Source organism: Streptomyces sp. NPDC091371 (assembly GCF_040684275.1).
Taxonomy (GTDB): domain Bacteria; phylum Actinomycetota; class Actinomycetes; order Streptomycetales; family Streptomycetaceae; genus Streptomyces.
The window spans coordinates 55,524-112,062 of the sequence record NZ_JBFBFP010000025.1; the positions used below are offsets into that span (position 1 = coordinate 55,524).

A 56,539-nucleotide genomic window follows, 5' to 3' on the forward strand; every position below is an offset into this window, starting at 1 on the left:
TCGCGGCGGTCAGGACCCAGGAGGCGTCGACGAGGGAGCCGGTGCATCCGCGGAGGTTCGCCTCGTCGCCGATGTTCAGCTTGACGACAGAGGTGTGCTGGCCGGCCGCCGCCTCCGGGCCGGAGACGGCTTGGGCGGAGCCGGCGGGAACGAGGCCCGCGGCGACCGCGGTCGTGGTGACGAGCAGGCCCGATATCCGCGCGGTGCGGGGACGGTGTGCAGACATGTGCGATTTCCTTCAGGAACAGGATTCGGTGGGCGTATACGCCAGAGTTCGGTCGTGCTGTGCGCGGCCCGGTGCCGTCTGGCGATGGTGGCCCTTGAGGGGAAAGCCATCGGTCGAGACGCCGGTGCGGAGTGTCGAGCGTCTCCACATCAAGCGGCGACCGGGCCGCGATTCTCTATTGCAAGGCGGCGTGGGCTACTTGGTGACTCGGATCTCGACCAGCACGTGCTCGCGACCGTCCACGGACTCGCCGACCCCTTCCCAGGTCTTTGCGGGGATGTCGTATTCGACGCGGTCGTCGCCCTCGGCGGTCATCGCCAGGTGCGTGTTGCCGGAATCGGCGGTCCGCACCCCGTGCACCGACTTGATCTCCAAAGTCAGGAAGCCCTCGTCGCCGGTGACCTTGAAGCACACGTCCGCCCGATCGCGGGCCAGGAACTTGAGGAGGTTCTCCTCGCTTCCGCAGTTGGCGAGCACGATGTGGCCGTCACCTCGCTTGAGGACGATGCCCTGTTCGGCCAGGATCTTGTCGGCGTTCGGGTAGTTGTAGTCCTCGATGGCAAATCCGGGTCCCGCGTCGGCGACGGGCCCGATGGCGGTGGCTTCGGAGGGCTGGCCTCCGGCCGTCACGGCCCATGCCAGAACACCGGCTGCGGCCGCGGTCCCCAGAATGCGCGTCCATGCGTTGCGTGACTTCATCACAGTCCTAACCGTCCTAGAAATAGAGATCAATCAAAAAAGGCTGGTGGGAGGGGTTCTCCGCTCCGGTGATCCGAAGGGCATCCGCCGATCGCGGATTCGCTCGGCGGATGCCGGCGGTCGTGCCGAGCCCGCCGTTCTCGACCGACAGGTAGATGAAGTCGCTGGACGCTTGCTCATCGAGCCACTCCCATCGGCCACTGAAGTCGGCGGGGGCGGAGAACCCGTCCGTCACCACGTCGGTGGCCGAGAACCTTCCGTCGGAATCGAGCCGCAGCTCGGCAGCCGCCAGGCAGGCGGCAAGCCGCCCGGCTCTCGCCCTCCCGCGCATCACGGTCCCAGCGTGACGTCGAACTCGATGACCTGGGTCTTGGGCGACATCGGACCGGAGTCGCCGATGATCTTGTCGATCACGGAACCGACGTTGTCGCTCCACCAGTCCGTGTATCCGATGACCGGGGGGTGGGTCGCGGACTCGATGTCCGACTCGTTGTACGCGGTGTACCGCCACACGACGGAGCCGTCGGCGTTCTTGCGGATGGGCGTCATCCGGACCTGGTGGGAGCCCAGGAACGTGTACGCGAGGTTGCCCGTGAGACCGGCCGTGGTGAGCGTCCCGTAGTCCTGAAGGTACTTCCACGCCCCGTCGTAGCCGCCGAGCGAGTAGTCGAACCTGAGTGTGCGGCCGAGTTCGTAGTTCCCCGTACGCGTACGGTCTGCGAAGAAGGCCATCGCCTCCTGTGTGCGCTTGTGCTCACGGTAGATGCGGGTGAAGTCGTCGTTCGGGCCGAAGCACTGCGACCGGGGGCCCTTTCCGGTCAGCCAGCTCCAGCCCAACTCCCACGGGCTGGTGCTGTTGCCCGACTCGATGGGGCTGCCGAACGGCGTCAGGCAGCTCTCGGCACCTGCCGGAAGGCCGCCCTCGGCCGGGTTGATGGGAACCTTCGCGTTGTCCAGCGCCTTCTGGATCGCCTCGCGCCTCGCGGCCTCGATGACGAGCTGCTTGGCCTGCAACGCCGCCTGCGCGGCCGCGCCGGCGCTCTCTCCGGCGGCGAGCGATGCCTGGCGGGCCGCCGAGGCCGAGGCCGCGGCAGCCGCGGCGTAGGAAGCGGCCTCAGTGGCGGACCGTACGGCGCGGGTCGCCGCGCTCCGCGCCACGCTGCTCGCCTTGCGTGCCGCGGCAGCCGCCTGACGTGCGGTCTCGGCGGAGCGCGCGGCAGCGGCTGCGGACCCTTCGGCGGCCTCGGCGTTCTTGCGCGCTTCCTCCGCGGACAGCTTGGCGGCCGCGGCATAGCCCTTGGCGCGCTCGGCCCACTCGCCCGCCTTCTGGGCGGCGTCGCGTGCGAGGGCCGCCGCCTCGGACGCCCGTGAAGCGTTCTCCTGCGCTTCCTGGGCCACCTTGGCCGCGCCCGCGATCATCGCCCGGATCGCGCTGATGTGCGTGGCGTGGTCGTGGTCGATCCGTGCGAACTCGTACTGCGTGGTGGCGATGAACTGGCGCAGCATGTGCGCGTCACCTTCGAGCGCGATCTTGGCGGCCGCCTTGACGTAGGGGCCCCCGTTCGCCAGGAGGGTCGTGGCCTTCACCCGGTCGTCCTCGCGGACGGCCGCGGCACGCTCGACGTGCAGGAAGACGTGCAGAGCCTGGGCGGTGTCCTTCTCCAGCGCGGCCACGGCCGCACGTCGCTCCGCGGAGCCGATGGTGTTGTCGGCCAGGACCGTTGTCACCTCGACCCGGTTGTCCTCCTTGGCCGCCTCGATCGACCCGCTCTCCAGGAACGTCCTGACTTTCGCGGCGTCCTCGGTCTTGAGCACCTCGGCGGCGGCCAGCGTCACCTTCTTCGTCGAGATCGCCGCCATGGCCGCGACGTTCTCGACGTTGTCCTGCTGCAGAGCGATGAGACGGTCGGCGTCGATCCAGTGGACGACGTCCTCGTCCGAGCCGGCCAGCGCGAACTCCGCGGCCTCCCGGGTCCATGTGCCGGACCGGTCGATGAGCTGGATCGCCGCCTTGCGCCCGGCCGCCACGGCCTCCGCGGTCCTGCCGCCCTTCAGCGCCGACTCCGAGGACGCGATGAGCGCGAGCAGTTCCTGGGACAGACGCGCTTCCTGCGTCCGCTCCCGGTTGTACCGTTCGAGCTGGTCCGTCTCCGCTTTCGCCGCGAGCCGCGCCTGCTCGATCGCCTCGGCGGTCTCCTCGGCCAGCCTGTCGGTCTCGGCCGCACGAGCCGTCTGCTCGACCGCGCGTGCCTTGTCGACCGCCTCGGCAGCCTTGTTCGCCGCCTCGACGGCCGCGTCGGCGGCTGCCGTCGACCGGTTGGCGTAGTCGACCGCCTGGCCGGCGTGGTTGGCCGCCTCCAGAGCCGCCGCGGCCGCCTTCGCGGCGTGATCGGCGGCGCTGTTGGCCGCGTCGCGCGCCAGGCGGGCGGCAGCGGCCGCCTCTCCGGCCAAGGTCCGCGACTTGCCCGCGGCATACGTCGCCCTGGCCGCGGCGGCCTCCGCCACGGCGGCCTCCCGCTGCGCGGCGGCGGCCTCGGACTGCGCGGCGCCGGACGCCGCGGCCGCGTCGGCCGATGCCCGAGCGGCGGCGGCGGCCTCGACCGCCGAACCGGCGGCAGCGGCGCCCGCTGCGTCGGCCGCGTCGGCAGCCTGGGCCGCGAGGTCGGCCTTCTGCGCCACGGTGCGGACGAAGTTGACCATCGCCGTCGCGGCCTGCGCCGCCGCTCGGGCCGCGTCCGCCATCGACGCGTCCTTGGAGGCACCGATCGCGGCCTGGTACGCCCGAGCCGCGGCGCGTCCCGCCGCAGCGGCCGCGGCCGCTGCGGCCTGCGCGGCCGCCACCGAACGCTGGGCTGCGGCCTGCGCCGTACGCGAGGCCGAGACCGCAGTCGCCGCGGCTGCTGCCGCGCCCCTGGCTGCCTGTGCCGCCTTGTTCGCGGCCCTGGCAGAGCGCTGGACGTCGTGCTCGGCGGCCTCGGCCTCGGCCTTGGCCTCCAGCGCCGCCTTCTTCGCGCTCTCGGCAGCCTTGACCGCCTGCTGGGACAGCTCGATGGCCTCGTCGGTCTTCCGGCCGGCGCGTTGCCCCTCGGCCTCCACGACCTTGACCAGCTGCTGAATGGTCGCGGTCTCCTCGTCACGGGCCCGGGCGATGTACTGGCCCGTCTCCAGGAACCACCGGATCGCCCTCGGCGTCCCGTCGTCCAGTGCCCGCTTGGCGTACTCCCGCACCTGCGGCGACGCCGTCACGAGGATGGACGTCACCTGCACACGCTCGTCCTCTTCCTTGGCGGTGAACTGTCCGCCGCTCAGGAAGGCACGCAACGCGAAGTCCGACCCGGCCTCCAGGGCAGCGGATCCCTCACGCTTCACGGCACGGGCACCGTGCGCCATGACCGTGGTCACGGCCACCCTGAGGTCCTCGCGCACCGTGGTCTGGAATCCGCCCTGGAGGTAGGCCTCGACCGCCGCCGTTCCGCCGGACAGGGCCGTGCCGATGCTTTCGCGAGTCGCCCTGCCCGCCATCACCAGAGACTGCGTGAGCGTGAACCTGTTGTCCTCGGCCCTGGCCGCGGGCAGCCTCTCGTCGAGGAACGCCCGGATGTCCGCCGCACTTCCCACCAGAGCCGCGGCGGCAGCGGTGCGAACGGCGCGGCCGCCCGTTCTGTACGCCCAGACGACCCTGCCGCGTTCGGTATCAGGCAGACCGGATCCCTTGGGCAGAGGGGCGGCTCCGGTCCCCTCCGCCGCGTATGCGGGCCGGCTGAGCACCGTGCAGTTCGGCAACGCGCAACCGGCTGCCACGCCGGCGAAAGCGGCGAGTATCTGACGTCTGCTGAATTGTCGTGAACGCTGTGCCATCACGACTCCCTTCTAGTGCGCTGATCCCGACCAGGACGTTCTCCCGGCCTGACGGACTGTCGTGGTCGGTGGTCCGCACCCGGTATGCCGCGTCGGACTCTGGGATCACGTCCTGTGGCGACGTGTTCTCCGGTGGCGCCGGCCGGGTTCACGTTTCGCTCCCTGGCGGCGATCACCACTTTCGGCGCACCGCGAAGGTGAAGGGAAGGGGATTCGGATGGACGGAAGCGTCCCTGACCCGATCCGGCCCGGGTGCGCTTCCAGCGGCACCTTGCGGGCAGCACGTGCTGTGGCTGCACCTCGGCCCGCATCACGAAGTCGTCAGCCGGCCGGGAAGTCGTCAGCGGGTACGGACCACCGCAGACGTGCTCCATCCCGCAGAAGGGGCAGACCGAATCGAACAAGGGTCGGGAGGCGTCGACGGCCGGCAGAAGAGCGGCACACGCCGGGACGCTCCTCACCCTCGCAAGGGCATGGGGGCATTGGGGGCGAGACCAGAGGACAGCCGATGCACTGGACGCTTGCGGCCCAGGCCCCTTCATGCCAGCACCCTCAACTTCCGCAGGCGTCGGGAAGCGGAAACACTCGGCTCTGTGACGACAACGCGCATACGGCGGCGCCCGCCGGACCCCCTTCGCCGGCCGGCCAGGGCGATCGCTCCGGCCGGCCACGTGGACGGCAGCGCCCCACCCGGGCTCGGAACCACACCACCGCCATGGCAAGGGCGCCGCGTCATCCGAGGAGCCCTCGCACAGGCCGGTCGCGAGGGTCCCCGGCGAGGCGGACTCAGCCCGGTTGCGCGGGCAGCCATCCGTGCTGGACCGCCCGGACACCCGCCTCGAACCTGCTGCGCGCGCCCAGCCGTTCCATGAGATCGTTCGCGATCCGCCGGGCCGTACGCGTGGACACCCCCAGCCGCTTGGCGATCGTCTCGTCCGTGTGCCCCTCGGAGAGCAAGGAGATGACGGTGGCCTCCTGCGCACTCAAGCCGTGACCGTCCCGGACAGGGGCCTCACCGAGCGGCTGCGCCACAGCCCACACACTCTCGTACAGCGCGCACAGCGCGGTCAGCGTTCCCTGCCCGGTCAGTACCACAGCGCCGCCCGCGCTGTCCTCACTGCTCACGGGTATCACCGCGGTCGACCGGTCCACGATGATCAGCCGAGTGGGCAGGGAGGCCACGGTGCGGACCTGGCCGCCCAACGAGGCGGTCCAGCGCGCGTACTCCACGGTCGGCCTGTGGTGGCGGACACTGTCCAGGTACACCACCCTGGTGCGCACCCCGCGCCCCAGGAGCTCGGCGTCCAGTGGTCGCGACGCGGCGATGTTCCCCTCCGTCTGGGGCCCTCCGGGTGCGAACGTCATGACTTCGTGGCGGACTTCACGGGTCAGACGTGTGAGGCGGTCCCGGATCTGGTCCAGGCCGATCAACTGCTCGACTCCCGGGCTGACGGTGGCCGGCCGCAGGTCGGCGTACTCGGCGATCAACTGGGCGGCGACCGCCCGCGAGGCCTCCAGCCGCTGCTGTTGGGCGGCGATCTCGGCCTGCTGGCGGGCCATCAGGACTTCCATCCCGAGGTCCGGCGAGACCGCGCGCAGCCCTCCGGTCTCGGCCGAGGGCCGGACCAGCGCGAGCTCGCTGAGGGCGTCGAGTCCGTCGCGTACCTGTTGTTCCGTCGTGCCGACGCGGGCGGCCAGGGCCGCGACCCCGCCCCCCGGATCAGCCAGCATGGCTCGATAGACGGCCTCCGCCGTTGCGTCAAGCCCCAGTGCAGACAGCACTAAGTTCCCCCAAAACATGCTCATCTTCAGCATAAAAAAGATCATCATATGCCCGCGGCGGGATGCAGAAGGAGGACCCATGTACCTCGTACACGCGCGCTTGGAACCGTCGGCCCAGGGCGGCGAACTACCGTCCGACCTGCGTGCCCTTGTCTACGAGTCCACCCGTCCCGAGGACGGCGTCGAGCACGTCAGCGTGCACGGTGACGTGCCCTCGGCGCCGGTGCTGGGCCTCTTCCTTATGGCCGGCTCGCTGGCCCAGGCAGAGGCGAACGCGGCGGCCGTTTGCGCCCGGCTGCTGGAGATCCACCCCGAGCTGGCGGGCTGGACTCTCGTGCGCGCCGAGGTCCCGCTCCTCGTCATCGACTGACCCCAACGGCACGTGGACACAAACGGCCGCTGCCGTTTCCGTCCACTCGCCAGCCCTTCCACCCGCTCTGACCTGCGTCGATAGTGGTTCTTGCCCGAACGGACACCGATCCCGAAGGCACTGGGACCGGAAAGCGCCACCGCGGGGCGCGACCGGTTCAGGACACCCGTCCGCCTTGCCGTCAACGCTCAGGAACGGAAGAACCCCATGATTCGCAAGCGTATCGCCCAGGTTGCCGCGGTCCTCACGCTCGCCGCCCTCGCCCCCCTGTTCGGCGCCGCAACGGCAACCGCCGCGCCTGCCCAGTCCGCCCCCACCGTCACGGCGCAGGCCAACATGGGCTGGCAGTAGGCAGCCTGCCGGCTGGGCCTCCGCGTCCTCATGCGCAGGTCGAGGGTCGCGGGCCCCGGGCGGCCGCGGGCTTCCGACACGTGAAACGGCTGCGGCGAAGGCGAGTCCGACGCCTCGACTGTCAGGGCCCGGCCAGGTCGACGACGCCGCCCACGGCCGGCCCCGAGGTCACCCCGCCCCTCGCTGACGCCGACCCGGTGCGGGGCATGAAGGAACATCACTGCCACAACCCCTCGGACCCACACCTATGATCATCGCGCTGGAGAACCGCGTGACGCCCGTCTGCCGACCGGCGGCGTCACGCCAAGGGGGGTAGCGAGCATGACCACACGAACGACGCGATCGAACGACGACGAGCCGAACGACGATTCGCCCGCGCGCAGAGAACGGACCAGGCGCACCCTGATACGGGGTGGTGCGCTCGTGGCCCTGGTCTGCACCGTCACCGTCGCTTCCGTCGTCATCGCGGGCCGGTTCCCCGGCGACTCGATGGCCACGGTTTGGGAGGCCCCCGCGGACGACAAGGCCACCGAGCGGGCCAAGTGGGACAGTCCGTACGAGGGCGACGGGGCCTGGCTGGCCGGCGACACGTTGGTGCGGAGCGGGTACAGCGCGGCAACCGGCCACGACGCCGGGACCGGCAAACAGGTCTGGGAGTACCGGCCGCCGGGTAGCACCAAGATCTGTGCGGCCGGGGCCGACGTAGACCGATCCGTCATGGTCGTCACGCGCGACGACGAGAACCGGCCCGCCTCGGACAAGCGGCAGTTGTGCACCACCCTCGCAGCGGTCGACATGAAGAACGGCCGCGAGATCTGGCGCACCTCGGTCCCGGCCGCGTCCCGCGAGAGGAAGTTGAGCGACCACGAGCGCGCCCTGGTGACCGCGGGCGGCGGTCTCGCCGTGCTCATCCACCAGGGACTGCGCGCCGTCGACGTACGCACCGGCACGCCCCGCTGGACCGCGGCCGTTCCCCCCGACTGCGTCCCCGCCCATGCCCTGCCGGCCGTGCGGCACGTCGGCGCCCTCCTCGCCTGCGGTGGCTCGAAGAAGGAACCGAACGCGATCCCCAAGGATGCCGAACTGCGGGCGGCCGCCTTCGACCCGACCACCGGCGCTCTCCTGTGGTCCACCCCGACGGGCGACCGTGAGCCGGCCACGTGGGGCGAAAGCGGAGCGCTCCTCGTCTCCGCCGACCCGCTGATCGTGAACGGCGTCCGCCTCCTGCACTCCTTCAGCAGGGACGGCAGGCCCAACCCGCCCATCGCGTCCACAGGCTCCAGCAGCTGGATGGCAGTGGACGACACCAGGCTCTACACCTTCGACAGCAGCTACGTGGGGAAGGTCGGCTACCGGGGGGACGTCGTCGCGTACGACCTGGCCACCGGCCGGCAGGCGTGGAAGAGCGACCTCGACACCGATGGCGAGGCCTTCCACCTCCAGGACGGGAGGCTGACCGTGGTCGGCGGAGGCAATGGCATAGGGCTGGAAACGCACCTCTACCTCCTCGACGCCGCCACCGGCAAGGAACGCGACGTCCGCCGCTTCCACTACGGCGAGACCCCATCGGGCAGGGCCTTCGAGTACAAGGGTCTGCTCATCGTCGATGGCACGGCGTACAAACGCTCGTAACTCGATGGCAATGCGGCAAACTGCTCGTTTGAGAATGAGTTGAGCTTCGGGCTTTCCGTTCAGTGATCACCACAGGCAAGGTGCCGGAGTGCCTGCCGATCTTGTTCCTGACGACCTGTGGGATCGGGTGGCTCCGCTGCTGCCGTTGCGGAGCGGGACTGGACCGGGGCCGGCGCGCGTGGCCGCGTCTGCACGCGGCCCTGCTGACCGAGCGGCGCCGTGCAGACCTGGTGGATCTGGACGACCACGCCGTGGACGGGTCGCACGCCCGGGCATTCAAAGGGGGGAACACGTCGGCCCCTCACCCGTCGACCGGGCCCGTCCCGGCTCCAAGCACCCTCTGATCGTCGACCGGTACGGAGCCCCGCTGTTATGGCCGGTCACCCTCAGTCACGGCCCCACAGGACTTGAGCCCGAACCTGGGTTCGTGCGTCACTTGCAGCCCAGCGGCCGTTGTCCGTGCCGGCGCTCAGCTGCCTGGTATGAGCCTGGTGGGGTCAGCGGGCGAGGGAGACTGCGAAGGGCTTGAAGCCCTGTCGGCGCAGGATGTGGGGCACGACCAGGATCATGGCTTCGGTGGCGCGCGCTGTGGTGATGTCGCCAAGGTCCTCGATCCGTTCGGGCCGCCAGCCCAGGTCGCCGAGCAGGCCGGTGACCGTCCTCTTCGCGTGTTCGTCGTCGCCCGAGACATAGACGGTCGGTGGGGTGGCCAGTGTTTCGGGAGCGGTCATGACCATGAACAGCATGGTGTTGAGGGTCTTGACCACGTGGGTGTCGGGGAGGGCGGCCTGGAGCTTCTCGGCGAGGCTGCTGCCGGGATAGCACAGGTCTCCGGGCAGGCCGTCACCGGCGTCGCGGGTGGCGTTGGAGACGTCGACGAGGATCTTGCCGGCGAGTTCGGTTCGCAGGCCGGACAGGCGGTCCAGGGAGCTGTCGCCGGGCGTTGCGTTGATCACGATGTCCGCCGTGCGGGCGGTGGTGCGCTGGTCGGCGAAGGAGACGCGGGGGCCTGTGCCTTCGGCGGCCGCTGTGGTCCCTTGCGTCGGGCTCCGGCGGCCGAGGATGACGTGGTGTCCGGCCGAGGAGAGCTTGCCGGCGAGGTTGGCGCCGACGCGGCCGGCGCCCAGGATGCCGATGCTTGCCATGAGGTGGTGCTCCTTGCGGTTTGGGGTGGGAAGGGAGGAGGTGCCCGGTCAGGCGATCGGTGAGAGGACCTTGAGGGCTGTGGCGTGGATGCCGGGCGCGGCGGCCAGGAAGTCGCGGCTCCCGGTGTTCCAGGGTTCGCCGGCCAGGTCGGTGACGGTGCCTCCGGCCTCGGAGACCAGCAGGGCGCCGGCGACCAGGCCGGAGCGGACGTCGGAGAACTGCCAGAACGCGTCCATGCGTCCGGCGGCGACATGGATGAGCTGCATCGTGGCGGGAACGGACACGCGCACGACGAGGCCGTTGATGAGCATGGCGGTGACGGAGTCACCGATCCGCCGGAAGGTGCGCTCGTCCTCGCCTGGTTTGGCCTGACCGGTGCCGATGAGCGCGGCGCCCAGATCGGTCTTGGCGGACACCTTCAGCGGTCGGTCGTTGAGGCGGGCACCTCCGCCGGCGACGGCGGTGTAGGTGTCGCCGGTCAGCGGCAGGTGGACGACGGTGAGTACCGGCTGGTTGTCGCGGACCAGGGTGGCGGTGACGGCCCAGTCCTCCATGCCGTGAACGTGGTTGATGTTGCCCTCGGCGGGGTCGACGACCCACCACTCCCCGGGCGGCAGCGCGCCGCCGGCCAGCTCGTCCTCGGCCCACTGCGACCCCTGCCGGGCCCGCAGGAGCGGTTCGCGCAGTACGTCCAGCACCGCGTCGTCGTTGGCGTGGATCTCCTCGACGACCTCGTCGAGGCTCACGCCCCGGGCGTGCGAGGTGTAGCGGTCGCGCAGCGTGAGGCCGGCGGCCTTCACCGCTGCGGTCACGTCGGACATGAGTGTCGTGTCGGCGTCGAAAGGCATGGCTGTGCTCATGGCGGGCTTCCTTGGGTTCGGTCGATGCGGGCGGCTTGTGCCGCACCCGCACTTCGAAGTTAGGCCCCCTGTTTGTTAACAACAAGTGCATGCTTTTCACTCGTAGAGTTACTCTCATGCAACTGGATCTGAACCTGCTCACCGCCCTGGACGCCCTGCTGGAAGAGGGCAGCGTCGCCGGCGCCGCAACCCGCCTCCACGTCACCCCGCCGGCGATGAGCCGCTCACTGGGCCGCATCCGCAAGGCGACCGGCGATCAGATCCTGGTCCGCACCGGCCGCAGCATGGTCCCCACCACCCGCGCGCTGGCCATACGCGACCAGGTCCACGCCCTCGTGCAGCAGGCCCACCAACTTCTGTCCACGCAGCAGGAACTCGACCTGGCGACCCTGGAGCGCGTGTTCACCGTGCGCTGGCACGACGCCCTGACCGCCGCTTGCGGAACCGCCCTGATCACCGCCGTCCGCCGCCAGGCCCCTGGTGTCCAGCTGCGCCTGCCCGCCGAACCTGGGACGGACGACGCAGAGCTGCGCCGGGGTGAGGTCGACCTCGAATCCAGCTCCAGCCGGCCGACGCTCCCCGACATCCGCCACCGCCTCGTCGGCAGGGACCGGCTCGTCGTCGCCGTCCGCCCGGGCCACCCGCTCACCGAAGGCCCGCTGAGCGTCGAGCGCTACGCGGCCGCCGAACACCTCACCGTCTCGCGGCGCGGACGCCTGCGCGACCATATCGACGACGCCCTGACCACACGCGGCCTCGAACGGCGCGTCGTCGCCGCCGGCCCCACCGCCGCCTTCGCTCTGCAACTCGCGCTCGGCACCGACCTGGTCGTCACCCTTCCCGACGCGGTGACCCTCACGGCACGGGACCAACTCGGCCTGGTCACACTGCCGCTGCCACTCCAGTTGCCCGACGTCCCCCTGTACCTGCTGTGGCACCAGCGCTATGACGACGACCGTGCCCACACCTGGCTGCGCGAAACGGCCGCCGAAACAGTCCAGGCACTATTCGCACCACCGACCGCCTCTCAACAGTCCCTCGCCAACCGGTCCGGGCAGTGACAGAAGCGCCCGGGGGAAGGCGCGCGCCAGCTCCCTCCCGTTCTCGTGGGAATCACCTGTTCGCACGAACGCGCGACTCCCAATCTCGCATCGAACGGCGCCGGCGACCTCGCTGCCAAGGGCCGTCTGCGCCACCGCAGTCGAAGTCTCTCCGGTTGCGGGGTGCGTCGCTTTCCGCAGGTGGCGACCGCGAGGAGGCCGCCCGCAGATACCTGTGGGAAGTGCTCGGAGGGCCGGTGATACGTTTCCACGAGAGATCAACTTCCGGGAGTCCGGACTCCTCTGGTGTGGTGGCCGCCACCGAATGCCTGCATGCCGGTCAGTCCCTCTATACATACGTGACCGCCCAGTCGAGACCTATCAGGAGCACCAGCATGGCCTCGTCCGCGCCCGGCCCCAGCGGCTTTCCCCCCGAGGACGACACCAAGCGGGCCGCCTATCTGCCGGCCGCCCTGGAACAAGTCCGCGACGTACACCGTCCCGCATCCCCGCCTTCCCGCCCTTCACCCGATCCTCACCCTGCTGGAGTTCTCTGATGTCTCACCGCACCGGCCTCGTCCTCGATTTCGGCGGGGTGCTCACCACTCCGCTGCTGCCAGCCGTGCTGGCCTTCGAGCAGCGCGAGGGGCTGGCGCAGGGGGCGTGTATCAAGGCGCTGTACATGGACGCGGAAGGTGTTCGGCTCACCCGCGCGCTGGAGCGCGGTGCGATCACCCAGACCGAATGGAACGAGGCAGCCGCCCCCAAACTCGGCGTCTCGCCGGACAATCTGATGGGCCGGATCTTCGCCGACCTGCGGCCTGAGCAGACCTTGATCGACGCGGCCGCCGCGGCAAAGCGGGCCGGGATCAGGGTCGGCATCCTGTCCAACTCGGTGGGGCTTACCCCCTGGAACCTCTATGACGGCTATGAGCTCGAAGCCCTCTATCACGGTGTGGTCATCTCCGAATGCCACGGGATGCGCAAGCCCGATCCGGAGCTTTTCGAGGTCATGCTGAAGCTCCTGGGCCTGTCGGCCGACGAGTGCGTATTCGTCGACGACACCGAGGAGTACGTGCGGGCAGCTGAGGAGCTGGGCTTCGCGGGAGTGCAGGCGCTGCAGCCCGAGCAGACGGTCTCCCGACTCGAGGACCTGCTGGGTCTGACGCTGACCGACCCGCGCTGATCTGACCTGCTCCAGATTGAGGAGAGGCCGGCGACGACAGCGTCCTCGTCATGGAGGAGTCCGCGGGCTGACTGCTGCGCGACGGCAAGTCGCTGTTGTGGACCTGCTCGATCCAGTCGAGGAGGTCGTTCGCGGGAGTAGCGGGGGTTTCTGGACGGAGGCGTCCAGGATCGAGTGCCTGAGCCGGCCCGGGAGCGGCGCGCCCGAACCTCGTCGGGCCATCGGGAGGCCGTCGCCGGGGTGTCCGCTGGCGTCGGCCCGCAGCAGCGGCCGGATTCGGCCGGTGCCGTCCGAGGGGCGGCGTGTCGTCGCGGGGCGCGCTACGCTCCCGGGCATGGTTGACATGGACACGACTTACACGGGTGTGGCCCAGAGGCGTTCCGGCACCTCACCGGCGCGAAGAACCGGCCTCCGTCTCCTGGTGTGCCTCTTCCTGCTGGCCCTCCTCGGCGCACCGGGCACCGCCGCGGCCAAACCCCCTCACCCCTCCCCCGCCGCCCCACGGGCGGCCGAGGCCAACGCCCGGTGGGGCGACCGCCGGCTCGACGAGGTCTCCTTCCTGACCACCCACAACGCCTTCACCAACTACGAGGACTCGCGCTGGAGTTCGGTGAACCAGTCCGAGTCGGTGCGCGCCCAGCTCGACAACGGGGTCCGCGGCCTGAGCCTGGACACCCACTGGTACGAGCACAGCACCTGGCTGTGCGTCATCAGCTTCGGCAGCGACTGCTACCCGAGCGACGTGTACCTGTGCCACGGCGACTGCAAGACCTTCGCCGGAGCCACGTACGCGCTGCCGAGGCAGTCCTTCCACGGCACCGTGCAGACCGTGGTGGACTTCCTGGCCTCCCATCCGCAGGAGGTGGTGACCCTCTTCCTCGAGGACTACGTCAGCGCCGAGCAGCTCCGGCAGTCCCTCGGCAGGGTACGCGGGATCGACGAGCTGCTGTTCCGGCCGGACGAGTGGGGCGTCCGGCAGAATGGCTGGCCGAAGGTGGCCGACCTCGTCACCGCGGGCAAGCGCCTGCTGGTCTTCTCGGACAGGTCCGACCGCGAGCACCTGGGCGTCATGTACGACAGGTCCTGGACGGTGAGCAACTACTGGAGCCTCGGCGACCTGGGCAACGACCTCGCATGCGTCACCCGCTGGCCCGATGTGCCCCTCGACCGGCAGGAGCCCGGATTTCGCAGGCTGTTCACGATGAGCCACCACCGCAACGTACCCACGGTCCTCACGGCAGCCCTGGACAATGGCGCCAAGCTCCGGAACCGCATCGCGGAGCAGTGCCGGACCGCGACCGGGGGCCGCAGTCCCAACTTCGTCTCCGTCGACTTCCACCGCCTGTCCGACGGCAGCGGCCACACCCCCGCATCGATCGTCGCGGAGCTCAACGCGGGCCCGTGAGACGACGGGCGCTGCCGTGGCGGGCGGCGCCCCGGGCGGGCCCTGGCCGGGGATGCGGTCAGGCGGAGGTGAAGAGCAGGGCGGTGTTGTGGCCGCCGAAGCCGAAGGCGTTCGCCAAGGCGGCGGGCACCGGCATCCGGCGGGGGCCGCCCGCGACCAGGTCCAGGCCGATCCCCGGGTCCGGGGACTCCAGGTTGCGGGTCGGCGGGACCACCCCCTCGTACACCGCCCGCACCGCCGCGATGGCCCCCACCGCGCCCGCCGCCCCGAACAGGTGCCCCGTCATGGACTTGGTCGCCGTCACTGCGGCGTGCGTGCCCAGCGCCTCGGCGATCGACCGCGCCTCCACCAGGTCGCCCGCCTGCGTCGACGTCGCATGCGCGTGCACGAGTGCGACGTCGGCGGGGGCGAGCCCGGCCGAGGCCAGCGCCGTCCGGATCGCGCGTACCTGTCCCGGCGCGTGGGCGGCGGTGATGTGGTGTGCGTCGGAGGTCACCCCTGCCCCCGCCAGCCGCGCGTACACCCGTGCCCCGCGCGCGGCCGCGAACTCCGCCCGCTCCAGGACCACCAGCCCCGCCCCCTCGCCGATGACGAAACCGTCGCGGCCGGTGTCGAAGGGGCGGGAGGCCGCCGCCGGGTCGTCGTTGCGCGTCGAGTGGGCCTTGGCCTGGGCGAACCCGGCCAGCGGCAGCGGGTGCACGCAGGCCTCGGTACCGCCGGCCACCACCACGTCGGCCCGTCCGAGCCGGATCAGGTCCAGGGCGAGCGAGAGGGCTTCCCCGCCGGAGGCGCAGGCACTGACCGGGGTGTGCGCGCCGCCGCGCGCGCCCAGCTCGATGGACACCCAGGCCGCCGGGCCGTTGGCCATCAGCATCGGAACCGTGTGCGGGGAGACCTTGCGCACGCCGGACGCCTCCAGGACGTCGTCCTGCCCGAGCAGGGTCAGCGCCCCGCCGGTCCCGGTGCCGACGACGACGGCGAGCCGCTCCGGATCCACCTGCGGCCGCCCCGCGTCCGCCCACGCCTCGCGGGCGGCCACCAGCGCGAGCTGCTCGCAGCGGTCCAGGCGCCTCGCCTGCACCCGGTCAAGCACCTCGGCCGGCTCCTGACGCACCCGCCCGGCGATGCGCACGGGGAGGGACTCCGCCCACTCCTCCTCGATGGCGCGGATGCCGTTCTCGCCGCGCAGCATCGCCTGCCAGGTGGCCTCCGCGTCACCGCCGAGCGGTGTGGTGGCCCCCAGCCCAGTGACGGCAACTCCGGTGATACCCGTATCCATGACGTCTCCCCCTTGTGGTGATCTCACAGTCGGTCGGACTGGCTGTGAGACCACTGTGTCAAGCGGGGGCCTGACTCATGAGCAGGATGATCAATCGATTCATGATCACGAATTTGTAGGGTTCGGCCATGGCGATCAGCCCAACAGGACTACGATCACCCAGGCCCGGCCCAGTGTCGCGGCCGGCTGTTCGATGTCGAGTGCCACGGCCTGGAGTTCGCGCGCCGGGCCGCCGCTCATCCGGGCCGTCCACGAGCCCGCGCGGTTCAGCCGAGGACCGCGGTCACCTCTCGGCGGGTCGCCTCCGACAGGAGCGGACTCCAGCGCGTGAAGAGCTCCAGCAGGTCCGCCCCGTTGCGCTCGCGGAAGGACGCGTTCACCTTGGCCAGGTCCAGCTCGTTGGCCACCGTGAGCTCGGCGAAGTCGCGGCGCTGCTGCAGGGACGGGGTGAACTCCTCGCCGGTGAAGCGGTCCCGGAAGGTCACCGACGCCTCGTCCGGGGCGGCGAGGCTGGGGTAGGAGGCCTTGCGGTCGCAGCTGGAGTAGAAGTAGACGAGTTCTTCCGCCTCCTCACCGATCGCCTCGGCGAGGCGGCCGCGCTCGGAGAGTTCCAGGAGGCTCAGGGGCAGCCCGTCCGTGCCGTAGAAGGCGTGGCACAGGGCCGCGGTCTGCAGGACGGGCCGTGCGCCCCACTCGGCGAGCAGCGCCTCGACGCGCAGCAGGTGGGTCAGAAGGGTTCCGCCAGAGTGCTTGGTCGTCTCGGCTCCCAACTCCTTGAGCAGGGCGATCGCCGGTGAGTCGGTGTGCTTGTCGTTGCTGTCCGTCATGCGCACATCATGGCTGGGCGCCCGCCCTGGCGTCCGCCGGGACCGACATACGGACACCGGGACCATGCCGTACCACACCGACCCGGGAGCGAAGCCGATCCTGTGGCCGTCGAGTCAGGTCCGCTGCACCCCGGGTGGCCCGCCGCAGGTGCCTCCCATGACTGCCGTCAGCCTGTCGGATACCCCGGCTTCGATCTCGTCCAGCGTGTAGCGGGCCGGGGTCGTCTGCCGCCCGCCCACGCCGCGCGGACGTCGCTCCCGGTGCCCCATTTCTGCCGCCGCCGCTGCCGGGCGTCGGCGGCGGACCGCGCCCCGCGCGTCGGTCGAGGCCCGATGTTCGATCCGGGTGTTCCTTATTTCCGCCATGGCGTTCCTCGGCGGGCACGTCTTCGATCCCGCGTTCCGGGAGTCGGGGAAGGCCGTGAAGGAGGAGGTCTCACCAACTCCCGCGAAATGATGGGAACTTGAGGCACTCATCAGTAACATCCGACCGGCCAGTGGCACGCCGTCCGAGAATCCACCCTCGAAAGGGTCTCCTGCATGCGCCGGACCTCCCGTTTCGCTCCCGTCGCCCTCGCCGTGGCAGCCCTCCTGCTCGGCGCACTGCCCACGCAGGCCCAGGCCCACCCCGACCCCGCCCCCGACCGTGTCACGGTCGGCGACCGCACCTACATCGCCGATGCCCAAGGCCGCGCCCTGCAGTGGCGCGGCTTCAACCTCGCCGACAAGCGCAGCCGAGGAGGCGACGCGTTCGCCGACATCCACGAGAGCGACCTCAAGGACATGGCCGCCCGGGGCTTCAACCTTGCGCGCCTGGCGTTCTTCTGGGACGACCTCGAGCCCACCCCCGGGCACTACGACCGCGGTTACCTCGCCAAGATGCGCCGCATCCTCGACTGGGCCGACCGCTACCACGTCGAGGTCATCCTCGACGCCCACCAGGACGTGTACGGCCCGCACTTCGGCTCCCGCGGCGTCCCCGACTGGGCGACCCGCGACGACGGACTGCCGTTCACGCCGATACCCGACGACTGGTTCTCCCAGTACTTCGAGCCATCCGTGCAGGCCGCCTTCGACCACCTGTACAAGGACTCCGACCTCCGCACCGCGCACGCCCGCATGTGGATGACGGTCGCCTCCGCCCTGGGCCGGCACCCGGCGCTGCTCGGCTACGACCTGATGAACGAGCCGTTCGCGAAGTTCCTCGAAGGCGAAGACCTCCCCGCCGCCGCGGCCCGCTTCGAGGCCGGCGAGCTCACCGAAATGTGGAACCGCCTTGCGCGGGCGATCCGCCTGGTCGACCAGAAGTCGTGGGTGTTCGTCGAACCCACCGTCATCGTCGGTCTCGGCGTCCCCACTCAGCTGGGCCACATCGACGACCCGCACGCCGGGTACGCGCCGCACTTCTACGAGACCGCGATGGAAACCGGCGCCGACTACGACCCCGACGGCACCTTCATCCCCGCCTACGAGGCCGCGATCAGCGACTACCCGACCCGTAACCGCATGCCGGTGATCGTCGGGGAGTGGGGCGGCAACCCTTACGTGGCGCACGCGAGCCAGTTCGCCACCCACATGACGGCCGCCCTGGACCGCTTCTCCAGTGGCTGGACCTGGTGGCAGTGGTGCCGGGGCGGCGGCTACTGCTTCCTCGACCAGGCGGGCGCAGTGAAGCCCAACGCCAGGCTGCTCATCCAGCCGTACGCGCGGGCCGTCGCGGGAGACCCGCTCGGCTTCGCGTACGACCCCGCCGCACGCACCTACTCCCTCACCTTCCGCACCCGCGACGGCGCCGAGGGACCCACCCAGATCACCGTGCCCAAGGACACCTACCCGAACGGCTACCGCGTCACAGTGCGAGGCGGCAACGCCAGGTGGGACGGCCACGGCCAGACCGTCACCGTGAACACCCGCGGAAGAACCGGAACCACATACAAGGTCACGATCAGCCCGAGGTAGCCCGACTCGATCGCCTGGGGCTCGGGTGGGTGGTGGGTCGGAGAGCCAGTCGCAGATCTCGGCTTTTCGTCCTCTTGACGATATCAACACCGATCGTTATCGTCATGGTGACGAAATGAAGGGGGTTTGCCATGGCCGACATCACCCGGCGCTTCGGATGGCGTCATCTGCGATCCGCACCCACCACCCACATCCGCCACCACAAGCGCGGCCGGCTCGTCCATGACGGCCGGGGGCTCAGCTTCTGGTACCGGTCGCTGTCCGCGGCGCTGTCCGAAGTACCCGTCGACGACCGCGAGCTGGCCATGGCGTTCCACGCCCGTACGGCCGACTTCCAGGACGTCACCGTGCAGGCCACCGTCACGTACCGGATCAGCGACCCGGCCGAGGCGGCGGAGCGGCTCGACTTCTCCGTGGATCCGGATACCGGCAGCTGGCGCGGCGCGCCGTTGGAGCAGATCTCCACCCTCCTCACCGAGACCGCGCAGCAGCACACGCTGGACGTGCTGGCCCGGACCCCGCTGGCCGCCGCCTTGGTGGACGGCGTCGCCTCCGTACGCCAGAGCGTCGCCGCCGGTCTCGCCGCCGAGCCCAGACTTCCGGCCACCGGCATCGATGTCGTGGCCGTGCGCGTCGTGGCGATCCGGCCGGAAGCCGAGGTGGAGCGCGCCCTGCGCACGCCGGCCCGCGAGCAGATCCAGCAGGAGGCGGACCGGGCCACTTACGAACGGCGGGCCGTCGCCGTCGAGCGCGAGCGTGCGATCGCCGAGAACGAGCTGGCCAGTCAGATCGAACTGGCCCGGCGCGAGGAGGAGTTGGTCGCGCAGCGGGGCATCAACTCCCGTCGCGAGGCCGAGGAGAAGGCGGCGGCCGACAGCGTACGGACCGAGGCGGAGGCGGCCCGCACGGTCCGTCTGGCCCGGGCGGACGCTGCGGCAGCCCGCGAGACCGGCTCGGCACGAGCCGAGGCCCAGGCTGCCTGGCTCCAGGTGCACGGCGAGACCGGCCCGGGCACGCTGTACGCCCTGGCGGCGACCCGGCTGGCGGAGAACCTGCCCCGGGTCGAAAGCATCACGCTCACCCCGGACGTCCTCACCGGCCTCCTCAGCAGGCTCGGGCGTCCGGACCCCGGGGCGGACGCGTGAGCCTGGCCCCCCGGGCGGTGCTCGTGCACCGCAGGACCGAGTACGAGGAACTGATCGGCCGGCACGGGACGCACGGGCAGGCCGCGTTCTTCCTCTCCAGCCGGGGCCGCTCGATCGACGAGGTGGTCAGCCGCCACAACCGGACCCGGGACGCGCTGCGCGAGGTGGCGGCGGCCGTGCCGCTCACCTGGCGCAGCTCGCAGGTGGAACGGGCGGACCTGGACCGCTTCCTGTTCGCGCCGGAGGACGTGGTGGTCGTGGTCGGGCAGGACGGCCTGGTCGCCAACACCGCGAAGTACCTCTCCGGGCAGCCGGTGGTCGGCATCGACACCGACCCGGGACGCAACCCCGGAGTCCTGGTCCGTCACCGCTCCACGGACACGGCCGCCCTGCTGCGCGCCGCGACCGCCGGGGGACGGACGGAAGACCTGACCATGGTCGAGGCCGTCGCCGACGACACCCAGCGCCTTCTCGCGCTGAACGAGATCTACCTGGGCCCGCCCGGACACCAGACGGCCCGCTACCGCCTGGGCCCCGACAGCGAGAAGGGCCCGGGCGAGGCGCAGGCGTCCTCCGGCGTACTCGTCGGCACCGGCACCGGCGCCACCGGCTGGCTGCGCTCCCTGTGGCTGGAACGCGGCAGCACCGCACAGTTGCCGGCTCCTTGCGACCGCCGGCTCCTCTGGTTCGTCCGAGAGGCGTGGCCGTCGCCCGCGACCGGAACCTCACGGGTCTGCGGCCAGCTGGAACAGCAGCAGGGACTACGACTGACCGTGGAGTCGGACCGGATCGTGGTCTTCGGCGACGGCATGGAGGCCGATGCGCTACAGCTGACCTGGGGCCAGAGCGTACGACTGGGCATCGCGGCGACTTCACTGCGCCTGCTGACCTGACCACCCGCCCGGCCGACCGTGGTCCGTCCTCCCTCTCTACCCCCTCGAGACCGGCCGACTGCCGCCCCCGTACCTTTTCGCGGCTCGGCAATGGGGCCTCCGGCCCTCGGGTCCGGCATGACTTCCCCCTGTCTTCACCGCCCGTGAGCTCCAGGCAGCTCGGACAGCACCCAGTTCTCAGGGGTTTGAGCCAAGGAGCAGGGCGGACAGGCGGGGAAGCCGACGGCGGGGCCGGGCGTGGGTTCGGGAGGGCGTTCGCGTTGCACGCGGGCCGGATGGGTGCACGCCTGTTCGTATCTGCCCGCACTCTGGCGGCCGCTCAGAAGGTGGCCGACGAGGTGGCGGCCGACAGCCGTGCGCACGTGGATGCGTTCGCCTGTGATCTGGCTGACCCAGCCACCGTACGGGGCTTCGCGGACGGGGTTGCCACTCACACCGGCCGGATTGATGTGCTGATCAACAATGGCGCCAGGTACCTGGAAGGCCCTGACCTGTGGGACGCCGACGACGAAGCGATCATCGACACCGTCGCTTCCGGAGCCACCGGCACCCTGCTGACGGTCAAGCACTTCCTGCCCTTGCTGCGCGCCTCCGAGGCTGCGGATGTGGTCAACATGGTCTCCTCAGCAGCGGAAACCCGGAACCACCGGTCTCAGGCGCATCCTGCGTTCTACGCAGCCAAGGCCGCCCAGGCCGGTTTCGCTGACGTCCTCTCTCATCGGCTCCGCCCCGAGGGCATCCGAGTCATATCGCTCTACCCGCCGGATTTCACGGACGGCGACCCGCTCCACCCCGCCTGGGACCATGCCTCCCGGACCTCAGATGACCCGCTGACCGCCCAATCCGTCCTCGACTGCGTCCTTTTCGCGATCGGCCAACCACGAGACTGCTTCATCCGCTCGTTTCACTTCGAGCAGCTGTAGACCCCGGAACGGGCTCAGGACACCATGGCGGACCCCCCACCCCTTGTTTGCATGGCTGGCGCCTGAGGAGCACGAGCAACCCTGGCCGTTTTCCAGGTTCTGGCCGGAGTTCCGTGAAGTCGCAGGTCAGCAGCCGTGTGAGGGAACGTTCCGGCAGGGCATGTCTCCGTGGTGGGGGTCTGCTCGCTGGATGATGTGCTGTTTCCGGACGTCGATGTGCGGTTGGAGGCAGTGGAGTTCACTGCTGAGGTGTTGGTGGTGGTAGCGGCCGCGTGCGGTCCGCCGCCCAGATGTCCCGGCTGCCGCGTCCGGGCTCGGCGGGTGCACTCCTGCTATGAGCGATCTCTTGCCGAGCGGCCATTGTCGGGAAAGAAGCTGCTGGTCAGGCTGCGGGTCCGGCGGTTCTTCTGTGACCGGGCCGCGTGCCGACGCCGGACGTTCGTCGAGCAGGTCAGCGGGCTGAGTGAGCGGTATCGCCGCTCCAGTCTCGGGCTGAAGGCCTGGCTCCGCCAGGTTGCGGTCGAGCTCGGTGGGCGGCCCGGTGAACGGCTGTGCCGCCGCATGCACCTTGCCGCCGGACGAACGCGACTGCTGGAGCTGCTGGTTCCTCCGCCGGTGCCGGAGCGAGCCCCGCGGGTCCTCGGTGTCGACGAGTTCGCCTTCCGCAGGGGCCGCACCTACGGAACAATCCTCGTCGACGTGGAGGCCGGCCACGTCGTGGATGTTCTGCCCGACCGTACCTCCGAGACCTTCGCAGCCTGGCTGCGCGAGCATCCAGGCACCGAGATCATCTGCCGTGACCGGGCCTCGGCCTACACCCGCGCCATCAAGGAAGCGGCGCCCGATGCCGTGGAAGTCGCAGACCGCTGGCACCTGCTCCAAAACCTCGCCTCCGCCGTGGAGAAGACCTGCCACCAACACCGCGCCTGCCTGCGTAAACGCGTCGACGAGGTGACCGGCAGTATCCCGGAGGCACCACCGCTGATGCAGCTACCTCTCCAGGAACTACCGCGAACGCCGATCACCGACCGGACCCGGCACCGCCACGCTGACGTCCAGAAACTCGTCGCCGCGGGCTGGACCATCAGCGCCATCGCCCGCCGTCGCCACCTCGACCGCAAGACCGTCCGACGCTTCCGAGACACCGACCTCGACCAGCTCCTGGCCTCAGCGAACGAACGTCAGTCGGCCGGAGTCCTGGAACCGTTCAAGCCGTACCTGGACACCCGCTTCACTGAAAGCCTCGGCCAGGTCAGCGGCAGCCGCCTCTACCTGGAGATCTGCGAGCGCGGCTACCGCGGCAGCCGTCAGGTCGTCCGCAAGCACCTCGCCGCCCTCCGCGCAGGCTACGCCGAACCCATCCGCGCCGACGTACCCAGCCCTCGCAAGATCACCAGCTGGATCATGCGACCGCAAGACACCCTCCCGCCCGAACTCGCCCGCCGCCTGCTCGAAGTTCGGATCGCCTGCCCAGACATCGCCCGAGCCTGCGACCTCGCCCGAGCCTTCGCCGAAATCCTCCGACACCGGCGCGGGTTCCTGCTGACCGAGTGGATCCGCCAGGCCGAACAGGACGCCCCGAAGCCGGTGAGCGGCTTCGCCGGCTTCCTCCGACAAGACTTCGACGCCGTCACCGCCGGACTCACCCTCCACTGGAGCTCAGGCATCGTCGAAGGCCACGTCAACCGCGTGAAAACACTCAAGCGAGCAATGTACGGCCGGGCATCCTTCATGCTCCTCCGGACCCGGATCCTCACTCAGGGTAAGTAGCGATCAGGTCACCGCAGGGGCTCGAGAATCCTTCGGGCCTCCTCGCGCACGGCTCTGTCTTCATCGGATGTCAACGCCGAGCACAGCACCGCAAGCCGTTCTCCGTCCTCCTCTGACTGACCGCAGATATTGAGGATCGCAGCCCCAAGGTGATCGCCGGTTTCGTCATCCGCGCTGGCGAGCGCGGTCAGCACCATGCGCAGACCGAGCACATCCCAGCGTTCGAGTAGAGCCTCCGCCGTCTCCTGAGTGACGAACGTGTCGCGACCATCCAGCAACAGCCGGTGCAGGACCTCGGCTACCTCGGGAACCTCCGCGACGGCCGCCAGATGCCGGCCTGAGGCTGCTCTAACAGACCATGACGCCGAAGTGGCCTCTTGAAGAAGTGGGGTCAGCTCGTCATGAGACTCAAAACCGGTCATGGTCCTCACTCTGACACACCCGCTTTCGCTCGTCAGTTCGGACGTCACGCAATCGCGGGCAGAGCCGTTTTCCAAAGGGCACCATCACCGATGCCGCGGCTCCCGGGCCTCGTGGAAACGGCAGGTCGGCTGCTTCCACACGCGGCAGGGCCTCCGTTGGGCAGGGCGATCCCCCGCTGCTGCAGCCTGATCTACCGCGCGGCCCGCAACGCCGCCGCGATCTGGACGACATCCAGGTCGACGACGACCTCCTCGCCGTCCCACACGCCGCGCGAGGAGATCGCCAGGCCGATCAAGGCCAGCTCGGCAGCATCGTCACGCAGTTCGTACTCTTCGCGGCTCTCCTCGCCGATCCGACCCGGTTCCTCGCGATCCCAGGCGGCGACTGCCGACTCAGCCACGGACCGAGGCAACCGCACGCTGATCTGACTTATCTGGGGGTCAAGATGAGCCCCGATCGAGGCCAGCACGGTGCGATCCTGCTGATACCTCATGTATTGCTCGCGACGTTCCACGAGGCGAGAGTACTCACCGAGGTACGGCGCTATGTACCCATCTCGCGCCCCCCCTGTGCTGGCTGTTCAGGGCGCATCGGAGAAGCACACTCGCACGGTGAGGAGGCCACCCGACGAATCCAGATCGGCGATCACCGGGAAGAAGCCGTCGCCGCAGCTCGTCATTGCGCACAGCACGCGGGCATCACCGAGTTCCACGGACCCGGCCTCGACGTGCGAAGCACGTACCTCGCGCATGATCTGCCAGTGATGGGAGTGCGGCCGGAAGTCCACCGCCATGCGCCGTCCGGTCTCGTCTTTCCATCTCGACAGAGCCCGTGCTCTGTCCGTCGCCTCCGAGACGGGCAGGCCGGTCCACCCGCGAACACCCTCCTCGCCGAGCTCGCCCAGTTCGGGTGCGGCAAACGTTGCGGCCGCTTCGTCTGCCGCGGCCCCCCAGAACGCCACATCGGCCAAGCCGTCCACCGGCTCATCGTGCTGCCAGATATTCAAGGCGTCGACATCGCCGAAAAGCACGCGTGCCCAGTCCACGCCGATGTCACCCAAGGAGACCGATGAGGTCGCCTGGCCCTCGTTCATCCGGATCGAGATCTCGGACCAGCGTTCCCCGACACCGTCGCCGTGGTCGACTCGTGTCGCCAGCACGGGCAGGTGCCGACTTCGGGGTACGCCGCCTACTGCAACGACGGACACCCCGAACATCAAGAAGCTACCACCGCCCTCCTCCGCTGTCCGACGGGCCCTGTGGGCATGTGCCTCGCGAACCGGCAGGGCCTCCAGCCGGGCGTCAAGGCCGGCAGATCGGCAGTGTCCATCGAAAGTCGCCTCCAATTCGGAGGCTCTTGAGGCCGGGATGTCATGGAGCCTGGAGCCTGGCTGCCGGTCAAAGCTGCGAACGGCTACGGAAGCGTCCGGCCCGGTGACCACGAAGTCAATGGCGCCCGTGACGTCAGCGGCCATTGCAGCGTCTTCAATGCCCAAGGAAGCCGGATCGACGTCCGCCGGCGACCGGTCTCCGCTCCACAGCCCCAGGTAACCACCGTCAATGAGCACCAGGGTGCCGGACGGGCAACTGATGGTTCCCAGCTCGAACATCTCTTCCATGCCGCGCGAGTCTACGGCCATGGTGTGCTCGATCCTGTCGAACAGTCCGGCCACCTCGCAGTGGTCGGCCGTCAGTTCGGCGATGATGTCCGCTGCCTCTGCCTGTCCGTGTCCGTGTCCCATGGCGCTGTCCCTTCCCGATCGGCATCGGAGGGCCGGCTCCGTGCCGTACGCCGCGAACGCCGTACGGCACGGGAAAGCGCTGACCGACAGCGACTGCACACATACCCGGAGTGCACGATCCGCGCTGTCCTGGAGCGTTGCCGGACCATCGAACATACGATGGGCGGGAACCGGCGCGGACGGCTCCCGCTGCCGGCCGCCCAGAGCGCTTGGGGTGGAGACGTATGGCACAGGCCGCCGATGCAGGGCGGACCGTCATCCTGACGGTGGACGACGACCCGGGAGTCTCCCGTGCCGTCGCGCGTGATCTGCGGCGTCGCTACGGCGCCGGCTACCGGATCGTGCGCGCCGAGTCCGGCGAGTCCGCGCTGGAGGCACTGCGCGAGCTGAAGCTGCGGGGCGACCTCGTCGCGGTGATCCTGGCCGACTACCGCATGCCGCAGATGAATGGCATCGAGTTCCTCGAACGGGCGCTGCAGGTGTACCCGGGCGCGCGGCGCGTGCTGCTGACCGCGTACGCCGACACCAACGCGGCCATCGACGCGATCAACGTCGTCGACCTCGACCACTACCTGCTCAAGCCGTGGGACCCGCCGGAGGAGAAGCTCTACCCCGTCGTGGACGATCTGCTCGCGGCCTGGCGCGCCAGCGATTACCGGCCGGTACCCGCCACCAAGGTGGTCGGGCACCGCTGGTCGGCGCGCTCCTCGTACGTACGGGAGTTCCTCGCCCGCAACCAGGTGCCGTACCGCTGGTACTCCTCCGACGAGCCCGAGGGGCGGCGGCTGCTGGAGGCAGCCGGGGCAGACGGACAGCGGCTGCCCGTGGTGATCACACCGGAGGGCACCGTACTGACCGAACCGGATGCGCCCGAACTGGCCGCCCGCGTCGGGCTCGCGACGACGCCGACCGCCGACTTCTACGACCTCGTCGTGATCGGCGGCGGCCCGGCCGGGCTCGGCGCGGCGGTGTACGGGGCCTCCGAGGGGCTGCGGACCGTACTGGTCGAGCGGTCGGCGACCGGCGGGCAGGCCGGGCAGAGCTCGCGCATCGAGAACTACCTCGGCTTCCCGGACGGCGTGTCGGGCGCGCAGCTCACGGAACGCGCCCGCCGCCAGGCCGGCCGGTTCGGCGCCGAGATCCTCACCGCGCGCGAGGTCACGGGGCTGGAGGTCAACGGCGCGGCGCGCGTCGTCCGCTTCTCCGACGGCTCGGCGATCGCCGCACAGAGCGTCATCCTGGCGACGGGTGTGTCGTACCGGCAGCTCCAGGCCCCGGGCTGCGAGGACTTGACCGGCTGCGGGGTGTACTACGGCTCCTCGCTCACCGAGGCCTCCTCCTGCCAGGGCCATGACGTGTACATCGTGGGCGGCGCCAACTCCGCCGGGCAGGCGGCGATGTACCTGGCGCGGGGCGCGAAGTCGGTGACGCTGCTGGTGCGCGGGGAGTCCCTGACGACATCGATGTCGTACTACCTGATCCAGCAGATCGAGGAGGCGCCGAACATCACGGTGCGGACCCGCACCGTCGTCGAGGCGGCGCATGGTGACGGGCATCTGGAGCAGCTGACGCTGCGGGACGTGGACAGCGGTACGACCGAACTCGTGGACTGCCAGTGGATGTTCGTCTTCATCGGCGCGGCCCCGCGGACCGACTGGCTCGACGGTACGGTGCTGCGCGACGAGCACGGCTTCATCCTGGCCGGGCCGGACCTCACGCCGGACGGGCGGCCGCCGGCCGAGTGGGAACTGGACCGGCCGCCCTACCACCTGGAGACCAACATCCCCGGCGTGTTCGTGGCGGGCGACGCGCGCGCCCAGTCCGCGAAGCGCGTCGCGTCCGCCGTCGGAGAGGGAGCCATGGCCGTGATGCTCGTCCACCGGTACCTGGAGCAGTCATGAGCGGGCAGGCCGGGCAGACCGGGCCGGGCGGGCAGGCCTGGCCGTGCAGCCCGCAGGAGATCGCCTCTCTGTTCCTGTTCGAGAAGCTCTCCCCGGAACAGCTCGGGTGGTTGTGCCGCGAGGGGCAGGTGGAGCGGTTCGAGGCCGGCCCGGTCTACACGGAGGGCGACCCCGCCACTTGTTTCTACGTGATGATCGAGGGCACCGTCGTCCTCTCCCGCCGGGTCGGCGGCGACGACGTCGAAGTGAGCCGCACCTCGCAGCGCGGCGTGTACGCGGGAGCCATGCAGGCCTACCTCGGCGACCGCGTGCCGCAGACGTACAACAACTCGATGCGGGTGACCGAGCCGACGCGGTTCTTCGTACTGCCCGCGCAGTCGTTCGCGGACATCATGCGGGAATGGTTCCCGATGGCCGCCCACCTGCTGGAGGGCCTGTTCTTCGGTTCGAAGAAGACACAGCGGGCCATCGGACAGCGTGAACGGCTGCTGGCGCTGGGGTCGTTGTCCGCCGGTCTCACCCACGAGCTCAACAACCCGGCCGCAGCGGCCGTCCGGGCCACGGCGACTCTGCGTGAACGGGTCGGCAAGATGCGGCACAAGCTGGCCCACATCTCCCAGGGGCAGTACTCCCGCGAGGCGATCACCGACCTCATCGAGATCCAGGAGCGCACCGTCGAACGCGTCGCCAAGGCGACGGCGCTCAGTCCCCTGGAGGCGTCCGACCGGGAGGACGAGCTCGCCGACTGGCTCGACGACCACGGCATTCCGGAGGGCTGGCGGATCGCGCCGACCTTCGTACAGGCCGGTCTGGACACGGACTGGCTGGAGCACGTAGCGGCGACCGTGGCCGAGGACATCCTGCCTGCGGCCATCGGCTGGCTCAACTACACGGTCGAGACCGAGCTGCTGATGGACGAGATCGACGACTCCACCGCCCGCATCTCCCACCTCGTGGACGCGGCCAAGCAGTACTCGCAGCTCGACCGCGCCCCGCATCGCGTCGTCGATGTCCACGAACTCCTCGACAGCACCCTGTTGATGCTGTCCGGCAAGATCGGCCCCCGGGTGCGGGTGGTCAAGGCCTACGACCGCTCCGTGCCCGACGTGCCCGCCTATCCGGCGGAGCTCAACCAGGTGTGGACCAACCTCATCGACAACGCCGTCTCCGCCATCGGGAGCACCGGCCGCGACGGCACGCTGACCGTCCGCACGGCACGCGAGGGGGATCGGCTGCTGGTGGAGTTCCGCGACACCGGACCCGGCGTCCCCGCGGACATCCGCAGCCGCATCTTCGACCCCTTCTTCACCACCAAGCCGGTCGGCGAGGGCACCGGCCTCGGCCTCGACATCTCCTGGCGGATCGTCGTCAACAAGCACCACGGCAGCCTCGAGGTCGAGTCCGCCCCGGGCGACACCCGCTTCCGGGTGCTGCTGCCGCTGACCGTCCCGCAACAAGAGACCTCCACCGCTGCGGAAACCGCCGAGGAGCCGACATGACCGACCTCGAAGGAATCGACCCGAGCGTCCCGCCCAGCGGCGCCGGCTGCGCCGAGTGCGACGCGGTGGGCGGCTGGTGGTTCCACCTGCGACGCTGCGCCCAGTGCGGCCACGTCGGCTGCTGCGACTCGTCCCCCGCTCAACACGCCACAGCTCACTGGAAGTCCACCGGCCACCCCCTGGTGCAGAGCTTCGAACCGGGCGAGGAATGGTTCTGGAACTTCGACACCGACGCCCTGTACGAGTCCGGGCCCGAGCTGACTCCGCCCCACGGCCACCCGGCCGAGCAGCCGGCCCCGGGGCCGGCCGACCGCGTACCGCAGGACTGGACCAAGCGGCTGCACCGCTGAACGGAACGCGGCGAGGAACGGGCCGTTGCAGGGCGTGCGCCCAGGCCTGGACGCGCCCGGCCGTCTTTGCGGGAGCAGCACGCCAGCACGCCACCGTACTTCGCAATGCCCACCTCATCACCAAGTCCGTCGCGGGGGTACGGTGCTGCACCAGGCCACGCCGTTGGGCCTCGAGCTCCTTGGCCTGGCGCTGGTGCCGGCGCCGCGGGTGAACCAGCTCACCGCACACGGGACTCGTGCCCAGGGTCAGATGGTCAGCCCGCGTACCCGGCAGCCCGCCCTCCGAGTCAGAGAGTTGATCGTCTACTGTTCCAGCGTCATTGGCGTTGCTGGTAGGACTTGTCGGGTGGGGCGAGCGTGAGAGTCAGATTGGCCATGCGACTGCTGGGCAATGTGCTGGGCGGAGCCTTGCAGGTTGTAGGCATCGTTGTGATCATCAACCACTTCGACAGTGCCTGGCGCTGGCTGGCTTTGTCCTTCGGGGTGATCTGTCTCCTCGGCTTCTATCGCGGCGCCCAGCTCGCTCTCAAGGGCCTCATGCCTGGCTCGTCGGGCGGTGCCGCGGCATAGGGGCTGCAATGAGCCCCGCCATCTCGGGTTGCGCCCGCACGCTCCGGCGCATGGCGGAAGCCCTTGGTCGGGCCGCTGTGCGAGCAGCGGACGGCCCGGTTATTTGGTTGCGGGCCTTCGGGACGGAGTGTCTGATCCCGGCTATGACGATTGTGCTGGGTACGCCGACTGTCGACGGGGTACGCGAGGCCATGGCCGCGCTGCGGGAGTGGCAGTACGACGCAGCGCCGATGCAGTTGCATTCCGGGGACATCGGCTGGAACTACCGGTTCGGAACGGCCGAGACGGCCGCGGTGGTCCGGACCTGGAGTCGGGACGGGCGGATTCTCGCGGTCGGGATGCTCGACTCGCCGACGCTGGTGCGGATGACGGTCGCTCCGGACGCCTTCCAGGATGAGGACTTGGCGCGGCAGCTCGTCGAGGACTTCTCGCTGCCTGAGCGCGGCGTGCTGCCGGAGGGAGCGGTGTCCATCGAGGCCCCGCTGGGCCTGCTGCTCCACGACCTGCTGAGCAAGGAGGGCTGGGGCGTCGACGAGCCGTGGACGCCGCTCTTCCGCGACCTCACCGAGCCGGTGGAGGAACCCGGCGTGCGGATCGAGTCGATCGGCCCGGAGCAGGCGCAGGACTTCGCAGACGTCCTGCGGTCGGCGTTCAACACCTCGCGGCCTACGCGCGAGTACTGGCCGGCGATGTCGGCGGGACCGTTCTACGCCGACGCCCGCTGCCTGGGCGCCTATGACGACCAGGGCAGCGTGGCGGCGGTGGTGACGGTGTGGTCGGCCGGCCCGGGGAAGCCGGGGCTGGTCGAGCCGATGGGCGTCCACGAGGACCACCGTCGTCGCGGCTACGGCCGGGCGATCACCGTGGCCGGGGCAGCCGCGCTGCGGGAGATGGGCTCGTCGAGCGTGCGTGTGTGCACGCCGAGTTCCAATGTCGGCGGCGTCGCCACGTACAAGGCGGCCGGGTTCGAGGTGCGGCCGGAGGTGCGGGACCGGATCCGGACGGTCTGACGCCGGGCGTGCTCGGTGAGGTGGCAGTGCGGGGCGTAGATCGTCTGACAGGTGCGGGTGTGGCAGCGTGGAGTACCGCCACAGATTTGCTGCCAAGTTGGTCGCCGACCCTCACGGCAACGGCAACGGCAACGGCATCGGCTTCGGGTGCAGGGCCACGGTGGCGAACGCACCGTCCCGATCTATCTGCGGCAGTCCAAAGAGGGCCCGCCGCGTGCACAGTCCGCCGTCACCGAAGTCCTCGGCTGACTTCCACGCACCCCCAAAAGGCGATGTCGGCAGTGCCGGATACCTTGTATCCGACGAACACGGCGCTGGAGGGGACATGCCATCTGAAGAAACAGCTCTCACCGCACTCATCGCGGTAATGCCGCCACATGACGGCGCCGATGAGCAGGTGGACTGGGACGCGATGCGACGGGCCTGGGCAGTCGGCTTCCCCTCCGACTACATCGCCTTCATGGCCACCTACGGAGCCGGAGGCATCGACGACGCGTTCGGCATCCTTACTCCCGAAGCGGCCACGCAGCCGACCTACGGTCAGGAACTCGGGAGCATGTCGGGCGAGACTGCTACCATCCGGCAAATATGGGCGGACGAAGGCGGCCTGGACGGCGTTGATGCCGGTCCCGAAGCGATCATTGCATGGGGCGTGAGCTGCGGAGCCGACATCCTGGGTTGGCTGACCATCGACGACGATCCCGACAAGTGGCCGGTCATCGTCTGGGAACGGCACGGCCGACCCCACTGGAAGATCTACAACTTCGGAATGGCGGAGTTCATCCGGCGCCTGTTCACCAAGGGCTTCGACAAGTGCCCACTCAGCGACGCGTCCCTATGGGGAGAGCCCACTCCACACTTCCTCCACTGGCGCGAGGAACAACGACGCTGGGACTCCGGCATAGACCCCTACACAGGCGAACCCAACCCATACTTCGGTATGGAGTACAACTGACCACGTCCCGGCGCCTTGCCTACAACGCGACGCCTCGCCGAAGAACGCACCGCTGGGATCACCCCCGGCGGGGCGGTTGAGCACACTGCCTTCCAAGCCGCGTGAACGAACCTGTCACCCACCCGAACCTGCACCAGACCCCTCGCCTTGTCGGTGGCCAGTCGTAGGGTTCAGTACGTGAGTGACATTTACGAGTTGATGATTGCCGTTGACCTGAGGGACGAGCTCTCCGAACAGGAACTCGCCGAGCTGCGCTGGCACCTGGGCATCGGACCCCAACCAGAGTGCCTGTCCATCGTCACCGAGTTCCCGTTCGTAGTGACGGACGAATCGGGGAACCCTGAGATTGAGGACGAACCCTACCCACTGCTGGCCGGGCAAGGCGCGGCATGGCGGGTAGGGGGCCTGCTCTGCTCGGAACTGGCCAGTGCCGCGGACCTGCCCCGGAAGGGCTGGTCGCTGACGTCCCGACAGGAGATACACCCGGACGAGTTCGAGAAGGTCGGCGAGCTACTGTGCTGGCTGGCCGCAAGGACTCACGAATCGAACCTGCCCGGGGATAGCGCAGTCGGGATCGGTTCCCTCAGGTTCTATGAAGCCGAGGTTCCGGATGCACTCCAAGTCAAGAGCGGGCAGGTCAACTGGCCGACCTGAAAAGTGTTCACCGCAGCCACCCACGTGACCGCCCCGTAACGGGCTCCCGGGGCTTTCATCGTGCCACCGCCGCCGTAGGGCCGAAAGCGTCGGCGAGGCTGGTCAGGATGGAGCCGGACCAGCTGCTCTCCCCGAATACGCTGACCGGCATGGCGAGCACGCCGCACTCGCGTTGGAGCGTCTCCGCCGGGATTTCAACCGGGAAGAAGTAGTTGCCGGGACAAGTCCGGCTCGCCGTGGGAATCGCCCCGAGGACGTCGTCCGGCAGCCGTTCGAACAGCCGCTCAGCCCGTGCGGCCAGTTCGTCGACGACCTGCCGGGGCACGTCGCTGTGCTCGGTCAGCAGACGGTCGGCGAGCCTCAGCTGTTCCGACGCCGGCGGATCCGCCCGGAACGCTTCGGCCAGTTCGGCCTGCGCCGGACCCAGCAGGACCACGCCGAACGTGCGGGGCCACAGCCATCCCTTGGTGACCGAATGCAGCAGGACCGCACGACCGGTGTCCAGCAATCGCCGTGTGCCGGCAGCGAACGGGGCTCCCAGGTCGTAGACGCTGTCGATCAGCAGGCGGCGACGCGGCGATTCGCTCAACCACGAAATCAGCGCGTCGCACTCGGCATCGGACAGGTATCGGCCGAGAGGCTTGCTGGGGTTGGCGAGCAGCAGGTATTCGGGCCGGTGGTCCGCCGGCGACCTCGGCAGGGCCGGCTCCGGTAGCGTCGGGTAGGACGCGGGCGCCAGGCCCGCGGCGCGGGCCAGCTCGAAGTAGACCGGGTACACGTCGCGGGGCAGCCACAACCGCGCTTGCACGGCGTGCAGCCAGTGGAACACCACACCGAGCCCGTGCCGGACCCCCCGACAGACCATGGCTTGGCCGGACCACTCCTCCGGAAGCTCGAAGCGCCGCAGCCAGGCACGGGCGAGATCGCACCGGTGCACCGTACGCATGTCGGTCGGCGGTGCCGGTCGCATCGGAGCGAGCGCCCGGTACACGTTGGTCTCGGCGGCGTCCAGAAGCGGAGAGGAAGCACTGAGGTGCCGCTGCCGGAATTCCTGGAACTCCTCGAACCTCATGCCACTACGCCTTCCGGCACGATCTCGCTGGCCCGGTCTTCCAGGGAGGCGTAGCAGCGTCCGTCAGCCAGGACGTTCCAGCTGCGTGCGATCCCGCTGGTGCGTTCCCAGAGCAGGCTGGGCTCGGTGTAGGCGGCGATCCGCATCGGCCGTCCGTCCCAGCTGCCGTCGTAGACCGGCGCGCCCCAGGGCAGGCGACTCGCCAGTTCGAAGCCGTGCTGCTCGGCGAACCGGGTGACGATGGACAGCGAAACCTGGTGCTCTCGGCTCCAGACGTTGGCGGCGCGGTCGAAGTAGAGCGACTCGGTGCTGGTGGATACGTAGAGCTCTTTGAAGCAGACTTCCTCGACACCGAGAGCCGCGGCCCACGAAAGGTAGTCGGCGACCCCGGCCGCGTCGGCGACGCCGCCGTGCTGGAGCACGCAGATCAGCCTCATTCGCAGCCCCGGCCAGCGGTCGCGTTCCACGCGCCAGGTGTCGATCACAGAGCTCACCGGCGTGCGCAGCATCATCAGCCTCTCGCTGACGGCGTCGTCCTGATGGTGCCGGGAGACCGCCAGCACGCTCAGGCCCGCGGCGCTCAGGGCTGCGAGGCGGCCGGCCCGGTCGGCGTGCTCGCCTTTCGCCAGGTTGTGCGCGTTGGTGATGAGGACGACCTTCGGGAAGGCCGCCGAGCAGGCGGACACGAGTCGCAGCTGCTGTTCGAACGGTATGAGCGTGGGCTCCCCGCCGCCGGTGATCACTGCACGCTCGGCACCCGCCGCATGTGCGCGTTCCAGCCAGTGGGCGACCGCGTCCCACGGGACCCGTGCCGGCGCTTGGTCGCTGGATATCGAAGCCGAGGAGAAGCAGAACGAACACCGGGCTTGGCAGGCGGAGGCGACCGGCAGAAGCGACACCGAGCGCGGTCGTGTGTCGGCGTAGCGACGCTGTGCCGATCCGTGCAGGTTCAGGGAGGCCGCCATCGCATCCTCGACGGTTGTCGGGCGCAGAGTGAACTCGTCGCCTACGTGGTCGAGCTCGTGGACCGCTGACAAGCGGATGCGGACCTCGTGCAGTTCCATGCCGAGGCCGGTCGTCACGTTGGGCACCAGCTTGTCGGGGTCCACCATGGTTTCCAGCACCAGCAGCCGGTCACCGGGAATGGCCAGACGGTCCAGCAAGCGTCGCGCCTTGCCGATGCCGATTCCCAACTCCGCACGGGTCAGCAGGTGGAACCGGTCGGGATAGGTACTTTCCGGAATCCCCGCCTTGCCGTAAGCGAACGCGTACTTGTCGAAGCCCTTCGCGAAGTTCGACAGCACGATGACGTGGAAGCGCTGGTCGCCATGGTTCATGCCGTCATCATGCATGAACCTCCCGAAAGCTGAGCACTCACTGTCGGGGCTCGTGAACAAGGCCATGCAAGCACCGCAGTATCAGCGTGGCCCACGTCTGTCGGCGGCCGCCGGGAGTTCCCCGCTGACGGCCGGTTTGACTCCCCAATTGAAGGTAACTATCCGAGGTGGATTGGCAGTGGTGACCGGAGTGGGGAAGGTACCTGGGCGTGGCGCGTACGTGGTTGTCGATCCGTGTGGAGCTGGTCTCCGGTCGAGGTACGGACTTCTGGCCGCGGCCCGGGCGTGTGCTCGCTGCCGCGCGTTCCCATTCCTTCGAGCAGCTCGCAGAGTCCATCGATGCGGCGTTCGGCCGCTGGGACATGGCTCACTTGCACATGTTCACGCTGGTCGACGGAACCGGTGTCAGCCCGCTGGAGTGGTGGGACGGGGAAGCGCCCGACGGCACGATCGACGGCCGGGCGACCACGCTGAGCAGGCTGGAAGCCGGCGAGCAGTTCGCCTACGTCTTCGACATGGGCGACAGCTGGACCCACCTGTGCACGGTGGCGGAGAAGCGGATCGACCCCCTGGAAGAGCTGGGCGCGGATCCACGCCGTCCGGCTCCGTACTGGGGGTGGGGAAGTCTGCCGGATCAGTACGCCCGCCGCTGGGACGGAGACGACGGCGACTCCCGGATGCCGAAGCGGCCCTCCCACGGCGGCCTCGGAGACTCCCGCCGATCCTCCCTTGGTGGGGTGAACGGGGACGCGGATAGATCACGCCGCGTGGATTCTGTGGCCGCCCGCGGGGAGTTCGGACTGGCCGCTGTCACACTCGTCGCCCACGCGGAACGGCACCAGCTGGGATGGTTCGAGTTGCTTCTTCGCCAGGCTCGGATCGTGGCGCCCTGGTGAGCGGAGAGGTTGTCCGGGATCACGCGCTGGGCTCACTGCCGCCGCGCGCCACGGGTCTCATTCGGCGGCGGTTCCCTCTACGGCCGGTCCGAGACCCGCGGGGAGGTGCGCCACCGCCAGGGCAACAGCCTCCTCGGCCGTGGCGACCTCCCCGATGACGTCGGCGTGCGGATGCTTCAGCACGCGGTACGGGCTGCCATCAAAAGACGGGGCGATGGCCACCTCATTCTTGAACGGGAACCCAGTGCAGGAGCTGAAGCCGAGCGTCCAGTGGCTGGAGAACACATAGAGCTGCCGCAACCTCGGCTCGGCATGAGCCGCTTCCACGAGTTCGCCGAACTCAGGGCAATCCGGCGCCTCGTCCGCCTGTTCCCGCATCAGGCGCCACTGCAGTTCCACCACTGCGGCCGGCCCATGCTCGTGGGCCACGGCACGCTCACTGGAGTGCAGAAACGGCAGCTCCGCGCGCAGCTCCCGCAGGCTCCTGCCCTTTCCCCACCCCGCACCAGCCCTGACGACATCCGCCAGGTCAGGCGTAGCTCCGGTGACGAGCTCGACCCCCCGGCTCCAGCCCGAGACACCAAACCAGCGGCTTTCCGCCCCGAGGTGGACGGACAGCGGTTTGCGCCCAGGAACCGACGAAGCGATGCCGGCCGAAACGAGCGGCCCCCAGTCGCCGGGGACCACCGTGAGATCGACACCGAGGTCGGCCGCCAGCTGTTCCAGCGCGGCGGCAAGGCTGCCCGCAGCCGCCAGGTCAGGGTAGAGATCAGAATTCACCTGCACAGTCTGCCGTCGCGACGCCACAGAGGGAACGACGATCACGCACAGCGGACAGGGAGCGTAGCTCACCTGACCCCGCGTGCGCGGAGCCCACCGCCCGGGGCGCGCAACTGGCGGTCAGTAGGGACCTGAGCGGGGACCCCCTGCCCGTACACGGGGAAACAGCCTCGGCCGCTGCCAGTCCGGAAATGATCAGGGCACGCCCGACAAGCACCGGGGAGTCGGGCCCAGCTCCGCCTCGCCCGCACCTTCGCCCGGGACCTCCGCCGCCCCTGGGAACGCCCGGCGGAACCGCACAGACTCACTCCCGCCCGGGTCCGGCGCGGGCTCAGGAACCTCCGAGTGAAGACCGGTACGCCAGCGGGGAGGCGCCCAGATCGGGCCGGAGCCGATGTTCATGAGAACGGGCGGCACCCCGACGCGAGGCCGGTCCGGGAACACCCCGAGCAGCAGCCCGCCCAGAACCGCGTCGGCGATCGAGCCCGCAGCCTCACTTCTGCGGTCGGCGCTGGCCGTCGTCCGGGGCGGGGGTGGTGGGGAGGGTGGCGGTGAGTGTGTGGCCGCCGTTCGAGAAGCGGGCCGCCGCCGCGAAGGTGGCCGGCCACCAGGGCGCCAACTACGCCCGGATCGGCGAGGCCTGGGACATCAGCAGGCAGTCCGCCCGCGTGAAGTGGCCCTCCTGAACGGGCGCGCGGCCGGGTTCCCGGCCGCGCGGACCCGGAACGGGTACTCGGTAGCTCCGCGCGGTAGCTTTCCGGTGACGCGACGACGGACGGCGCCGCAGTGCCAACAGGGGGCGAACACGATGATTTCCGCGCAGATACTGGTCGGCGGCGACGGTGCCGAGACCGTGCTCGAAGGCGGCGGTCTCCGGCTCGTCGACCCCCGCGCCCCCACCGAGATCCCGCTCGCGGTGGTCCAGGAGGCCCGGACCGGCGGGGGCCACCACGTCGAGATCGTACTCACCGACGGCACCGTGCACCGTGTGCACCGTGTGCACGGCGGCAACCCAACGGCCGCCGCCTCCTTCGTGACCGCCCTGACCGCCGCCCTCCCCGAGCGGCGCGACCCCGCGGGCAGCGCCCGCGTCACGGTCACCCCGCTGACGCCACCAGCGGAGCCGGAAAAGACGAGGAAGCCGTTCGACCGGGTGCGCGCGATCCTGCTCGCAGTCCTCCTGGCCTACGTCGGCAACACGATCGGCGTCAACGTCGTAAACGAAGCCGGGGCGATCATCCTCCCGCTCGTCGCGGTGATCCCACTCGTTCTCGGAGCGACCCTGCAGTTCAACGCGGTGCTCCTGACGCAGGTGCACCTCACACTGAGGCGGCGCGGGATCACCGTGCCGGCCCACTTCACCAACAGAGGCAAGGACGGGGCGTCCTGGTACACGTACACCAGCGCCGACGGCGTCCAACACCGGGCCCGGGGCAACAACCTGGGCCCGGTGACCCGCGTCGTCTACGACCCCAAGAGCCCCGGGGAGCACTCCTTCGAACTGTCGGCCAAGAGCACCGCGCTCACCGCCGGCTTCCTCACCCTCTTCGGGTTGCCCCTGCTGGTCGGCGGCGCCGCCCTCGCCGTGCTCCCGTACTTCCTGGACTGAAGGGGCCCGGTCCGCGTCACCGCAGGGCGGGGAACCTGAACATTCGCGGTACGGCCGACCCGCGGCTGCCTCCCGAACCCGTGGACAAACACCGTCGCTTGAAGGGTTCTGGCTCAACTACGGTGGTCCGTGACTGTGGGAAACCGATTAGATCGCGAAGAGGGCTTCCTCTTGTGGCGGGATCGGAGGGTCAAGAACGTCGCGTAGGCGGGTGATCTCCTGACGCCACTGCGACCAGTTCGCAGCTTCGGCCCACAGCTCGGCGAGTTCAGACCGGTCGGAGACCACTTGGTCCAGGGCGTCGACGGCGAGCATTCGAAGGTCTGCGGGCAACTCCGGTAGCGGCTCTGATGGGCCATAGTTCAAACACGCCGGCTCGGCGTCAGGATGCTGGGCGACGACCAGGGCAGCTGCGGCCACTGCCCGCTCGCCGTCGTAGATACCGAGGAAGTCCGCGGGGCTGGCGGCGCGTACGAGCACGCCGCGGATCACGGGTTCGCGTTCTTCCCGCGCTGCCTCGTCCAGATCACCCCCGGAGTCGGCGGCGGTGTCGTTGTCGAAGGGGCCGATATCCCAGGTGCCCATATCTCTCCTTGCGTGGCCGTCTGGGGGTCGTCGCACTGGGCACCGACAACGAGGTCACGAGGCAAGCAGCACCGGCTTGCGCAGAAGCTTGAAGCCAGCACATCCGTACATTGTCACTTGATCATTTTGATGCGGTTGACGTGGCCTTCCACGACGCCTGAGGTCCAGGGCAGGGTCAGGCCGGCTGCGACGGCTGCGAGGTCACGTTCGAGGCCGTTGATGAAGGTGCGCATGCGGGGCAGGTCGTCGCCCCGGACCGCCGCTACCCACTCGGGGAGCCGTTCTCCTTGGAGCTGGGTGAGCATCTGCCCGAAGGAACGAACGTGTCAAGCGAGGGCGTCCGGGTGGGTCAGGATCCACCCGGAGACCGTCCTGGGCGATGGCGGCCGGCCTTCCGGCCCAGTGTCCCGGAAGGGACGAAGGTAAGCACGGACCGCCCCGTACCCACCGGCGTATCCGTGGCTCTGGATCTCCTTCCAGAGGGTCCAGGCGTTCGTGCAGCCCTCGGCCCACCGCTCGTGCAAGTACGGCTTGAAGTCGTCGAGCTTCGTCCTGCGGTTCTGCCACTGGCCTTGGAAGGGGTCTTCCGGGCTTGCCGCGTCGGCCATGCGCTGAACGGTTCGGTAGGTCATCCGGAGCTTGCGGGCGACTGCACGCCGGCTGTGCCCCTCGCCGAGCATTTCGTGCACGATGGCGTGCTTCTCGCGAGTTCGATCGGCGAAGCGGTGTCCAGTCGGCCACGGGGACGTGCCGGCCTCGGGAGCTGGTAACGCGGTGACGCTCTCGGAGCCGGGAACGTGAATGGCGCGCGCAGGCAGGCGCGATGGCGCGATACGCATCGTTCGGCGGCTTCGCCGAGGTTGCGCCAGAGATGGAAACGGTCTGCCACCTGCACCGCGGTGGGAGCCCCGGTGCTGGCGCCTTCGGCGAGGAAGGGGGCACGGTCGCGGCAGATCACCTCAGCTTCGGGACACTCGGCAAGCCAAGCGGCGACAGTGGCTGCCTCACGGTCGGCGTAGTAGGTCCACGGGCCTCCCGGTTTCGACATCGACCAGCACCGTCCCGTAGATACGGCCCTTGCGCATCGCGTACTCGTCGATACCCACCACCCGGGGGTCCGACGGCTGAGGGTCAGACATCGCATCAACCAGGCGGAGCACCGTGCTGCGACTCATCGGGATTCCGAAGACGTCTGCGAGGCGAGCTCCGGCGCGGCCGGCCAAAGCCAGACCCACCTCGGCCAGAGCCGAACGCAGGCGCTCAGTTCGCTGAGCATGACGTCGAGTAAGTCCAGGTACCTGTTCAAACGAAATTCTGCCGCCCACATGAGGTGCCCGCGCAGATAAGCCGGCGAACCCGCAGACGCAGCACCACACGCCTTCGAACGCTAGGCAAGTCGGCGGGGAAACGCAGGTAGGACCCATGGATGCGGTTCGACCACCTTCCGCAGCCTGGACCGTCAGCACCAGCCCCGGACTCTCGGACACGGCACAGCAGGCATGGGGCATTTCAGGACGATCGAGGAGAGCCGATACGAAGATCGACAGTTACGGAGCGTGGGTGCACCGCTGAGTAGGCCCGGAGCGCGGTGCCGGGATTACTCCCGGTCCGTTTCTCCGGACCTCTCGCCGAACCCGCCGTGCATCTCTCAACGCAACGGGCTCTCCACGGTTTCTGCCGTCAGACGGGGTTCGCAGGCTGCCAGGGGTTGGGGATCGTGCTGGCCCGGTATCGGTAACGGCTGACCGTGACCGATGCGATCCGGAACAGCTCGACCCCGTCCGCCGCGATGGGTCGCCATTTCCCCGTGGGGGTGGTGAACCGGCGGCGGACGTCGCCCCAACTCCAACGGTGACGTTCACGCAGCATGCGGATGAGACGCCACCACACGAAGGCGTCGAGCCTGTCGAAGACATGCTTGGCGACAGCGTGCTTGAAATAGTTGGCCCAACCGCGCATGATCTGCGTGAGTCTGATCAACACGGTGGCAAGATCCTGCTGCGATGTCCTGCCTGTCAGAGCACGGACCTTCGCCTTCAGCGACCGGATGGGCCGGTCGGCGATGAAGGTGTAGACGTGCCACTTGGTCGTGCCTCCTTTGCGTTTCCACTGGATGCGGAAGCCCAGGAAGTCGAACCCTTCGCTCATGTGCGCGATCCGGGTCTTGGCCTGCGACAGACGCAATCCCAGAGGTTCGAGCACGGCAGTGACTTCTTCGCGCAGTGCCGCGGTGTCGGCCTCGGTGCCGTGCACCAGGACGACGAAGTCATCCGCGTAGCGGACGACCCGCCACGTGGGTTGACCTTTGCGGCGCCGGTAGGCGCGTTTGCCTTCGGTGGCCATTGCCCCGCCTGGTTCCCAGGGCCCGTGCAGGTGCTCGTCGAGCGCCGACAGGGCGATGTTCGCCAGTAGTGGGGACAAGATGCCGCCTTGCGGGGTGCCGGTCATTGTCTCCTTGTTCTCGCCGAGTTCCGTGAGGACTCCGGCTTTGAGGAAGGCTTTGACCAGCGTCAGGACACGTTTGTCCTTCACCCGGTGACGCACTCGGTCCATGAGAGCCGTGTGGTCGATCGAGTCGAAGCACGCCTCGATGTCCGCATCCAGCACCCAGCGGTATCCCCGGGTGCCGAAGTAGTGGATCTCGGCAATCGCGTCCTGGGCCCGCCGTCGGGGCCGGAACCCGTAAGAGACCGGCTTGAAGTCGGCCTCGAAGATCGGTTCCAGCACCAGCTTCAGTGCCGCCTGAACGACCCGGTCCGCGATCGTCGGAATCCCGAGTTTGCGGACCTTTCCCGAGCCTCCCGGCTTGGGAATGATGCGTTCCCGCACCGGCAAGGGACGGAACGACCCGTCCTTGAGGGCGGCCCGCAGGTCGTTCAGGAACCCGGGAACACCGGTCGACTCCTCGACATCGGTGGCCGTCAGTCCATCGACGCCGGGAGTCCGGGCTCCCTGATTGCCCGCGACCCGGTCGAACGCCACCAGCAGCGTCGCCGGATCGTGCACGAAGTTGAACAGGTCATCGAACCGGCGACCGGGATCGGCCACCGTCCAACGGTGAAGCTTGGTCTGCATCTCCAGTACCCGGGCCCGAGGACCCGGAGCTCCGCCATTCGGCGGGGCATCTTCCGGCATTGCAGCGTGCTTCCCTTCTCGATACCGCTGCCGCCCTTCCCCATGCGGCCGGCTCTCCCGGCCTCGGAGTACTACGGCGGCTCCGCCCCGTCCCCAACCGATCAGCGGTCGATGCGCTCAGCCCGGTCGGCCTGCTGGAGGCAGGCGACGGGGCGAGGTTCGGGACGGTTCCCGTGTTCACTGTGGTTCGCTCGATGGAGTAGGAGCCCGACTGTGTCCCTGCGGCATCGCCACGAGTACGCCGCAGGCTTTCCTCGTGGCCTCCCGGCCAGCTTTCGTAGACCGACCCAGGAGTTGTCAGACCACCCGAAAGGATGACCTGCATACGCACCGCTACCGGCCCAGATCCACCAGGTTCGAGCCGGTGTCCCTATTAAGAGACGTAAAACGCCGGTTCCTCGCGTATTCCTCTCCATCACGCTTGCCGGACCCGCCCCATCTGGCGGTTCTGGGTACGTCCCGGCTTTGTCAGGGCCGCTCTCGCCCTCCCCGGCATCACCCGGATCAGGCTGCCCTCAGCTTCAACCCGGCTGCTGCGACAGCGGGTTGGTGCAGGTCTTCCACCTCCACTCGAACCAACAGCGCCTCACGGCGCAAACAGAAGTTGAGCCAGAACCGCTTGAAGAGAACAGAGCCACGGCCCACATCTCGCCCTACCTGACCGAGCACATCAACCGGTTCGGCGAGTACGCAACGCACGAGCTCGGCATCCAATCCGAGGCGTACAACGCGAAGCTCGACGTCGACGGGTCGGCGCCGCATGCCAGGCCGGGGTCAGACGGCCGACAACACGCCGGCGTGCGCAGCGGCCAGCGCAACGTGCACTGCCCGGTCCACGGTCGCCTCGTCGACCGGCTCGCCGGTGAACACGAGCCGGAAGTAGATGGGCGCGGCGAGGGTCTTGAGGAGTTCGGCAGGGTCGATGTCCGCAGGTAGTTCGCCGCGCTCGATGGCTCGGGTGACAACGGGTTCCGCCCGCCGGAACCGGTCGTCGAAGAGCGCGTGCTTGGCTTCGGCGAGCCGGGGAAGGCGTACGGCGTCCGAGAGGACGGTGGTGAGCAGGGCCCGGCCTGCTTGCGTGGTCATGGTGGCGACGAGGGAGCGGGCCAGCGCGCGCAGGTCACTGTCCACCGCCCCGGTGTCGGGGATCGGGATGTCCGTGGCGAAGTGGCCGGCCAGCGCGTCGGCGACAAGGGCATCGGGGTCTTTCCAGTTCCGGTAGATCGTCGTCTTGTGTACGCCGGCCCGTTGGGCGACGCCTTCGACGGTCAGGGCTGCATACCCGCTTTCCGTGAGCTCGGTGATGGTCGCCGCCAGCACGGCGGCGCGCATCTTGTTGCCTCGCCCGACAGCGGGTGCACGCCTCGAGGGCGACCCAGCAGACTCCATTGCAACTCCTAGTTGCGTTGACGGCGAAACATGCAGCAGGATCAGACTATCGCAACTTCGAGTTGCAATGCGGCTGTGCTCTCTCGATGCCGCAGGCACTCCTGACCCGCGAATTGGAGCTCCTCATGACCCGTGACTCCCGGGCAGCCTCCCGAGCCTCGCTGCGCGACCCTGACGACACAGCCGCGTGCGGTGACCATCGCGACGCCGCCCCGGTGCCGCAAACCCTTCCGCGCGTGACCTGGACACCGGACTCCATCACTGACCAGTCGGGACGGCTGGCTGTCGTCACCGGTGCGAACAGCGGCATCGGGTACGTCACCGCTCGTGAACTCGCCCGCCGCGGCGCCCATGTCATCCTGGCCTGCCGCAGCCGCGAGCGCGGGACGGCCGCGGTGCAGCGGCTGCGGACCGAAGTCCCCGGCTCCCGCGCCGAACTGCGCATGCTCGACCTCGCCGACCTGCAATCCGTCCGCGGCTTTGCCGAGGAATGGAGCCACGACCGGCTCGATCTCCTGGTCAACAACGCCGGCGTCGCCATGGTGCCGTTCTCCCGGACCGCCGACGGCTTCGAGTCCCAATTCGGCATCAACCACCTCGGCACGTTCGCGCTCACCGGCCTCCTCATGCCGCATCTGCTGGCCGCCCGCGATCCACGCGTGGTCACGGTCAGCAGCGAGGGCCAGAGATTCGCCCGATTCGACCTGAGCAACCTCAACGCCGAGCGCCGCTACCAAACGGCGTTCGCCTACGTGCAGTCCAAGCGGGCCAATCTCTACTTCGCGATGGAACTCCAGCGAAGGGCCGACACCGCGGGGCTGAGACTCCGCAGCATGGCCGTCGCCCCCGGACTCACCCGCTCCAACGTGCTGACCGGCGGCGCCAACAGCAACCGGGGGCGCACGTACGGTCTCCTCACGCGCCTGCTCCTGCGCACCGCTTTCCGCCCCACGCCAGAAGGCGCCAAGACCTCCCTGTACGCCTCAACCGTCCCCAACCTGCCCGGGGGAAGCTACGTCGTACCCGATGGGCCGTTCCAGCTCCGCGGCGAGCCCGTCCTCCGCAGCCGGGAGCGGGCCATCCGGGACTCCTCCACGGCTCACCAGCTGTGGGTGCTCTCCGAACGGCTCACCGGCGTGCACTACTCATTGCCGGCAGAACCGCCCTCTCAGAACTGCCGGTGAACACGCCCGAAGGCCAGCAGGGCGCCATGACCTGACCGGCGAAGCGACCAGGGTGGCGAACCGGCTACACGATCTACGATCGCCAGCCGGCCAGGCCACTGCAATCAGTCGTTCATCGAGTCGGCATGCCGCCATGAGGACTGTTTACGACCATGGCCAGTGACCCAGCGGCAAGGTAGTAGTGATCCGGGAAGTACTCGATGTGCTGGTGCCCGCCGTCGTCCATCTCCGCAATCGACTGAACCTCGTCAGCGAGCGCCACCAAGCCCAGCCGATCACCCTCGATGAGCAGAGCGCTGCGCTCCGAGTCAACCCGGACACGGACACCGGGGCCGCTGGTGCTCACCACCTCGACCGAAGCCAGTTCAGTGCCCCCGAAGGTCGGTTCAGCCGAGGCGGTGGTTTCCGTGCCGCCCTTCCCCGCGGCGAGGGCGAGGGCCAAGGCGGCGAGTTCCCCCGCACCGCCCGAGACGTCCACCCCATCCTCACCGGGAAAGAACAGAACCCTCATCCGCCACAACCCCTTCGGTTCCACAACGCGAGACTCAACGATCCAAGCAATTGCCCATGATCAACGCACAGAGCTCGGCGGTCCATACCCCACAGGCTGCTCGGTCGCCGGCAGCCATAGCTGGGTTGAGCGTCCAATGCGGTGCCCGCGGCCGCCACCCAGTCGCCCAGTACGCCCAGCACGCGGTGCATCTCGTGGGCGTTACGGCCGAAGAGGTATGCACCGTGTTCGTGAGAACCGGGATCAGTGCGTCCGTACGCCCTCGATGGCGATCGCCAGCAGCAAGTCGGCCTCTGCTGGGCCGTCGATCTCCCGCTCGGTGGCCAGCGCGATCGCGCCGACGAGCTTCAGCAGTGGGGTGATGGTGATCCCGGCGCGCACTGCGCCGGCCGCCTGAGCGCGCGCAAGAAGGGCGTCTCCGACAGTGGTGACCATGTCGTGGCAGGTTTCGCCCAGCGCCGGGTCCGCGTCCCGCATCAGCGAGGCCCCCAGGCCCCGGTTGGCCGCGGCGTGCGCGCCGACGGCGTGAAGCCAGGTGGACAGCGCCTCGCCGGGGTCGGGTTCGGCGAGGAGGTCGTTGGCCTTCGCGCACAGAGCGGCCACCCGGTCCTTGAAGACGGCCTCCAGCAGTGCCTGCCGGGAGGGGAAGTGGCGGTGCAGGGTCGCCGAACCGACTCCGGCCCGGCGGGCAACCTCCTCCAGGGAGGCGTCGGCGCCCTGCTCGGCGATCAGGGCCCCGGCGGCGGCCACGATCTTCTCGGCGTTGCGGCGAGCGTCGGCCCGCATCGGCCGGCCTGGCGGGGTGGCGGCGCCTGCGGGCACGGGGACTCCTGACGGCTTGATATACGGGGTGGCCCTCCATATCGCAGCGAACAAGAAACGGAGGGCCACCCCACTTGCGGGCGGCTTCCCTTCCGCATGGACGCGATGGAGATGTTCGTGGATCTGATGAAGAAGACCGTCGTGGTGGCGGGTGCGACCGGCCTGCAGGGCAGGGCCGTGACCCGTCACCTGCTCCGCGACGGCTGGCAGGTGCGCGCCCTGACGCGAGACCCGAACGGGACTCAGGCCATGGCGCTGGCGCAGGCCGGCGCACAGGTGGTCCGAGCACAGATGGAGGACGTCGACTCCCTGACCGCCGCGGCCGAGGGCGCCTGGGGCTTGTTCAGCGTCCAGCCCACCGTCGGCTCGCCCGGCACCGCGCCGGACTTCACCGCCGACGACGAGGTGCGCTGGGGAGTGAACGTCGCCGAGGCCGCGCACGCCGCGGGCATCGGGCACTTCGTCTTCACCTCGGTCGCCGAAGCGGACCGGCACCTTGAGGAGAAGCTGCCGGTGAACCTGGTCAGCAAGTGGCGGATCGAGCGGCACATCGCCGCGCTCGGCCTGCCCGCGACGATCCTGCGGCCGGTGTCCTTCATGGAGAACTTCACCGGCGGTTACGCATTGCGGAACGGGAACCTGTCGACCGGGCTCGCGCCGGAGGTTCCCCAGCAGATCATGGCCGTCGACGGTGTCGGCGCCGTCACCGCGCTGGCGTTCTCCCATCCCGAGGAGTGGATCGGCCGGGCCGTCGCCCTGGCCGGGGACGAACTCACGCCGGTTCAGATCGCCGCGGCCATCGGGAAGGCACTCGGCAGACCACTGCCCTACGTCCAGATCCCGATCGAGGCGATCCGGGCCCTGAGTGAAGACTTCGCCTACGCCAACGAGTGGCTCAACGAACACGGATAGCGCGCGGACATCCCCGCCACCCAGGAGATCCACCCCGGCACGATGGACTTCAGCAGGTGGCTGGAGCGTACCGGCGCGTCCCAGATCGGCGCGTTCCTCGACTCCGCGCGCACCGTCGGGCAGGGCGCATGAGCGTCCGCGCTCACGGCCTCGGGCACGTGTGGGTCTGGGCGGCGGACTTCGACCACCTCTCCGCACCAGAGGTCCGTGAGGCTGCCGCCGCGGTCGAGGACCTCGGCTTCGGCACCCTGTGGTTCCCCGAGACCACGGGACGGGAAGCCATGGCGCAGGCCATCCGCGGCCACCGCTCCCGCCCGGCTCTGGCCAGATGCGCACCCACCTCGACGCACGGGACCACGGCCCGTTCGGGCCACCCGGCCCGGCCGCCTCACCGAACCGCGTACTCGCCGCCCTGGACCCCGGCATGCTCGCCCTCGCCGATGAACGCGCCCGGGGCGCAACAGTGCTGGTCATGCCCGTCGATTACACCCGAGCAGCCAGAACCGCCCTCGGAAGGGAGCAACTCGCCTTGCACCAAGCCGTCTGCCCCGTCCCGCCCCCGTAGGGATCACGACCCTGTTGGACCTCGCGCAGAGCCGGCTCGCTCGTCGGCTTCCGCAGAGCCGCGGCCCGAACAGCAAGCTGTCTGTCTCCGGCCTCCCGGGCCCTGGCTGCGTACTCGTCACGGGTTGCGGTGAACTGCTGCGTCTGCCAGGCCCTGGCCACGGCAGACTGCAGCGCGGGGCCCTGCCCAACCCGCCCGGCACCGACTCGGAGAGGCTCAGTGGTCAGCGCGAGCGGGGCCATCGCGGCTGCCGCAGTGTCTTGAACGGCGTTAGCGGTCATGGAAACCGGGACACGCCGACCAGGACGGTTCCAGCGAGGAAGATCCCAGCGCCCACTGCCATGAGCCAAGGGAAAGCGTTTCCTGACGGGGCGAAGGCGATCAGACTGGAGAAACAGCAGAGGCCGCTCCCCGTCAGCACCTGACCTATTCCATGAGGCACAGGACGTAGGACCCGGGCCCGCTCCCATGGATGGATCCACCCAGTGAGAAGCTCAACCACACCGCTTATCGCTACAGCCAGAGCAACCGCGATGAGCGCCCCCAGCCCCACATACTGCATCACGCCTCCCCGGCGGCCATCGTGGCACACCAGCGCGCCAGGACAGGAGTGGCTGCCGCGAACGATGTCCGCTCCGGCCATCACACTCCGACAGCGACAGCGACAGCGGGCAGCAGGCGTGCACGCCGTCCGGTGCCCTGCCGAGACGACGTCCCTCGGCAGGGCACCGGCACCGATGCGCCGGTGCTAGCGCTTCGTGTAGTCCTCGCGGAGGGCGTCGAGGATGCCGGCCGCTTCCGGGAGGTCTGCCGCGCGACAGCGGGCCGCGGCCGTCGTCAGTCGGGCCACCGCCTCCCTGACGCGGGCAAGGCCGTTGCCCTCGATGAGGGCAGCGATCCGGACGGCTTCGGCGCGCGGGACCTCGCCCTGTTCCCCGCCTTCCTCGTTGGCGGCGATCGCGGCCTCCGCCTCGGCCAGGGCCTGCTCGAAGCGTTCGGCCTGCGCGAGCACGCGGGCGCGCCGGTAGTGCACGTTGCCGCGTTCGTACCAGACGGCGAAGTCGTCCGTGTCCTGCGGTACGGCGGCGAGGAGCGCGTCGGCCCGCGTCAGGTGCTCCAGGGCCTCGTCCAGGGCTTCGGGTCCCCTGGCCTGGAGGGTGAGCCGGGCGAACTCGCACATCATGTGGTTGATCAGGGGCGGGTTCGGTGCCTCGGCGTGCGCGGCGACGGCCCTCTCGTACGCGGTGGCCGCCGCGTCCCACCGGTCGGCCAGCGCCAGCGCGGTCGCCGCCTCCGCCGCCACCAGGGTGAGGACGGCGCGGTCCTCCTCCCACGCGGCGACGGTGTCCGCGAGCCGCAGGAACTCCTGGGCCGCGGGCAGGTACTCCCCCAGTTCCCGCAGTCCTCGCGCCAGGGTCAGGCGGCCCTGGGCGAGCACCCGCTCGTCGCCAGAGGCCGTGGCCTCACCGGCGAGTACGGATTCCAGGACGGCAACGGCGTCGGCCTGTCGGTCGGCCCGGGCCAGCACGTCGGCGAGCTGGAACCGTACGTCCGTGGCCTGGTCGTGCGCGCCGTCCTGGTCGAACCGCGCGGCCGCCTCCGACAGGTGGCGCACCGCGCCGCTCGTGTCGTCGAGGTGTGAGGCCGCGTGCCCGAGCAGCGCGTACGTCGGGGCCACCGCGAAGTCGGTGTCGTCGTACCGGGCCGCGTCGGCGAGCGCCCGGTGCAGGAGTTCCACCGCCTCGGCCGGCTCCCCCTTGCCGAGCATGACCTGGGCGAGCAGGGCGCGCGGGCGCGAGCCGCGCCAGGGCCGGCCCGAGGCGTCCACGGCCCCGAGGGCGGCCCGCAGGGCCTCCTCGGCCCGTTCGAAGTCACCACTGCGCGCGGCCAAGTCCCCGGCGAACTGGAACGTGTTCGCCACGTGGTGCGGCGCCGACAGGCGCTCCGCCTCCTCCCGCAGCGTCCCGGCGTACTCCTCGAAGCGCTCCGTGGCGGGGCCCGTGGGCTCCGGCAGGGTCCGCGCCACCTCCTGGTAGGCGGCGAAGGTGGCCGAGTACAGCACGGTGAGGTACTCCAGCTCGACCTCCGACGGCCTGGCGGAATCGGCGGCCGAGCCCGCACCAGGCGAACCAGGCGCGGCGGGCGTCAAAGGGGCTTCCGTCTTGAGGAGTTCCGCCTCGGCCAAGACGGCGTCGAGACCGGTGCGGGCCGCCTCGGGGTCGGCGTCCTCGGACGCGCTCAGCCAGGCCAGGCTCCGGGCCCGCGCGGAGAGCGCGTGCCACGGCATGCCCAGTCCCTCGTACAGCGCGGCGGCCCGCTTCAGCTCGGTGCTGCTCTCCGCGTCACGGTCGTCCATGGCCAGCCGGAACCCGCGCTGCTCGGCGAGCTCGGCCCGCAGCAGTTCCTCCGGGCCGAGTTCGTCGTCGTGCGTGGCGCTGCCGTCGGCGAGGCGCTCCTCGATCCGGGCCCAGAGCCGGGTCTCACCGGGGTGTCCCGCGAGACCCAGGCGGCGTGCCTCGCGCACCAGGGCGACGAACTCCTGCGGGATGTCCGTTGCCGTGGCGGGCGCGGGGGCGGCGGTTGCCGCGGCGCCCGCAGCGGAGGGACGGGTGAGGGACGTACGCAGGCCCAGTGGCAGCGGCTCGTCGAGGAGCGGGCGCTGCGCGAGGCGCTTGCGGCGGGCCTCCCCCACGGCGCTGGTGGCGTTGCGCGCGTCGAACGCGGTGGTGAGCCGGCCGGCTTCGGCGCGGACGTGCGCGAGGAGTTCGCCGGCGGTCCAGTTGCGTCCGGGCGGGCCGGCGACGGCCGCGTCACCGTGGCCGTCCTCGACGAGGCGGGCGAGCAGCACTTCGGCGCCGGTGAGGAAGCCCAGGCGGTCCAGGGGCGCGCCGGTCGCCTCGAACAGCGGGCGGTTCTCCGCGAGGATCTCCAGCCCCCGCCCCTCGTTGCGGGAGAGGGCGCAGAACTCCAGGTGGAGGCCGACCTCGTGCTGCATGCCGGTGTTGCCCCGGACCAGACGGTAGCCGGTGAGGTGGTGGGATCGTGCCTCGTCGGTGTGGCCGGCGCGCAGCATGGGCAGGAGGACGCGCGCCTGGCTCATCTGCGGTTCCTCGGTGCAGCTCATGCCGCCGCCGAGGACCGACTGCCAGATCTCCAGCGCTCCGGCGTCGTCGCCCGAGGCCACCCGGTGCTGGGCAAGGTGCCGGATCTCGCAGGCCTCGCAGTCGCTCAGCTCGGTACGGGGTCGGGTGACCCAGAGGTCGTAGGCGTCGGCGAGGCCTTCGCCCGTGTGGCGCGCGACGTGGTAGCGCATCGCCGAGACCGGCTGCATGCCGTGGCCGGCGTCCGTGTAGCGGGTGCGCATCTGCTCGATCCACCCCTGGATGGTGGCCAGGGGCATGTCGGGCACCTGGAGCAGGGAGGTCGTCACCCACTTGAACCGCCAGAAGACCTGGTGGGCCTCCCACTGGCTGAAGGCCTGGGGGGCGGTGTCCCAGAGTTTCAGCAGGCGGGCGAACACGACGGGCGACTTGCGGTGCTCGCCGGTGAACTCGTACGCCGACATCAGCTCCAGCAGGGCGGTGACGAGGACGTCAGGCTCGTCGGGCCTGTCAAGGGCGTCGGCCGCCTCGACGATCTCCTCGGCGATGATGGTGCGCTGCAGGCCGTGGGGGCGGTCGTTGTTCTCGCGGAGCGCTTCGACGACGGCCTCGGGGGTGTCCAGCATCTACAGTTCCTTCCGGGGCTCGGAGCCGGGTGCCGCCGTACCGGTGTGCATGGCGTGGGTGAGCAGGCCGATGAAGGCCCGGTTGAGCAGGGCGCTCTCGCTCGCGCGCAGGGGCCGGCGGCTGAGGAGCAGGGCCTGCCCGTAGAGGGCCTCGGCGGTGGTGACGGCCAGTCCGCGCTCGGTGATGGTGATGGCCTGGCGGACCAGCGGGTTGAGGTGGTTCAGGACGAGCTGGGCCCGCGGGGTTTCGTGGCTCAGCGAGCCGAGGATGTCGGCCCACAGGCCGTCGCTGTCGGCGGCGAGGCTCGACCGGGTCCGCTCGTGGCGCGCGTCCCGGTTGTCGAGGACCAGGGCCGGGGCGGTGACGGGCTGGAAGTCGCGCAGGACGACGTCGCAGTCGTGGACTCCGATGGTCTCGCGGGCGACGGCGAGGAAGGCCGCCGCGCGCAGTTCGGCGGACGGGTCGACGGCGTCGAGGTGGGCGGTGACGGTGGCCGGGTCGAGGTCGGTGACATTCGTGCCGGGGCGGATCTCCGGCAGCCGGTGCACGAGGTCGCGGTCGTACGTGTAGCCGCCGTTGACGACGCCCAGTCCGGCGGCCGAGGCGATGGGCGCGACCTGGCGGAACTCCTCGACGCTACGGGTGACCAGCAGCGTCGGGTGCGTCCGCGCGAACTCCTCCAGTGTGACGTTGCCGTCCGTGGTCTCGAACGGCAGCCACGGCAGCACGATGCGCAGCAGCTCGTCGTCGTAGCGGGCGAGCGCCTTGACGGCGAGGTGGTGGGTGTCGATGAAGCGGTGCAGCAGGGACGGGTCGCTGGCCGCGAGTCCGGTGAGCCAGTCGCGGATCCGGTCGCCGAGGGCGTCGCGTACGGCGGACAGGGTGCCGTCCTCGTACAGGGACTCACGGGAGGCGGTGGGTCGCAGGCTGGTGGTGTCGACGACACAGCGTACGAAGAACGCCCACTCCGGGAGCAGTTCGGGCGCCTGGTCCGTGAGGAGCATGCCCTTGAGGTGCACGCGGTGGCCGGCGCGCTGGGCCGGGCTCATGGCCGTGGGCAGGACGTACGCGACGCCGCGCAGCCCGGCGGCCGGCAGGTCGAGCTCGATGGTGTCGAGGGGGGTGAAGTCGAAGAGGGTGCGGCAGTAGGCGGTCATCGCCTCGCGGCGGGCCAGCGGGGAGCGGTGGGCCCGTTCCCACGGGGGTGCTTCGTTGATCCGGTGGGTCTCGCCGTGCGGGTCGACGACGGTGACCTCGTGGCGCAGCAGTCCCCCGTAGTGGCGGGCCAGGGAGACGACCTGCTGCGGGGCGGTCCACTCGGCGTTGTCCGCGCGCGGGGTGAGGCGGACGGTGGTGCCGGGCTCGGGCACGGCCGAAGCGGGCAGGGTGCGGATGGTGTAGCGGCCGTCGGAGTGGCCCCGCCATTCGACGGCGGGTGCCGAGGGGTCGGCGGCGGACCGGCTGACCACGGTGATCTCGTCGGCGACGACGAAGCAGGCGAGCAGTCCGATGCCGAACTGTCCGATGAAGTCGCCGCGGGCGGCGTCGACGCCGGCGCCGTCCAGGACACCGTCGGGGGTCCGCTTGGAGCTGCGGCCGATGGTGGCGAGGAACCGGTGGACGTCGGCCTCGTTCAGTCCGATGCCGGTGTCCGTGACGGTGAGGCCGTCGCCGGTGCGCACCGTGATGGTGGCGGGCGCGCCGGGGTCGACGGCCTGCCGGGCGGTGATGGCGTCCACGGAGTTCTGCAGCAGTTCGCGCAGGTAGACGCGGGGGCTGGAGTAGAGGTGGTGGGAGAGCAGGTCGACCAGGCCGCGCAGGTCGACCTGGAAGGTGTGGGCAGTCTCTGAGTTGGGCACCTGACGGAGTCCTTTGATGGGCGCGCGGCACGGCGGGGCCGGGCGGATACGTGAGGAGGCCGGGCGGCTGCTCGGGGGCGGGGCGGAGGCGGGGGTGACGGCCCTCGGAGCGTGGGACCGCCCGGGGGGTGGTGGCCCGCGGGGCCTTCACAGACCCGCGGTCCCGCGGTCCCGCGGTCCCGCGGTCCCTCGGTCCCTCGGTCCACTCGGTCCCGTGGGGCCCGCGCCGCCCGCGTCTCAGCGTCCGGCCGACGAACGCTGCTCGCGGTAGGCCGCGGCCGGGTCGGAGCCGTTGAGGTAGTACCAGGGGAACTCCGTCACGCGGCCGTCGGTGATGCCGAAGCACTCCCGCGCAGCGTCATGGTCCCCGGCCAAGGAAAAAGCCATCGCGAAGGTGTTGAGGACCTGGAGCCCCCCTCCGCGAAAAACGAAGTCCGGGTGACGGAAGGAGTAGTCGGCGGCCTCCCGCAGGGACGCGGTGACCTGGGGCCGGCGTATGTAGGCGGCATCCTGTCCGGCGTCGAGGGAGAGCCAGTGCTCGAGGTGGGCGATCGCGACGAGCTGGCCCAGCTGCGTTCCGGCAGGGGCGCCGAACGCGGACGCGCGGGCGAACGCGTGCATCTCGTCGTGCGATCCGCCCCACTTGTCGCAGACCTGCTGCAGCTGCTGCTGGTGCGCTCCCAGGTGGAACGGGTCGCGCCGCACCGTCGCCTCGAAGCGGCGTCGCGCGGTCGTCTGCCCGACCTGGAGGCCTCGGCCGGTGATCTGGAGGCCGTACCAGGGAGAGGTCCACAGCGGTTCGCGCTCCGCCACCTCGTACAGGTGCTCCTCGGCGGTACGCAGTCGCGCGTGGAAGACATCGAACTGCTCGCGCGAGACGTCCTTGGCCCGCGCGCCGGTCCGCGCCTCCCAGCCCCAGCTGATGTGGCGTATCCCCGAAACGAGCCGGGGCAGGGCCGCCTCGGGTTCCGCTTCGAGAACCCCGGCGATCCACCGCTCCACCCCCGCCGTATCACCGACGGCCCACAGCAACTCGGTCCGGTCCTCGCTCTCGGGACGCGCTTCGAGCACCTCGCGTACGGCGGCCCAGTCCGCTGCCGCAGCGGCCTCGCGCACGCGTCGCACGTCGGGATCGCCCGAGTCCTCTTGGACCCGCGCGACAGGCCTTCCGGCCCATTTCCCCAGCGTGAGCCCCCATTGACGGAGCAATGCCATGCCCCCCACCCCTTGATACGTTCGAACGAGGAGGGCATTGGTCACCTCCCGTGAGGGTAGTGACTATCACGCCGCACCGACAATCGCACATCCGTTTCCCGAGACCCTCCCGACCTCGGTCGTCGGTCGTCGCTCGCCGCGGTCGTACGAGCCGACCCGGGGCACCGCATTCAGCGGAGCCACCACGGGGGCCACCGACCCGCCGACGCCGTTGCGCACTCTGCCTCCGCCCACGGCACGTCCGAGGGCCCACCCGCTCTGACCTCGCCTTATCGTTGGCCTGGACTATTGCGAAAAGTGATCGGTTCGGGAAATATTCCCCGCCGTGACCATCTTCCTCGCCGTCACACTCGGCGTGATCCTCATCGTCCTCTACCACCTCTTCATCACCCCCGGCCGTGTCGACCGCTGGGTCGGAAAGCGCTTCGTGGCGTCCGACTACGGCCTTCCGCCCCGCGAGGTGCTCGACAACCGGCGGCCCGGTCCGCCCCCGTCGGCCCATGGGATGCAGGAGAGGCAGGCCGTTGCCGACGCCGCGTGGGAAGGCGACTGGAGTTCCGCCGATCGATACGTTCGGGCGGCGGGCGAGGACTGGGACGAACGCTGGACCCGGCTGGAGCTCCTGCAGCACATCGCCGGGACGGACGACGCCTGGCTCCGCGCCTGGCGTGCCGCCGAGCCCGGGAACTGCGACGCCGCAACCCTCCACGCGAGCCTCATGGTCCACCGCGCCTGGGAGATCCGGGGCAGGGGCTACGCCCACGAGGTCTCTGCCTCGAACATGAACCACTTCCGCACCCTGCTCCCGGCCGCGATCGAGGAAGCCCGGAACGCCGCGCTGCTCGACCCCGCGAACCCGGGACCCTGGGTCGTCATGGTGACGGCAGCGCGCGGAGCGCAGTACGACCACGCGCGGTTCAGGCCGCTCTGGGAAGGGCTCGTCGCCCGCGCACCCCACCACTACGAGGGGCACTGGCAGGCCCTCCAGTACTGGTGCGCCAAGTGGTTCGGCAGCAACCGGCGGATGATGCGGTTCGCCCGCCAGGCGGTCCGCAAGGCCCCGGCCGGCAGCCCGCTCGCGGGGATCTACCTGCACGCGCTGAACGAGCTCGCCGACCGGCCCGGCGCTGTCACGCTGCCCGTCACGCCCATGACGAGGAGTCTGCTGAAGCAGATCGCCGCCTCGTTCGACCAGGTCGCACCCGACGACGAGCGCCTGCCGGTACTGCGCCACCTGCTGGCCCACTACATGCTCCGGTCGATGATGTACTCGGCCGCCCTGGAGCAGTTCCGCCAGATCGGACCCTGGTGCGGAGCCCACCCTTGGAGCAAGGCCGGGAATCCTGTCATGGCGTTCGAAACGGCCCGCGGCACGGCCGCGAAGCTGTCCCGAACCCGTCCCGCCCCGACCCCGCAGGTCCAGGGGATGGCACGCTGAGGGCCTGGGCAACGGGACCCTCGCGCGGCCCCGACACCCGACGGCTTCGGCGTGCTCGTCCGGCCGTCACATCCAACCCGGTGGCACGTGCCGGTACCCGAGCGACAGCACCGTCACGCTGTTTCCGTTGAAGTGCCACAGCGCACTCGTGTACCAGAGGACCACCACCACGACCACCAGCGCGCCCCCGGCCAGCGGCAGGGCCCAGCCCGGCAGGCGCCGGCTCTGCACCAGCAGGACCTTCGCGGCGAACGCCCCGTAGAGGAAGCAGCCCGCGATCGAGTGCACTGCCACGCGCGAGCCGGTCAGCTGCACGCCGTACGCCTGGACGCAGTGCACCGCGATCGGGACCGTGAGGGCGAACAGCACCACACCGCCGATCCGGTGGGCGATCGGCACCGGGCCGGGGACCCGGCGCACCCCGGGCAGCCGCCCGTACATCCACAGCGCCAGCAGCAGCTGGAGAGCGGCGATCGCCAGGACGGCGGTGGCGAGCTGTGCCTTGAGCCGCAAGGCATCGGCGCCCGCCCGGCCGAACAGTGTCGCGGTGTAGTCCGGCGTGTTCGCCCGGCCGAACAGGAACACGGCGACGAAGACGGCAGCTGCGACCGCCAGCGCAAGTGCGAGAGCGAGCCTGGCTTCCGGGCGGCGCAGAGCGGGCCGGGCGTTCGACATGGTGCCCTCGTCTCGGATGGCTGAGGGTTGGTGGTGTGCCATCCCTTGTACTCGCCCGGTGCGGCAGATGGCGGCCGACGCGGCCGGAGCGACCTCGGCTCCCCACGGGCACGGCGCCGAAGCAAGCGGCGCGCGGGCGGCCACGGGGCCACTGGGGAGCAAGCCACCGAGCGCTTCAGTCGGCCGGTCGGCCGCCCTCTACGCGATGGACAAGTGCGGCAATGTGGGTGACGAGCTCGGGCCACAGCTCCTGCGGAAGGTTGTGCCCCACCCCCTCCAGGAGCACCAGCCGGGCATCCGGGACGGCGGCAGCCGTAGCCCGGCCGCCACTGACATCGCACACGGTGTCGGAGGCGCCGTGCACCACCAGGGT

The 56,539-nt window shown here is 69.9% G+C and carries 53 protein-coding genes and 1 pseudogene (2 of these 54 only partly in view); 25 read left to right on the forward strand and 29 right to left on the reverse strand.

Annotated features, from left to right (window positions below; genetic code table 11):
- The 5 genes from AB0O21_RS25060 to AB0O21_RS25080 form a co-directional block, all read right to left on the reverse strand.
- Positions 1–226: the beginning of a trypsin-like serine protease gene (locus AB0O21_RS25060; protein ID WP_365174113.1), read on the reverse strand. The gene continues 1,409 nt to the left of window position 1, outside the view; 226 of the gene's 1,635 nt are visible here — the first part of the coding sequence; it begins with the start codon at positions 224–226; its stop codon lies beyond the left edge, outside the window.
- Between the two features lie 195 nt (positions 227–421).
- On the reverse strand, positions 422–925 hold the full coding sequence (locus tag AB0O21_RS25065) for a hypothetical protein (RefSeq protein ID WP_365174115.1): 504 nt from the start codon (positions 923–925) through the stop codon (positions 422–424).
- Positions 926–941: 16 nt separating this feature from the next.
- Positions 942–1,259 carry a hypothetical protein gene (locus tag AB0O21_RS25070; protein WP_365174118.1) on the reverse strand — a complete coding sequence of 106 codons (318 nt, stop codon included), beginning with the start codon at positions 1,257–1,259 and terminating at the stop codon, positions 942–944.
- Positions 1,256–4,783 carry an ALF repeat-containing protein gene (locus AB0O21_RS25075; RefSeq protein ID WP_365174121.1) on the reverse strand — a complete coding sequence of 1,176 codons (3,528 nt, stop codon included), beginning with the start codon at positions 4,781–4,783 and terminating at the stop codon, positions 1,256–1,258. The genes AB0O21_RS25070 and AB0O21_RS25075 overlap by 4 nt, the downstream gene beginning before the upstream one ends.
- Before the next feature lie 786 nt (positions 4,784–5,569).
- Positions 5,570–6,565 carry a helix-turn-helix transcriptional regulator gene (locus AB0O21_RS25080; RefSeq protein WP_365174124.1) on the reverse strand — a complete coding sequence of 332 codons (996 nt, stop codon included), beginning with the start codon at positions 6,563–6,565 and terminating at the stop codon, positions 5,570–5,572.
- A 79-nt stretch (positions 6,566–6,644) separates the two neighbouring features.
- Between AB0O21_RS25080 and AB0O21_RS25085 the strand changes: the two genes are divergently transcribed.
- The 4 genes and pseudogenes from AB0O21_RS25085 to AB0O21_RS25100 all read left to right on the forward strand — a co-directional run.
- Positions 6,645–6,935 (forward strand): hypothetical protein, encoded by a 291-nt coding sequence (locus AB0O21_RS25085; RefSeq protein ID WP_365174127.1) that lies wholly within the window; start codon positions 6,645–6,647, stop codon positions 6,933–6,935.
- A gap of 207 nt (positions 6,936–7,142) precedes the next feature.
- Positions 7,143–7,286 carry a hypothetical protein gene (locus tag AB0O21_RS25090; protein WP_365174129.1) on the forward strand — a complete coding sequence of 48 codons (144 nt, stop codon included), beginning with the start codon at positions 7,143–7,145 and terminating at the stop codon, positions 7,284–7,286.
- 321 nt (positions 7,287–7,607) lie between these two features.
- Entirely contained in the window at positions 7,608–8,918 is a 1,311-nt protein-coding gene (locus AB0O21_RS25095; RefSeq protein ID WP_365174132.1) for a PQQ-binding-like beta-propeller repeat protein, read from the forward strand.
- Positions 8,919–9,006: 88 nt separating this feature from the next.
- A pseudogene (locus tag AB0O21_RS25100) lies at positions 9,007–9,315 on the forward strand (IS5/IS1182 family transposase); the annotation flags it as partial.
- A gap of 100 nt (positions 9,316–9,415) precedes the next feature.
- Here AB0O21_RS25100 and AB0O21_RS25105 read toward each other — a convergent pair.
- Positions 9,416–10,063 carry an NAD(P)-binding domain-containing protein gene (locus tag AB0O21_RS25105; protein WP_365174134.1) on the reverse strand — a complete coding sequence of 216 codons (648 nt, stop codon included), beginning with the start codon at positions 10,061–10,063 and terminating at the stop codon, positions 9,416–9,418.
- Positions 10,064–10,111: 48 nt separating this feature from the next.
- The gene (locus AB0O21_RS25110; protein ID WP_365174136.1) at positions 10,112–10,924 is read right to left on the reverse strand and encodes an inositol monophosphatase; all 813 of its coding nucleotides are present in this window, start codon (positions 10,922–10,924) and stop codon (positions 10,112–10,114) included.
- A gap of 116 nt (positions 10,925–11,040) precedes the next feature.
- Here AB0O21_RS25110 and AB0O21_RS25115 point away from each other — a divergent pair, with 116 nt between their 5' ends.
- The 3 genes from AB0O21_RS25115 to AB0O21_RS25125 all read left to right on the forward strand — a co-directional run bounded on the left by AB0O21_RS25115 (position 11,041) and on the right by AB0O21_RS25125 (position 14,555).
- Positions 11,041–11,985, forward strand: a complete 945-nt coding sequence (locus AB0O21_RS25115) for a LysR family transcriptional regulator (protein ID WP_365174139.1) — start codon at positions 11,041–11,043, stop codon at positions 11,983–11,985.
- Between the two features lie 535 nt (positions 11,986–12,520).
- Complete coding sequence (locus AB0O21_RS25120; RefSeq protein ID WP_365174141.1) at positions 12,521–13,150, forward strand: HAD-IA family hydrolase; 630 nt, start codon at positions 12,521–12,523, stop codon at positions 13,148–13,150.
- 334 nt (positions 13,151–13,484) lie between these two features.
- The gene (locus AB0O21_RS25125; RefSeq protein WP_365174144.1) at positions 13,485–14,555 is read left to right on the forward strand and encodes a PI-PLC domain-containing protein; all 1,071 of its coding nucleotides are present in this window, start codon (positions 13,485–13,487) and stop codon (positions 14,553–14,555) included.
- Between the two features lie 58 nt (positions 14,556–14,613).
- Here the strand turns inward: AB0O21_RS25125 and AB0O21_RS25130 are convergent, their stop codons facing one another.
- Entirely contained in the window at positions 14,614–15,834 is a 1,221-nt protein-coding gene (locus AB0O21_RS25130) for a beta-ketoacyl-[acyl-carrier-protein] synthase family protein (RefSeq protein WP_365174146.1), read from the reverse strand.
- A gap of 266 nt (positions 15,835–16,100) precedes the next feature.
- Complete coding sequence (locus AB0O21_RS25135) at positions 16,101–16,661, reverse strand: DUF6817 domain-containing protein (RefSeq protein WP_365174149.1); 561 nt, start codon at positions 16,659–16,661, stop codon at positions 16,101–16,103.
- A 540-nt stretch (positions 16,662–17,201) separates the two neighbouring features.
- On the opposite strand from AB0O21_RS25135, the gene AB0O21_RS25140 reads away from it, so the two are divergent.
- The 5 genes from AB0O21_RS25140 (at position 17,202) to AB0O21_RS25160 (ending at position 23,351) form a co-directional block, all read left to right on the forward strand.
- Positions 17,202–18,620, forward strand: a complete 1,419-nt coding sequence (locus tag AB0O21_RS25140; RefSeq protein WP_365174152.1) for a cellulase family glycosylhydrolase — start codon at positions 17,202–17,204, stop codon at positions 18,618–18,620.
- 131 nt (positions 18,621–18,751) lie between these two features.
- Complete coding sequence (locus AB0O21_RS25145; RefSeq protein WP_365174154.1) at positions 18,752–19,765, forward strand: SPFH domain-containing protein; 1,014 nt, start codon at positions 18,752–18,754, stop codon at positions 19,763–19,765.
- A complete protein-coding gene (locus AB0O21_RS25150) occupies positions 19,762–20,658 on the forward strand; it encodes a hypothetical protein (RefSeq protein ID WP_365174157.1) in 897 nt (298 codons plus the stop codon). Before AB0O21_RS25145 ends, AB0O21_RS25150 begins: the two co-directional genes overlap by 4 nt.
- A 185-nt stretch (positions 20,659–20,843) precedes the next feature.
- The gene (locus AB0O21_RS25155) at positions 20,844–21,581 is read left to right on the forward strand and encodes an SDR family NAD(P)-dependent oxidoreductase (protein ID WP_365174160.1); all 738 of its coding nucleotides are present in this window, start codon (positions 20,844–20,846) and stop codon (positions 21,579–21,581) included.
- Between the two features lie 168 nt (positions 21,582–21,749).
- Entirely contained in the window at positions 21,750–23,351 is a 1,602-nt protein-coding gene (locus tag AB0O21_RS25160) for an ISL3 family transposase (protein WP_365174163.1), read from the forward strand.
- 8 nt (positions 23,352–23,359) lie between these two features.
- On the opposite strand, the gene AB0O21_RS25165 is transcribed toward AB0O21_RS25160, so the two are convergent.
- The 3 genes from AB0O21_RS25165 to AB0O21_RS25175 all read right to left on the reverse strand — a co-directional run bounded on the left by AB0O21_RS25165 (position 23,360) and on the right by AB0O21_RS25175 (position 25,515).
- Positions 23,360–23,773 (reverse strand): hypothetical protein, encoded by a 414-nt coding sequence (locus tag AB0O21_RS25165; protein ID WP_365174166.1) that lies wholly within the window; start codon positions 23,771–23,773, stop codon positions 23,360–23,362.
- A gap of 191 nt (positions 23,774–23,964) precedes the next feature.
- Entirely contained in the window at positions 23,965–24,288 is a 324-nt protein-coding gene (locus AB0O21_RS25170; RefSeq protein WP_365174169.1) for a hypothetical protein, read from the reverse strand.
- Between the two features lie 66 nt (positions 24,289–24,354).
- Positions 24,355–25,515 carry a hypothetical protein gene (locus AB0O21_RS25175; RefSeq protein WP_365174172.1) on the reverse strand — a complete coding sequence of 387 codons (1,161 nt, stop codon included), beginning with the start codon at positions 25,513–25,515 and terminating at the stop codon, positions 24,355–24,357.
- Between the two features lie 224 nt (positions 25,516–25,739).
- Here AB0O21_RS25175 and AB0O21_RS25180 point away from each other — a divergent pair, with 224 nt between their 5' ends.
- From AB0O21_RS25180 to AB0O21_RS25210, 7 genes are all read left to right on the forward strand, one after another.
- The gene (locus AB0O21_RS25180; RefSeq protein WP_365174175.1) at positions 25,740–27,416 is read left to right on the forward strand and encodes an FAD-dependent oxidoreductase; all 1,677 of its coding nucleotides are present in this window, start codon (positions 25,740–25,742) and stop codon (positions 27,414–27,416) included.
- Positions 27,413–28,915 carry an ATP-binding protein gene (locus AB0O21_RS25185; protein WP_365174177.1) on the forward strand — a complete coding sequence of 501 codons (1,503 nt, stop codon included), beginning with the start codon at positions 27,413–27,415 and terminating at the stop codon, positions 28,913–28,915. The genes AB0O21_RS25180 and AB0O21_RS25185 overlap by 4 nt, the downstream gene beginning before the upstream one ends.
- On the forward strand, positions 28,912–29,265 hold the full coding sequence (locus tag AB0O21_RS25190) for a UBP-type zinc finger domain-containing protein (protein WP_365174179.1): 354 nt from the start codon (positions 28,912–28,914) through the stop codon (positions 29,263–29,265). The genes AB0O21_RS25185 and AB0O21_RS25190 overlap by 4 nt, the downstream gene beginning before the upstream one ends.
- 375 nt (positions 29,266–29,640) lie before the next feature.
- Positions 29,641–29,835 carry a hypothetical protein gene (locus AB0O21_RS25195; RefSeq protein WP_365174182.1) on the forward strand — a complete coding sequence of 65 codons (195 nt, stop codon included), beginning with the start codon at positions 29,641–29,643 and terminating at the stop codon, positions 29,833–29,835.
- A 143-nt stretch (positions 29,836–29,978) separates the two neighbouring features.
- Entirely contained in the window at positions 29,979–30,845 is an 867-nt protein-coding gene (locus AB0O21_RS25200) for a GNAT family N-acetyltransferase (RefSeq protein WP_365174185.1), read from the forward strand.
- 325 nt (positions 30,846–31,170) lie between these two features.
- The gene (locus AB0O21_RS25205) at positions 31,171–31,800 is read left to right on the forward strand and encodes an SMI1/KNR4 family protein (RefSeq protein WP_365174188.1); all 630 of its coding nucleotides are present in this window, start codon (positions 31,171–31,173) and stop codon (positions 31,798–31,800) included.
- A gap of 177 nt (positions 31,801–31,977) precedes the next feature.
- Complete coding sequence (locus tag AB0O21_RS25210) at positions 31,978–32,454, forward strand: hypothetical protein (protein ID WP_365174190.1); 477 nt, start codon at positions 31,978–31,980, stop codon at positions 32,452–32,454.
- Positions 32,455–32,509: 55 nt separating this feature from the next.
- Here AB0O21_RS25210 and AB0O21_RS25215 read toward each other — a convergent pair whose 3' ends face one another.
- Entirely contained in the window at positions 32,510–33,526 is a 1,017-nt protein-coding gene (locus AB0O21_RS25215) for an aminotransferase class I/II-fold pyridoxal phosphate-dependent enzyme (protein ID WP_365174193.1), read from the reverse strand.
- Positions 33,523–34,863, reverse strand: a complete 1,341-nt coding sequence (locus tag AB0O21_RS25220) for a radical SAM protein (protein WP_365174195.1) — start codon at positions 34,861–34,863, stop codon at positions 33,523–33,525. Before AB0O21_RS25220 ends, AB0O21_RS25215 begins: the two co-directional genes overlap by 4 nt.
- Before the next feature lie 209 nt (positions 34,864–35,072).
- Here AB0O21_RS25220 and AB0O21_RS25225 point away from each other — a divergent pair, with 209 nt between their 5' ends.
- Positions 35,073–35,759 carry a hypothetical protein gene (locus tag AB0O21_RS25225; RefSeq protein ID WP_365174197.1) on the forward strand — a complete coding sequence of 229 codons (687 nt, stop codon included), beginning with the start codon at positions 35,073–35,075 and terminating at the stop codon, positions 35,757–35,759.
- A 57-nt stretch (positions 35,760–35,816) separates the two neighbouring features.
- Here AB0O21_RS25225 and AB0O21_RS25230 read toward each other — a convergent pair whose 3' ends face one another.
- Positions 35,817–36,539, reverse strand: coding sequence for a DUF6193 family natural product biosynthesis protein (locus AB0O21_RS25230; protein WP_365174200.1), 723 nt, complete (start codon positions 36,537–36,539; stop codon positions 35,817–35,819).
- 551 nt (positions 36,540–37,090) lie between these two features.
- Here AB0O21_RS25230 and AB0O21_RS25235 point away from each other — a divergent pair.
- Together AB0O21_RS25235 and AB0O21_RS25240 are read left to right on the forward strand one after the other, a co-directional pair.
- On the forward strand, positions 37,091–37,225 hold the full coding sequence (locus AB0O21_RS25235; RefSeq protein WP_365174202.1) for a hypothetical protein: 135 nt from the start codon (positions 37,091–37,093) through the stop codon (positions 37,223–37,225).
- 122 nt (positions 37,226–37,347) lie between these two features.
- The gene (locus AB0O21_RS25240; RefSeq protein WP_365174203.1) at positions 37,348–38,148 is read left to right on the forward strand and encodes a hypothetical protein; all 801 of its coding nucleotides are present in this window, start codon (positions 37,348–37,350) and stop codon (positions 38,146–38,148) included.
- A 147-nt stretch (positions 38,149–38,295) separates the two neighbouring features.
- On the opposite strand, the gene AB0O21_RS25245 is transcribed toward AB0O21_RS25240, so the two are convergent.
- From AB0O21_RS25245 to AB0O21_RS25275, 7 genes are all read right to left on the reverse strand, one after another.
- Entirely contained in the window at positions 38,296–38,733 is a 438-nt protein-coding gene (locus tag AB0O21_RS25245; RefSeq protein WP_365174206.1) for a DUF4259 domain-containing protein, read from the reverse strand.
- A gap of 113 nt (positions 38,734–38,846) precedes the next feature.
- Positions 38,847–39,038, reverse strand: a complete 192-nt coding sequence (locus tag AB0O21_RS25250; protein WP_365174208.1) for a hypothetical protein — start codon at positions 39,036–39,038, stop codon at positions 38,847–38,849.
- A gap of 21 nt (positions 39,039–39,059) precedes the next feature.
- Positions 39,060–39,341 carry a hypothetical protein gene (locus tag AB0O21_RS25255; RefSeq protein ID WP_365174210.1) on the reverse strand — a complete coding sequence of 94 codons (282 nt, stop codon included), beginning with the start codon at positions 39,339–39,341 and terminating at the stop codon, positions 39,060–39,062.
- 20 nt (positions 39,342–39,361) lie between these two features.
- A complete protein-coding gene (locus tag AB0O21_RS25260) occupies positions 39,362–39,877 on the reverse strand; it encodes a transposase (RefSeq protein WP_365174212.1) in 516 nt (171 codons plus the stop codon).
- 158 nt (positions 39,878–40,035) lie between these two features.
- Positions 40,036–40,230, reverse strand: coding sequence for a transposase family protein (locus tag AB0O21_RS25265; RefSeq protein WP_365174258.1), 195 nt, complete (start codon positions 40,228–40,230; stop codon positions 40,036–40,038).
- A 183-nt stretch (positions 40,231–40,413) separates the two neighbouring features.
- Positions 40,414–41,808, reverse strand: a complete 1,395-nt coding sequence (gene ltrA, locus AB0O21_RS25270; RefSeq protein ID WP_365174214.1) for a group II intron reverse transcriptase/maturase — start codon at positions 41,806–41,808, stop codon at positions 40,414–40,416.
- Between the two features lie 834 nt (positions 41,809–42,642).
- Positions 42,643–43,200 (reverse strand): TetR/AcrR family transcriptional regulator, encoded by a 558-nt coding sequence (locus AB0O21_RS25275; protein ID WP_365174217.1) that lies wholly within the window; start codon positions 43,198–43,200, stop codon positions 42,643–42,645.
- Positions 43,201–43,493: 293 nt separating this feature from the next.
- Between AB0O21_RS25275 and AB0O21_RS25280 the strand changes: the two genes are divergently transcribed.
- Positions 43,494–44,441: an oxidoreductase gene (locus AB0O21_RS25280; protein ID WP_365174219.1), complete on the forward strand. Its 948-nt coding sequence runs from the start codon at positions 43,494–43,496 to the stop codon at positions 44,439–44,441.
- Positions 44,442–44,553: 112 nt separating this feature from the next.
- Here AB0O21_RS25280 and AB0O21_RS25285 read toward each other — a convergent pair whose 3' ends face one another.
- Both AB0O21_RS25285 and AB0O21_RS25290 read right to left on the reverse strand, forming a co-directional pair.
- Complete coding sequence (locus AB0O21_RS25285; RefSeq protein ID WP_365174222.1) at positions 44,554–44,952, reverse strand: hypothetical protein; 399 nt, start codon at positions 44,950–44,952, stop codon at positions 44,554–44,556.
- A gap of 243 nt (positions 44,953–45,195) precedes the next feature.
- The gene (locus AB0O21_RS25290; RefSeq protein ID WP_365174224.1) at positions 45,196–45,774 is read right to left on the reverse strand and encodes a helix-turn-helix domain-containing protein; all 579 of its coding nucleotides are present in this window, start codon (positions 45,772–45,774) and stop codon (positions 45,196–45,198) included.
- Between the two features lie 126 nt (positions 45,775–45,900).
- On the opposite strand from AB0O21_RS25290, the gene AB0O21_RS25295 reads away from it, so the two are divergent.
- Positions 45,901–46,686: an NmrA/HSCARG family protein gene (locus AB0O21_RS25295; RefSeq protein WP_365174260.1), complete on the forward strand. Its 786-nt coding sequence runs from the start codon at positions 45,901–45,903 to the stop codon at positions 46,684–46,686.
- Between the two features lie 1,313 nt (positions 46,687–47,999).
- On the opposite strand, the gene AB0O21_RS25300 is transcribed toward AB0O21_RS25295, so the two are convergent.
- From AB0O21_RS25300 to AB0O21_RS25310, 3 genes are all read right to left on the reverse strand, one after another.
- The gene (locus AB0O21_RS25300) at positions 48,000–50,978 is read right to left on the reverse strand and encodes a hypothetical protein (RefSeq protein ID WP_365174227.1); all 2,979 of its coding nucleotides are present in this window, start codon (positions 50,976–50,978) and stop codon (positions 48,000–48,002) included.
- Complete coding sequence (locus AB0O21_RS25305) at positions 50,979–52,838, reverse strand: HSP90 family protein (RefSeq protein WP_365174229.1); 1,860 nt, start codon at positions 52,836–52,838, stop codon at positions 50,979–50,981.
- A gap of 237 nt (positions 52,839–53,075) precedes the next feature.
- Positions 53,076–53,963 (reverse strand): hypothetical protein, encoded by an 888-nt coding sequence (locus AB0O21_RS25310; RefSeq protein WP_365174231.1) that lies wholly within the window; start codon positions 53,961–53,963, stop codon positions 53,076–53,078.
- Between the two features lie 415 nt (positions 53,964–54,378).
- Between AB0O21_RS25310 and AB0O21_RS25315 the strand changes: the two genes are divergently transcribed.
- Positions 54,379–55,491 (forward strand): hypothetical protein, encoded by a 1,113-nt coding sequence (locus AB0O21_RS25315; RefSeq protein WP_365174233.1) that lies wholly within the window; start codon positions 54,379–54,381, stop codon positions 55,489–55,491.
- A gap of 66 nt (positions 55,492–55,557) precedes the next feature.
- On the opposite strand, the gene AB0O21_RS25320 is transcribed toward AB0O21_RS25315, so the two are convergent.
- Positions 55,558–56,166, reverse strand: coding sequence for a DUF6529 family protein (locus tag AB0O21_RS25320; RefSeq protein WP_365174235.1), 609 nt, complete (start codon positions 56,164–56,166; stop codon positions 55,558–55,560).
- Between the two features lie 175 nt (positions 56,167–56,341).
- Positions 56,342–56,539 carry the 3' portion of an alpha/beta hydrolase gene (locus AB0O21_RS25325; protein ID WP_365174237.1) on the reverse strand. It continues 342 nt past the right edge of the window, so only the last 198 of its 540 coding nucleotides appear in the window; the start codon falls outside the window, past its right edge; the stop codon is at positions 56,342–56,344.

Excerpts from the sequence above, each read along its gene's own strand:
- AB0O21_RS25065 (WP_365174115.1), bottom strand. The coding sequence starts at position 925 with ATGAAGTCACGCAACGCATGGACGCGCATTCTGGGGACCGCGGCCGCA.
- AB0O21_RS25075 (WP_365174121.1), bottom strand. The coding sequence starts at position 4,783 with ATGGCACAGCGTTCACGACAATTCAGCAGACGTCAGATACTCGCCGCT.
- AB0O21_RS25085 (WP_365174127.1), top strand. The coding sequence starts at position 6,645 with ATGTACCTCGTACACGCGCGCTTGGAACCGTCGGCCCAGGGCGGCGAA.
- AB0O21_RS25090 (WP_365174129.1), top strand. The coding sequence starts at position 7,143 with ATGATTCGCAAGCGTATCGCCCAGGTTGCCGCGGTCCTCACGCTCGCC.
- AB0O21_RS25095 (WP_365174132.1), top strand. The coding sequence starts at position 7,608 with ATGACCACACGAACGACGCGATCGAACGACGACGAGCCGAACGACGAT.
- AB0O21_RS25105 (WP_365174134.1), bottom strand. The coding sequence starts at position 10,063 with ATGGCAAGCATCGGCATCCTGGGCGCCGGCCGCGTCGGCGCCAACCTC.
- AB0O21_RS25110 (WP_365174136.1), bottom strand. The coding sequence starts at position 10,924 with ATGAGCACAGCCATGCCTTTCGACGCCGACACGACACTCATGTCCGAC.
- AB0O21_RS25115 (WP_365174139.1), top strand. The coding sequence starts at position 11,041 with ATGCAACTGGATCTGAACCTGCTCACCGCCCTGGACGCCCTGCTGGAA.
- AB0O21_RS25120 (WP_365174141.1), top strand. The coding sequence starts at position 12,521 with ATGTCTCACCGCACCGGCCTCGTCCTCGATTTCGGCGGGGTGCTCACC.
- AB0O21_RS25125 (WP_365174144.1), top strand. The coding sequence starts at position 13,485 with ATGGTTGACATGGACACGACTTACACGGGTGTGGCCCAGAGGCGTTCC.
- AB0O21_RS25130 (WP_365174146.1), bottom strand. The coding sequence starts at position 15,834 with ATGGATACGGGTATCACCGGAGTTGCCGTCACTGGGCTGGGGGCCACC.
- AB0O21_RS25135 (WP_365174149.1), bottom strand. The coding sequence starts at position 16,661 with ATGACGGACAGCAACGACAAGCACACCGACTCACCGGCGATCGCCCTG.
- AB0O21_RS25140 (WP_365174152.1), top strand. The coding sequence starts at position 17,202 with ATGCGCCGGACCTCCCGTTTCGCTCCCGTCGCCCTCGCCGTGGCAGCC.
- AB0O21_RS25145 (WP_365174154.1), top strand. The coding sequence starts at position 18,752 with ATGGCCGACATCACCCGGCGCTTCGGATGGCGTCATCTGCGATCCGCA.
- AB0O21_RS25165 (WP_365174166.1), bottom strand. The coding sequence starts at position 23,773 with ATGACCGGTTTTGAGTCTCATGACGAGCTGACCCCACTTCTTCAAGAG.
- AB0O21_RS25175 (WP_365174172.1), bottom strand. The coding sequence starts at position 25,515 with ATGGGACACGGACACGGACAGGCAGAGGCAGCGGACATCATCGCCGAA.
- AB0O21_RS25180 (WP_365174175.1), top strand. The coding sequence starts at position 25,740 with ATGGCACAGGCCGCCGATGCAGGGCGGACCGTCATCCTGACGGTGGAC.
- AB0O21_RS25185 (WP_365174177.1), top strand. The coding sequence starts at position 27,413 with ATGAGCGGGCAGGCCGGGCAGACCGGGCCGGGCGGGCAGGCCTGGCCG.
- AB0O21_RS25190 (WP_365174179.1), top strand. The coding sequence starts at position 28,912 with ATGACCGACCTCGAAGGAATCGACCCGAGCGTCCCGCCCAGCGGCGCC.
- AB0O21_RS25195 (WP_365174182.1), top strand. The coding sequence starts at position 29,641 with ATGCGACTGCTGGGCAATGTGCTGGGCGGAGCCTTGCAGGTTGTAGGC.
- AB0O21_RS25200 (WP_365174185.1), top strand. The coding sequence starts at position 29,979 with ATGACGATTGTGCTGGGTACGCCGACTGTCGACGGGGTACGCGAGGCC.
- AB0O21_RS25205 (WP_365174188.1), top strand. The coding sequence starts at position 31,171 with ATGCCATCTGAAGAAACAGCTCTCACCGCACTCATCGCGGTAATGCCG.
- AB0O21_RS25215 (WP_365174193.1), bottom strand. The coding sequence starts at position 33,526 with ATGAGGTTCGAGGAGTTCCAGGAATTCCGGCAGCGGCACCTCAGTGCT.
- AB0O21_RS25220 (WP_365174195.1), bottom strand. The coding sequence starts at position 34,863 with ATGAACCATGGCGACCAGCGCTTCCACGTCATCGTGCTGTCGAACTTC.
- AB0O21_RS25240 (WP_365174203.1), top strand. The coding sequence starts at position 37,348 with ATGATTTCCGCGCAGATACTGGTCGGCGGCGACGGTGCCGAGACCGTG.
- AB0O21_RS25245 (WP_365174206.1), bottom strand. The coding sequence starts at position 38,733 with ATGGGCACCTGGGATATCGGCCCCTTCGACAACGACACCGCCGCCGAC.
- AB0O21_RS25250 (WP_365174208.1), bottom strand. The coding sequence starts at position 39,038 with ATGCTCACCCAGCTCCAAGGAGAACGGCTCCCCGAGTGGGTAGCGGCG.
- AB0O21_RS25255 (WP_365174210.1), bottom strand. The coding sequence starts at position 39,341 with ATGGCCGACGCGGCAAGCCCGGAAGACCCCTTCCAAGGCCAGTGGCAG.
- AB0O21_RS25260 (WP_365174212.1), bottom strand. The coding sequence starts at position 39,877 with ATGCGATGTCTGACCCTCAGCCGTCGGACCCCCGGGTGGTGGGTATCG.
- ltrA (WP_365174214.1), bottom strand. The coding sequence starts at position 41,808 with ATGCAGACCAAGCTTCACCGTTGGACGGTGGCCGATCCCGGTCGCCGG.
- AB0O21_RS25275 (WP_365174217.1), bottom strand. The coding sequence starts at position 43,200 with ATGCGCGCCGCCGTGCTGGCGGCGACCATCACCGAGCTCACGGAAAGC.
- AB0O21_RS25285 (WP_365174222.1), bottom strand. The coding sequence starts at position 44,952 with ATGAGGGTTCTGTTCTTTCCCGGTGAGGATGGGGTGGACGTCTCGGGC.
- AB0O21_RS25295 (WP_365174260.1), top strand. The coding sequence starts at position 45,901 with ATGAAGAAGACCGTCGTGGTGGCGGGTGCGACCGGCCTGCAGGGCAGG.
- AB0O21_RS25300 (WP_365174227.1), bottom strand. The coding sequence starts at position 50,978 with ATGCTGGACACCCCCGAGGCCGTCGTCGAAGCGCTCCGCGAGAACAAC.
- AB0O21_RS25320 (WP_365174235.1), bottom strand. The coding sequence starts at position 56,166 with ATGTCGAACGCCCGGCCCGCTCTGCGCCGCCCGGAAGCCAGGCTCGCT.